Origin of the sequence: Embleya australiensis, assembly GCF_051903075.1 — a bacterium.
Classification (GTDB): Bacteria; Actinomycetota; Actinomycetes; order Streptomycetales; family Streptomycetaceae; genus Embleya.
The window spans coordinates 1-57,671 of sequence record NZ_CP182422.1 but is presented as its reverse complement, the minus strand read 5'-3'; the positions used below and the strand labels follow the sequence as shown (position 1 = coordinate 57,671).

Below are 57,671 nucleotides of genomic sequence, written 5' to 3'. Positions count from 1 at the left end.
GCCGCCACCGACCTCGGCCGGCTCACCTGCCGCATGATGGTGGCCGCGACCACCGCCGACCGCCTGCGCCGGGCCGTCACCGCCATGCCCGTGCCCCGGACCGCGGACGACGCGGAACACCTCCTGATCACCCTGGCCGCGATCCTGCTGCCCGGCCTCGAACAGGCCCCCACCAACGAACGCGCCGAAGTCGCCGTCCTGCGCGTCCTGCACGCCCGCGGATTCGTCGAGGACCTCGGAGCATGGGCACCACCACGCACCGGCCTCGCCTCCAAACCCTCCCTCGAACCGGGAGACCTTGCCAAAGCCGCCCTGATGCTCGTCGCCGCCAGCCCCCACGTGTTCCGCAAACCCTCCCGTACCGTCGCCGGCATCCCGACCGACAACCTCACCCCCGTCCTGGAGGAGGCCGAACGCTACCTCGCCTGGCTCGGCGCCCAGGGAACCTGCGCGACCCTGCACCCCTGGGCCGTCGTCACCGCCGCCGACCTCGGACGCCGCGTGCGGTGGCGCTCCCTCGGGCCCGGCCGCGGAGCCGGCCGCCTGCTGTGGATGTGCGAACAGATGGCCACCCCCCTGCACGCCACCCGGGGCGTCCCCGACATGTGGACAGCCGCCACCTCCCGCGGCATCACCGCGCCGGACTGGCCGTCGGGACGCGCCCCGAACGGATGCCGACTCGAACCCGACCAGTACACGGCCCTGCTCAACGCCCGTACCAGCCACACCGTCCTGGAGTCGACACCGACCGGGGCAATCGTGACCACCGCGCCCATGGGCGCCTTCGTCCACCTGTGGGACGGCGCCGCCTTCACCACCCACATCCACACCGGCGAGGCCACCGAACTGCGCTACCCCCACCCCCGCGACGACGATCCCTCCGCCGGGCGCCGCGGCGCGGCCGTCTGTACCCGCCGCGGCGACCACACCGGAACCGGCTGGCTCATCGCCTACCGCGCGACCACATGACCAGCCGCCCCGCAAGCGTCCCCCAGCGAAAGGGAACGAAGCTGCAGGTGACGGATGGCGTACACACCCTTCCGGCGGCGCCGCCCCGGATGGCGTCATCGGCTCGATGTCGCTGGACGCCGATAACGTCCGCCGGATGAGCATCGACACGACCCCCGGCGCCGAAGTCCGCATCACGCTTTCCCGAGAAGCGGCCGAGCGCGCACGGGAGTTGATCGGTCTCGGACTCGCCGCGTCGGTCGAGGACTAGGTGGCGGACTCGGTCCGCAACCGCCTCGCCGGATACCAGGACCTGACCACGGGCCGGCCCGACGGCGACCCGAGGGAACGGGTGGTCCCCAACCGTTATGCGTGACTCGGCCAGAATCGGAATAACCGTCGGGGCGCGCCGGGAACCACGACCCCGCCGTCGAGATCCCGCGCCCCCGGTCCCCGGGGCCGCCGCCCCCTGACACAGCCTCCGGCCGCATCAACGCCCGGCTGCGCCGACATGGGGCGGCATCTTCGAACGACCCCAGCGTCCGCCCCATGACGCGCACACCCCCGCGAAACCCGACACCCGAATGCCCCACCACCATCCGCGACCCACACCTCCCGCGGCGGCCGCCGCGACGGGAGGGAGGACCAGCTCGGCGCGCTCGGCCCGGTTCTCAACGCCATCGTGCTCTGGACGACGAAGTACATCGACGCCGCCGTCGCCCAGCTCCGCGCCGAGGGCCACGAGATCCGCGACGTTGTCCGGCACTCCCCGCTCAAGCACAAGAACCTGAACCTGCTCGGTCGCTACAGCTTCACCGCCGGCGTTCCGACCGCCGGCGCCCTACGCCCGCTGCGCGACCCGGACGCACCAGGGCTGGACGAGGACAACGGCGTGCAGGACTGACGCGGCGGTCCGCCGGCCTTCGTTCGGCGACCGGCGACGGCCGGAGCGGGCGCGCGGACCGGGGTGTCGTACAGGTGTCGATGCGGATCATCGGCTCCGGTCGCGGTGGGCAGCGACGCGGACGCGGGTTCCGCAGCGGGTCGAGCAGTAGCGTTGCGGGGTGCGGCGGCCCGTGTCGATGAAGTAGCGGCCACATCCAGGGGCGGCGCAGCGGCCCCATGCGCAGTAGCCGCGTTCGCTGAGCCAGAGGGCCAGGGCGAGGGCGGCGGTGGACAGCAGCCAGCGGGCGGGCTGTGCGTCGTGGGGGGCGGTGGCGCGGAGGGACCAGCGGCGTTCCGGTACGCGCTCCAGGCGGGGCCGGGCGGGGTACTGGTCGAGCAGGGCGTTGATCGCTTCGGCGGCGCCGTCCTCGTCGTCGAGGTCCAGGATTCCTGCGATGGCCGCCACGGCCTCCTGCATCTCCCCTGCGGTGGTCTCCGTCAGCCGCAGCGGCGGGCCGCCGTGCGCTTCCACGACGGCTTCCAGCCCCGGCGGCGTGGCGCCGGTCCCGTCCTGTACGGCGTTGACCAGGTCGGCCAGGAGGTACAGGCCGCGCGGATTGTCATCGGTGAACCGCTGGTCCATGGCCCCTCCGTGTCAGCGCCAATCCATCACATCACTCCTCCATGGTAACGTCTAAATTCATATTTGTCGTTACCGATGTGGTCGTACTCACTCGAAGGAGCCCCCATGACCGAATCGCACACGTCCGTACTGGTCGTCGGGGGCGGCCCTGTCGGGTTGGCCCTGTCCTGCTTGCTCTCGGATCAGGGTGTGGACCACGCGCTGATCGAGTCCCACCCCGGCACCTCCCGCCACCCCAAGGCCCGGGGTGTCTCGGCCCGGACCATGGAAATTTTCCGGCGGCTCGGGCTGGAGAAGGAGGTCAGCGCGGCCGGGTTGCCCGCCGAGCAGGTCCACTTCTACCGAGGCCGCGACCTGGTCGACCCTGACTACGTCCGCAACGGTCTCGCCCAGGAGTCCGGAGAGGGCCCCGAGCACACGCCGTCGCCCGGCCTCATCTGCTCCCAGGACGTCCTGGAGCCGCTGCTGCTGCGCCGTGCCACGGAACTGGCCGGCTCCCGCATCCGGTTCGCCGCCCGTCTGGTCTCCTTCGAAGACGACGGCCTCGGCGTACGGGCCGTCATCGAAGACCGGGCGACGGGCCGTCTGGACCGCCTGCGGGCGGACTGGCTCGTCGGCTGCGACGGCGCCGCGAGCACCGTCCGCACCGGAGCCGGGATCGCGATGGAGGGCCCCGTCGGCCTGGGGCGCTACCTCAGCGTCCGCTTCGAAGCGCCCCTGGGAGAGATCGTCGCCGACCGCGCCAGCGCTTCGTACTTCCTCACTGCCCCCGGTCGGGGCGGGTTCATGGCCGTCGACAACGATCGCCACTGGATCTACCAGTACCCCCTCGGCCCCGACGCAGAGGCAGACCCGACGGACAACGAGCTCCTGGCCGACCTCGTCCGTACGGCCGCGGGCGTCCCCGACCTGGACGTGGCCGTCCACGACACGATGACCTGGCGCATGGACGCACAGCTCGCCGCCTCCTACCGCCACTCCCGCGTCCTCCTGGCAGGCGACGCCGCCCACGTCGTCCCGCCGACCGGCGGACACGGCATGAACACCGGCATCGGCGACGCCGACAACCTCGCTTGGAAACTCGCCGCTGTCACCGCCGGATACGCCGGCGAAGCCCTCCTGGACACCTACGAGGCCGAACGGCGCCCCCTCGCCCGCCAGGTCATCGACATCTCCACGGCCAACGCCACCAACCGGGCCGGCTACCGCATCGACGACGAACTCCTCCTGACCGCCACCTACCGCTCCACCGCCGTCATCCCCGCCCCGCAGCACACCGGCGAAGACGAGGTTCTGGACCCGTCCGGGTACACGCCCAACTGCCGACCGGGAGAACGCGTACCCCACGTACGCCTCGCCCCGGGGCCCGCAGGCGCCACCTCCACCCTCGACCTCATCGGCCCTGGCCTCACCCTGCTCACAGCCGACGAGGCCCCCCAGTGGCACGCACAGGCCGAAGCCGTACGACAAGCCGGGGTCCCCCTCACCCTCCGGGCCGTACGCACCGCCGGACAGCAGGAAGCCACCCCTGGGCAGTGGGCACACCTCCTCGGCGCCGACCACGCGGACACCGCACTCCTGGTACGCCCCGACGGACACATCGCCTGGCGCGGCACCCTCCCGGCAGACCCGACAACCCTTCCGGCCCTCGTACGACGCGTACTCGCGTACCGGTGACTGCCGCCGGAACGACTCGGCCGACTCATCTGTCGTCAAACGATGGCGAGCTCAAGGGGTCAACGCATCACCGCTGTTCGGCAGCTCGGCGTAGACCTCTGCCGGAGTGCGATAGCCGTGGGTCTTCCGGGACGGTGGGTGAGTTCGTGGGCTATGGCGTCCAGGTCGGCCTGGCTGAACGTGCGGAGGTCCACGCCCTTGGGGAGGTACTGCCGCAGCAGTCGATCGGTGTTCTCGTTGGTGCCGCGCTGCCACGGGCTCCGCGGCCTGCAGAGATAGATCGGCATCGTGGTCTCGGTGGGTGATGGCCTGGTGCTCGGCGATCTCTCGGCCACGGTCCCACGTAAGCGTCCGACGGAGCTGGGACGGGATGTCGAGAAGGCTCCTGGTGAGGTGTGGGGTGACCTGCTCAGCCTTGATGCCGTCAGTCAGCGTGACGATGGTCGTGTAGCGGCTGGTGCGTTCGACGAGCGTGGCGACCGCCGAGGGTCGGGCGCCCATCCCGAGGTCGCCCTCCCCATGGCCGGGGACCTTGCGGTCCTCGACCTCGGCGGGGCGGTCGGTGATGGACACCACGCCGCGGTGACGCCCCGGGCGGTGGGACGGTGGGCGATCTTCGGGCGGCGCATGGGCCTGGCCGACCGCAGGCGCTGGGTGAGAGTCCGGTCGATTGCCTGGCGGCAACGGGGATCGTAGAGCGAGAGATGGATCGCTTCGTGCGAGACCTCATGGCGGTGTCACCAGGTAACTGGCGTCGCAGCCACCCTGCGATCTGGTCAGGAGACCGGCGCAGAGCAAGCTTGGCCTCCACCAGAGCGCGCAGAGCCGGTCGTTGGGCGAGTTGGCCGGCTTGGGCCGGCGCCCACGCGCATACGCTGCCGCATCGGCGGACGCGGCACGGTAGCGGTCCCGGCCGCGATGCCACGAGATATCTCTTCGCGCTCGATGCCGCTGAGATGCCGCTCAGATCGCTGCTGTGGGGCGAGCCGGACCGCCGCTCCGGCAAAGGAACCGGCGCGCGCTCGGCATCGGTGCCCCGAGTACCCGCCCGATCAAGCTGAACGACTGCCCCTTGCGCCGGCGTCTCCAGATCTCATCCTGCTGTGCCGGCGAAAACCCGTAGTCATGCACCTGTACCTCCACGACCACATGATCATCCGTGGGCGGTGCGTTGATCACTTGAGGGCGCCATCGTTTTCCGACACCCGGTCGGAAATGGAGTCCGAACGGGCCGGCCCGGCGCGTCGACCGGTTCATGATCGGCGGGGACCTGTCCAGGACGCCGACGAGTTCGATGCCCCTGCGGCAGGCCAGGGCACTCTCGCGCAATCGCTCACGATGGTCTCGGGAACGGGATGTCCATCCGGGAAACTGGTTGTTATGGATGAAGTCAAGGTCATCGTCGCCCATTCCGAGCGCGCGACCCTGCGTGTCGGCGATGTGTTCCTGAAGGTGGACGCCGATCAGGCCCGTATGGACGCCGAGGTCGAGGCGATGTCCCTGGCACCGGTTCCGACCCCGGACGTCCTGTGGTGCAAACCGCCCGTGCTCGCGATCGCCGCGGTCTCGGGGACGACGCTCGGGCGCCTCGGCGGGCCGTCGACCGGCTCACCGGCGGCGTGGGCCGCGGCGGGTGCCGCCATTCGGAAACTGCACGACGCGCCGCTGCCGCCCAAGCTCGGCCGAGCAGGCCGGAGCGTTGTCGAACTGGCGGCGGAACTCGACGACGAGTGCGCGTTGCTCGTGAGGAACGGCGTCCTGCCCGCCGACCTGGTCGCCCGCAACCGGCGGATCGCCGAGGCCGCGCTCCGGCCGTGGACTCCGGCGTTCACGCACGGCGACTTGCAGCTCGCGCATGTGTTCGTCGACGGCGGCGAGGTCACCGGGATCATCGACTGGTCCGAGGCCGGCCAGGGTGATGCCCTGTACGACCTCGCCACCTTCACGCTCGGACACGAGGAGCACCTCGACGACGTGATCGCCGGCTACGGCACCGACGTCGACATCGACCTCGACGTGATCCACGCGTGGTGGGCGTTGCGGAGCCTGCTGGCGGTGCGCTGGCTGGTCGAGCACGGCTTCGACGCCTTCGCTCCTGGCTGCGAGGTCGATGTACTCCGATCCCGGATGTGAGCCGAGCAGGAACAGGCCAACTTCTGGGGCCCTTCCGGGCCCGGCACTCGACCAGCAGGGCCTCTAGTCCAGTCCTCGGTCGCAGGGTCGCCGGCCGCGCCGTGCACCGGTCGACCGGGTGTGCACGCAGAGGCGGCGAGCCGGACCGAGGCTTCTGGTTTCGTCGAAGACGGCGAGGTCAACCCGTGACGGCCCGGACCGTCATGCGGTCGGGTGGCGGTCCTCGTCCGGGTGGGTCTGTGTCGAGGCTGTGGGTGGTCAGCTCGTCCAGGTTTTGCGTTGGGGTGGCCTTCGCGTGGCGTGAGCCAGGGGGAGGAGGGCGATCCGGCCCCACCGGATCTGACCAACACCGCATCATGGACGGATGAGCACACGTCCTCGGGGCAGTTACGGCGTGTGCAGCCGCCGGGTCGCGCTCACCGAGCCCCACGACATATGGCGCCACGACGACCCCACCCGCGCCTGCAGCCTCGCAGGTGCCCAGATCTCCTGCCGCGGTTCGTGGACCCCGCCGCCGATGTTTCGAACATCGACGGCCCGCGCCAACTCGACCTTCTCTCACTTGCCGACTTCGCGCCCCCCGAACACCCGGACGTTGGCCGAGGGGAGTGCGACAAGCGGGACCGGATCGTTGTCGGCATCGAATTGCTGGAGTGAGCTCGGCACCGGTCAACTACCGGACCAACCGACGCTGGTTGGGCGGCAGTACGCGGCAGGCTTGTGCGGGGCACTGGGGGCCCGGTCTCGGCGGGGCTGGCAGCCGGCCGGCCAACCGGTGGGCGCGAGCTGCGCTACTGCCATTGGGCGTTCATGTTCAGGTGCTTCCACAGTGAGACCGGGCTGCCCTGGCCGTACTGTCCTCGGTGGATCTTGAGGTGCGACGCCTCCCACGGACCCAGGACTGTGTAGTGGTAGGTGCCGCCGTCCGTGGACACAGGCTGGACATAGAAGTCCTGGTTCTTCCCGTTGTTGCAGGTCCATACGATCAGTTCCTGGCCCTGCCTGTACTTCGCCGCAGGGACGTCCAGGCACAGGTTCCGGTTGTCCCAAGGACGCAGGTTGTAGGCGTATCCCCTGGGCCCGGGCGTCAGGCACCATTTTTCGTTGCCTTGACCGCCGGCCCACGGCCACGTGATGACCTTGGCTCCCTTGCGGCTGCCGCCCCCGACGTTCAGGTACACGGAGGAAGAGCCGGAACCACCGGGTACGGAAAACGTGTAGGGGCGATTCTGCTTGCAACGACACCGCAGCGTGGGACTCGGCTCCCTCAGCCGCGTGCGCGGTTGCCGGCAACACCCCAACAGCCAGCACGGTCGCTCCCAGAGCGCCCGTCACTCGACTCTTCACCGACATCGTCTGAGGGGCCTCGCGTTTCTCGGACAGGGTCATGACTGTCGAGTTCACGCGGCGAGTCGCAACTCTTCGAACTCGGCATGCACCTCGCCAGGAGGGCGATATCCCACCGCCGAGTGGAGTCGTTTGCGATTGTACCAGAATTCTATATACCGAGTGATATCTCGTCGAGCTTCCTCGCGAGTCGAGTACTTCGTGCGGGAGACGCACTCGTTCTTCAAGGATGCGAAGAAAGACTCGGCCATTGCGTTATCGAAGCAGATCCCCGTACGACCGACGGAGCGACGCAGGCCGAGTCCGCCGAGCACCTGCGCGTACTCTGCCGACATGTAGTTGCTTCCGCGATCGGAGTGAAATATGGCATCCTCGGCAAGGGGGCGATTGCGTGCCGCGTTGCGAATCGCCCGTGATATCAGCGGCGTCTGGTAATGGTCGTCCATCGCGTAGCCGACGACCTCTTTCGTGCAGCAGTCGATCGCAGTCGCGAGATAAAGCCAACCCTCGGCCGTCGCAATGTACGTAATATCCCCGACGAGCTTTTCCCCGGGAGCGGCGGCGGTGAAGTCGCGGCCGACCAGGTCCGGCACAGGCGCGGACGTGGCGCGGGTGAGGGACAAGCGCTTCGGGCGGGGCTGGCAGGGCACCAGGCCCAGGTCGCGCATGATCCGCCGCACCAACTCCGGGCCGGCCGCCACGCCCCAGCGCAACATCTGCGCGCGGATGCGACGATATCCGTACGTGCCGTCGGACATCTCGAATGCCTTCGTGACCAGCCGTTTCAATTCCTCGCGCCGCCCGGCGGTCGCGGATTCCGGGCGGCGCCGCCAGTCGTAGTAGCCGGATTTGGACACACCGAGGCGGTCGCACATGAATGCGACGGGATATGCGTACTCCACGGTATCGAGTCGCATCGTCTCGATGAACTCGTACTTGCTGCCTACCGGGGATCCTTCGCGAAGTACGCTGCGGCTTTTTTCAGGAACGAGTTTTCCATCTCGAGCTCGCGATTGCGGCGTTCGAGTTCCTTCAACCTGGCGCGTTCGTCAACGGCAAGCGGCCCTTCGGCTTTTTCGTGCCTGCGCTGATGTTCTCGAACCCAGGCGCGGAGCGTTTCCGGGTGGACATCGAGCTCCCGCGCGGTCTGTGCGATCGCCCGGGGCGCGGACTTCAATGCCAGTTGAACCGCTTCCTCGCGGAACTCGGGCGTGTACGGGTTGGGGCGTGCCATCTTGCTGCTTTCCTCGGTTCCTTACAGGTCAACCTTATTGGATCTCTGTCCGAAACCTTCGAGGCACCCCAGTTGGACGGCAGCGGTGGGAGGCATCGTTGTGCCTGTTCGACGGTGCATGGGTGTGTCACCGGCCGGGCCGACCGGACCGCTGTGGTGGGTCGGGGAAAGGGCAGGCGGCAACGCTGTCGCGGGGTTGTTCGTTCGGAGGCGTCCTGACGAGTCGCCCTCCACCGCCGCGTCCCGTTCCCCGGCGGTCGCCCACGACTCGATGCGACCGGGGCGCCGTTCGTCGTGCACGCCTGAGCGCGAGGCATCCCGGGGCGGTCCGCGTTCGGTCGCGATCCGCATTCCGGGGCCTCGGTCGACCACCTCTGCGGCGTCGACGCCGGGTACCCACGATCATGCCCTCCCACCTGGGTTTCTTCCATTCCCGGTACCTCGAACGTATGCTGGGGTCATGCCCGCATTGAACATCGATTTCAGCGACGAGGAACTCGCCGAACTCCGCGAGACGGCCAAGGCCCGCGGCGTCACCCTCAAGAGCCTGGTCCGCGAGGCCGTCACCGAGGACCTGGCGCAGCGCCGCGCCCTGGCCGCGATGACTGCGGTCCTGCGCGCTTTCACCGCCGAGCACACGGCCGCGTTCGACGACGCGTTCCCCGACGACGCCCCCGCCGGGGCCCGTCGACGCGGGGCGGCCTGACCCGGTGATCCTTCACATCGACCTGCGCTGGCTCCTCGAGCGCCAGACCGACGTCCTGCCCGAGGGACCCGACGTCCACGACTACTCCGGTCTGGTCGCGGCCGTCGCCCGTCACCGCGTCAACACCCCCCGCCTGGGCGAGGACGCCGATCCCGCCTGGCGGGCCGCGTCCCTGCTGCACACCCTGATCCGGCTGCGGCCGCTGCCCGCGCGAAACGCCCTGTTCGCGTGTGGTGTCGCCGTCGCCTACATGGCCGCCTCGAACCAGGGCGTGGATCCGCCGTACGGCGCGCTCGTCGACCTCGCCCGCGCCGTCGACACCGGCAAGGCCGACGTGTACACCGTCGCCGAGCACCTGCGGTCCTGGCGCATCTGACCCGACCGGGACCGGGGCGGACGTCGACCCCGGGGCCGACCGGTCCCGGCTTGCGGACGCCGCGCAGGCCCGGATCCCCGTCGTCCCTCCCGACGGCCCCGGCACACCGGCGTGGGAGAACTCGGACCGGCTCCCGACCGGCACGACCCCCGGGGCGAGGGGCGATCCGTCACACCGTCACCGCTGCCACCGTCGCCGGCCAAACGCCCCGACACCCGTCTGCGGAGAGCAGACGTCGCGGAGGAAATCGCCGTCATCGAAAAGGACATCACCGGGAAGTTGCCGTACGCGCAGCCGTACGTGGTGGGCACGACGGCCGGGTGAGCCGAGCAGGAACACCTCGGCCTTCGGGGCCCTCGTCGACCACGTCGATCCGCGGCGCCTCGGTGACCCAGCCGCCGTGGTCTTTGCCGCCGCCGGGCCGCCCGAAGAGCCTGCTCTCCGCCTGGGGTCGTGCCGTGATGACCTATGGACAAGGAAGGAAGACTCGGGAATGGACGACGAATCGGTTGCGGCGGAGAGGACGGATTGGGATTTTGTACCGTGTGTACGGGTAGGGCCTCTGCGATTCGGGATGACACCCGAAGAGGCGAGGACCGCATTGGTCGATGCCGTTCCTCGACCGAGTACCCACCCATGGAGGATGGAGTTCGAGAATCCCGGTCTGTCGACATACTTCGACGAGGACTTGGGATTGTGTGCCGTTGCTCTGGACGCGAAGCGGGGACCGCAGGTTCGCATCGCGGATTTCCCCCTCGTCGGTCGGCCGCCGTCGGTGGTCGCGGATCTGGTCGTGGACTATGCGGTGCGCAACGGCATGGAGGGTCGTATCACCCACGAGGGGGATCCCGCGATCGAGGCACTGGGCTTGGTGCTGCGCGCTCAACGATCCGGTGACGTGCTTCGGACCCGACCGGTATTCGTGAGGCGGGAATGGGCATCCAATGCGGGAGACGTAATCTACGGGAAGCTTCCGAAATGGGAATGGGACAGGCGTTCGTACGCAGCTGATTCGGGCCTGTAAATCGAACTGCTCCGTTCCCGCACTCGGATGTGGTTCCGGGGACGGTCGTTGGTGTGTAGACGGTGGTGTGAGCTGGGGTGTTGTGGGTGCGAGCGTTTCAGGGCTGTCCGAGCGGGGCCTGGTCGATCGGGTCCGGTCGGGAACTCCCCGGTCTGGCACCTGACTCCGGCCGGTCGCACGTCGGCGGACGATTCCGGCATGACATCGCCCCGCCCCCACGCGGCGACCGGCCGCGGTGATTCCGGGGGTGAGCCAGAGCTCGCGGCAGAACGCCCCGTCCACCCGCGACATCCGCAGCCGCCCGGCACCCCTGTCGCGCCACCGGCTCGACGGTCCGGAAGTCCTGCCGATTCACGTCTCGTTCGACCTCGATGGAGGCGTTTCAGGTCGTCAGGCCGACCACGCCCAGTACCACCGCGCCTGCGCCGGAGATGATCATGAGCCATCCCACGAGGCGAAAGAAGTGGTCCATACCCTCGATGGTCGGACCGGTCCCGCGCAGGTCGAGTGTGATCGAGTCCGTCCGGCGCAACCTCTCGACGGTTCGGGTCCGCCAACCCCGTAGGTCGAATGCGCCGTGCATGCCCCACACCGCACCCGCCATCCCGAGGATCAGTATCCCCACGGCCAGGGCAGGGTCGGGAACTCCGGACGCCGTCGCGGCGCTATCAATCATGCCCCGCATCATGCCACTGCGGCGCAATCGATATGACGCCTCGTCAAATACGTTGCACGCGAGCAGGGTTCGGGAGACCGCCACCCGCGCACGGCGTGTCCGTCCCGGGGCGCGGCATGGTTCGAGAATGTTGTTTTGTCCCGGGTTGTAGTGCGTGTTTGTTTGGCGAGGGGCGGGTTGACCCGTTGTGTCACGGGTTCGAGAGGGCCGGGCGACGCCGTCGAGAATGCGCCTCGGGCGAGAGCGGTGTGAGCCGCCGCGTCCTGCGTGCGGCCTGGTGCGGGGGCGTGGAGTGGCTCGGGTGGTCGGTGACTTGGCGTGCCTGGGGACAGGGTTCGTGCGGGTGTGTCGTGTGTGGTGGTGCGCGCCGGACCCCTGCTCGCTCGTTGGTGTCGCTGTCCGGTGGGTCGTGCCCGGTCTACCAGGTGCCGGGTGCGGCTCTCCACCCCTGGACGGGGGTTTGACGATGCCCTCCGCGCCGGTGACGAGCGTGGGGGTGGTGGTGGAGTCGTCGTTTCGTTCGTACATCGCGGCGACGTCGGCGCGTCCGTTGCCGTCGAAGTCTCCGGCGAGCGCTTTTGGCGTCGTTGTTGGACCATTGCCCGGGCCCGAAACGCCAGCGCTGGACGTCGTTGTCGAACGTTCCGTCGACGCGCGGGTGGCAGGTGATCAGGGCAGTGTCGGCGCCTCCATAGTCGTACATCGCCCCGACGTCGGCTCGCCCGTGGCCGTCGGAGTCTCCGGCGAGGAGTTGTACGCGGTTCATTCCCAGTTTTCGGCGGCCGCGTTCGGGATTCGACGGTCCGTCGAATCCGCCGTCGGGGCGGGGCTCGGGGGTGAACAGGGCGTGTGCGCCGCCGTCGAGGCTGCCGTAGCCGTGAGATGGCGGCGATGTCGTCGCGTCCGTCGCAGCCGAAGTCGCCGGTGACGAGGAGGAGATCGTCTGGACCCTGGCGTTCCCGCCCGACCTCGGGGACTTCCACCTGACGGCTGCGGGCAACGGATGGGTGGCGATTGCGACTGTCGACCGGTAGACCGGGGCCGCGTCGGACCGGCGACCGGCGGAAGTGTCTGTCGTGGGATGGGCCGGGGCCCGGCACGCTGGTGCGTGCCGGGCCCCGTTCGGTGTTTCCTGTTACCAGGTTCCGGGTGCGGCTCTCCATGTCTGGATGGGTGGGTTGAGGGTGCCGTCGGTCTTGGCCGACAGTGTGTTGAGTGTGGTGGAGCCGTCGTTCCATTCGTACATGGCGGCGATGTCGGTGCGTCCGTCGCCGTTGACGTCTGCGGTGACGGGGTAGGCGGAGCCGGTGTCCCAGGTGCCGGGCGCGGAGTGCCAGGCGACGGCGGGGGCGGTGAATCCTCCTGCGGCCGTCGTCGGGAAGACGCGGAATTCGGCGGTGCCTGCCCCGAGGTCGTACATCGCCCCCACTTCCACGCGGTGGTTGCCGTCGAAGTCGCCGGTGGTCAGTTGCGTCTTGTTCCAGTCCCAGGTGCCGGGTGCGGCGCGCCAGGACTGTACGGGTGCGGCGAGGGTGCCGTCGGTTTGGGCGAGGAGGGTGTGGAGGGTGACGCTGCCGTCGGACCAGCCGTACAGGGCGGCGACGTCGGTGCGCCCGTCGCCGTTGTAGTCCCCGACTGCGTATTTGGCGGAGTTGGCGTTCCAGGCGCCGGGTGCGGATTGCCAGCCGGGGAGGGGGGTGTCGAAGGCGCCGTCGCTGCGGACGACCCAGGTGTGCACGGTCGTGGTCCCGGCGTTGGGGTCGGCGACCTGGGCGTAGATCATGGCGACGTCGTCCTTGCCGTCGCCGTTGTAGTCGCCGGCCATGACCATGGCTCGGTTCCAGTCCCACTGCCCGGCGGGTGTCACGTATCCGGGGGTCGGGTCGGAGAAGATCCCGCCGGGGTGGGAGATGAACTTGAACAGCGAGGTGCTGCCGTCGTTCCACACGTGGAGTGCGGCGATGTCGGTGCGTCCGTCGCCGTCGAAGTCCCCGACGGTGTACTTGACGCGGGTGGTGTCCCAGTGCCCGGCCAGGCTCGCCCACACCTGCCGCGGCGCGGTGAACGTGCCGTCCGCGTTCCCGGACGAGAGGAAGAACGCCGTCGTCGACTGCCCGTAGTCGTACACGGTCAGCACGTCGGCGCGGTGGTCGCCGTCGAAGTCCCCGGCGTACTCGTTGCGTCGATCCCGGGTGGAGTCGCCCGGAAGGTGATCGACGGTGGCCCCGGTGACGCCGTTCCAGCGGACATACCCGCCCTGGAAGTCCGAGCGGCGCCCGCCCGCGACGTCGTACTCGTCACTGGTGGGGAACCCGAGGTACCCCTGCTCCCACCCCAGTTCGGCCCATCGGGCACGGATGTTGCCGTAGACGGCCTGGGCGCCGCCGGCGGGGCTGGTGTAGACGGATCCGTTGTCGGCGCTCGCGCCGGGGGTGCGGAAGTGGGTGTAGGTGCCGGGCCTGGTGGGGGTGTTCGCCTCGTCGGTCGCGGGGAACCCGAGGGTTCCGCGGGGCCCGCCGGTGGCCTGCCACCGGTTGTACGTCTGCCCGCTGATCACACGCGCCCCGGTGTCCGCGGTCCAGGTCACGGCCCCGGCCCCGGCGTCGGGGGTGCCGGCGTAGCGGGTGATGCGGCCGATGTCGGTCCCCGCGCCGTCGCGTACGACGTCCTCGTCGGAGACGGGATAGCCCAGCGGCCCGTTCAGTCCGCCGCTTTGCAGCCACCGCGCGCGGGTGCCCCCGCGCTGGAACCAGGCCCCGGTGGTGGGCGACCAGTTGATGTGCGCGTCGGTGGCCCCGCCGTTCAGGATGCCCTGGAAGTCGGCGAACTTCCCGACCCCTCCGTCGCTTTGCACCCCACCCGTCGGCAGCCGCAGCGGCCCGGTCGGCCCGCCGGTGGCCTTGTACTTGGCGAGGATCGGCCCGCACAGGTCGATCTTGACGTTCGCGTCCTGCGCGGAGGCGAACTTCTCGCAGGTGGTCCACGGCGTCTGGTTGTCGGCGATCAGCCGCATCGGCCCGAACGCGTTCCCGTCCGCCCCGGGGGTGATCCCCAGCGCCACATACAACCGTCCGTCGGCGGCCTGCCCCCACAGGTCGGCCCTGCCGTCCCCGTCGAGGTCCCCGTCGGAGGTGAGCTTCGGGTAGGCGGCGCCGTCGAACCCGGTTCCGATCGGCGTGCGAGCCGCGGTGTTGCCGAGCGCGGTGACGTCGACGCTGCCGTCGGCGTTCTTCTTCGACGCGTACTGGAACAGCTGCCCGGTGACGCGGTCGCGCGCCCACAGGTCGGGGAGTGTGTCGCCGGTGGCGTCGCCGGGGGCGATGAGGTCGAGGTTGTTCCACCCGCCGTTGCCGCCGATGAGGGTGGCCTTGGTGAGTGAGGCGGGGTTGGCGCCGCCGTGGAAGAGCCACAGGCGCCTGGTGCCGTCGCCGTTGTCCTCGAGGGTGAGCAGGTCCAGGCGGGCCGCGCCGGAGGGGTTGAGGTCGGCGTCGACGTTGCCGGGGGCGAGGATCTGCTTGACCTGGGTCCAGTTCTGCGTGTAAGTGGCGCAGGTGTTGCCGGGGCGGGTGGGGTCGACGCACTCGCGCGGTCGGGGGACGGTGACGCGGGAGTCGCTGGTGAAGTATTGGCCGCCCGCGCCGCTGCCGCCGCTGCGGTAGAGGTAGAGCTGTCCCTTGGCGTGGGCGTAGAGGTCGTCGTAGGTGACGCCGGTGCCGCCGCGGTGGGTGAGGAGCGCGCCGTTCCAGGTGCGTTGGCCCGCTTCGTTGGGGGGTCCTTGGACGGTGGTGGACACGACGCTTCCCCCGGTGGCGGGGTCGGTGTCGACGCCGTACATGCGCAGGGCGCCGGTGTCGTCGGTGGTGAGCAGGTCGACGCGTCCGTCGCCGGTGATGTCGCCGAGGGTGGTGGTGGCCTTGGGGTCGGAGGGTGCGTAGAAAGTGTAGATGGTGGGTTGCGAGCGGTTGCCGGCCTTGTCGACGGTCTGGGCGTAGAGGGTGTTGCTGCCCCAGTTCAGGACGAGGACGTCGGCGGCCTGCCATTTCTTGTTGACGTCGTCCCAGGTGGCGCGGGCGGCGCCGCCGACGGGGATGACGGAGTTGAGCGCGTATTCGACGGTGTCGACACCGGAGGCGTTGTCGGTCGCGGCGAAGGTGAAGGTGCCCTTGTCGCGGGCGTACTTGCCGCCGCCGGCCTGGGGGTAGTCGACGCTGTCGACGGTGGGTACCGAAGGCGGGGTGGCGTCGACGGTGAAGGTGGTCTCGGGCGCCCAGTCGCCGGACATGCCCTCGTCGTCGGCCCGCACGGACCACCGGTAGCTCCTGCCGTCGGCCAGGATCCCGGCGGGCAGGTCGGCGCGTGCCTCGTGGCCGTTGGCGCCCCATGAGATCCAGCCGCTGTCGTACACCAGCGGATCACCGTTGCCGACCTCGCGCACATGGAACTGCGCCTTGACGTTCTGCGGTCCGTCGGGGTCGGAAACGGTGGCGTAGAGGCTGACTCCGCCCACGGCGGGGTTGACGGCGCCGATGTATCCGGCGTTGCCGGAGGCGGCGCCGTTGACGGGGACGGGCGTCATCCGAACGTTCGAGGGGGTGTTCGGCTTGGTGTTGTACTCGACGTAGAGGAATGTGTCGCCGGCTTTGCTGGAGAACCGGTTGAAGTGGTACTCGTCGGTTTCGTTGCCGAAGAGCCCGAAGGTCAGGATCGCCTTGTCGGCGTTCTGCGCGACCTTGTCCTTGATGGGGAAGTCGACGCGGGTGTCGCCGCATTTGGGGGAGGCGTTGGTGCTGGAGCCCGCGACGTCGACGACGGACCATTGTCCGAGGTCGTGGGGTTGGGTCGTCCAGGTGGTGTGGTCGGTGAGCGTGTCCTCGACGCGGTGGAGTCGGACGGGGGACTTCTCCGTGCAGGAGAAGCGGGAGGAGTAGACCTGGGTGGCGTGGAATTGGGCGTCGACGATCTGCTTGCCGGGCAGGTTGAGCGGGACGCTGTAGAAGGCGCGTTCGATGCCTCTCTCCGGTTGCCAGCCCTGGTAGCCGACGCCCGGCGGATGGGAACTGGTCTGTCCCGAGGTGTTCTGGTATTGGGTGGCGCCCCACACCCAGTTCCACATGCCGGGGTTCCCCGTCTGCACGGGTATCCAGGAGGGGTCGATGTAGACGGGGAAGACCGTGTCGGGGGCCGCCAGCAGGCCCGCGTCCGGGGTCAGGGTGAGCGTGCCGTCGCCGACGGCGGTCCTCAACGGGACGGTCGTCGCGTTCAGGCCGGGGCGTCGTTCGGTGGAGGCGAGTTCCTCGGCGGGGGGCACCGAGGGCGTTCGCGTCGCCTCGCCGGCTGCCGCAACTGGGGAACTCGCGTGATTCGCGCCCGACTTCGGTGCGGTGCGCGAGTCCCACATGGTCGGGGCGGGCGCGGTGAACACGACCTTGCCCTCGCGGGTCGCGGCGGTGAGTGAGCCGCCGCCGGCCTCGCCGACGACCAGGCCGTCACCGATGGTTCCCAGCCCGAGGGTGGCGAGCCGGGGGTCCTTGGCCGCCGCGGGGGTCTTGACGATCAGGGTGTGGGAGAAGCCGCCCTGCTCACCGGCGACGACCTTGAGGTCGACGTCGGGCAGGACGCCCGGATACAGGGCGGTGTCGCCGGCCAGGACGGGTTGGGGCAGGGCGGTGGGCCAGGTGAACGCGAGCCGGTGTCCGTTGCTGGTCATCGAGGCCAACAGCGTGCCGCCGCCCGCGCCCAGGACGAGGTCGCCGGTGGTGGCGGTCGGTCGCACGGTGCCGTCCGCGGCGCGGGTCAGCGTGGGGTCCAGATCGCGCCAGGTCCCGGTCTTCCTGGTGCGGGACGGTTCGATGCTGCGGGTGAGGGCGAGAACACCGTCGGGTTTGGCGGTGACGGTGTCGGTCTCGGTGGTCAACTCCGGTACGGGTACCGGGATTCCCGTGCGTCGAGCCTGCTCGACGGCGGTGGTCTCGGCGTTCGTCGCGGCGTCGACCGGTCGGGTTGCGGGAGCGTGCGAGACGCCGCTCTGGGCGGCGGTGGCGCCCGGAGCGGCGGTCGGTGCGGCCATGCCCGTACCGCCGACGCCGCACGCGAGTGTGAGGGTGACGAGTCCGCAGACGAGGGCGGTCGGGCGCGGGTGCGGGCGTGGGTGGGGAGGCGGATGCCCCATGAAGGGTGCTCCTCGGGAGAGTCGGCTGGTGCGGCGCCGTCGCGCATGGATGCGCGGAACCTATCGGTTGGACAATCGCTCCCGCCGCGTGGCACACATCACATCGACAAATTGATCACGCAGGCGAGGGCTTACCCACCTTCGCCGTGGGCGCGGATTGCCGATCTATGCCCTCCAACGGGTGTTTTGGTCTCGTGGAGGACCATCGGGGGACCCCTCGGGTTGTAGTGACGAAACCCACATTCCGCTCGGGGAACTGCCTTTACCGGTCCGGGATTTGCCCCGTAGCGTGCGCCCGTCCGTGATCTGTCGCCTGTTCCGGGGGCGGGGTCGTTCCTGTCCTGGTGGGGGTTGTTCGTGATGCGTGCATGGTCGTGGGGCAGCGGGCGCCGCAGTCGGGGCGTCTGGCGTTCGGCCCGAGTGCCGGTGGTCGGTCTGATGGTCCTGGCTCTGACGGCGAGCGTGGGACCGGCCCAGGCGGTCGACTGGCTCAAGAACGCGCCGGACGCGGACACCTGGTCCCCCGGCCCCCTCCCCGAGACCCTCTCCGTGCCCGGGTCCAAGGCCGCGATGCCCAAACCCCGACCCCTCACCGGCGACGGCCGCCCCACATGGAAACCCGCCGGAACCCAGTGGCCGAAGGCGACCGCGACCGACACCACCCCCGCGCCCGCGTCCGCGTTCGTCACACACGGCGGATCGTCACTGCTGGCCGTCCCCACCGGCGGCAACGCCCCCGGCACCCCCGTATGGATCACCACCCCCGACACCACCACCCCCGGCCCCCTGCGCTCGAACGCCCCCACCACCCCGGCGCCCCCCGGCACCGCGACGACGCCGAACCGGGTCAACGTGGTTGTCGCGGACCGCGGCGCGGCGGAGAAGGCGGGCATCGACGGCATCCTCGTCTCCGTGCGCCGCGCGGACGGCATCGGCGATCCGGGCCGGATCACGGTCGGGGTGGACTACACCGCCTTCCAGGACGCGTTCGGCGCCGACTGGTCCTCGCGCCTGCGTCTGGTCGCGATGCCCGAGTGCGCGCTGAGCACTCCGGACGTCGCGGCCTGTCGGGTGCGAACGCCGCTGCAGGGCGCACGCAACGACCGCCTGAAGCGGCGGGTCAGCGCCGACGTCGACCTGCCCGCACGCCCCTCCGACGCCCGTTCGGCCACCGGACCGGTCGCGACGGTACTGGCGGTGACGGCCGACGCGTCCGGCCCGACCGGCGACTACAAGGCCACCTCGCTGTCCCCGTCGGGTTCGTGGTCGGCGGGCGGCAACTCCGGTTCGATGAACTGGTCCTACCCGATCGGCGTCCCGCCCGCCATCGGCGGCACAGCCCCGACCGTGAACCTGGCCTACAACTCCGGCACGGTCGACGGCCGCACCACCTCCACCAACAACCAGGCGTCCTGGATCGGCGAGGGCTGGGAGTACTCGCCCGGCTTCGTCGAACGCACCTACGACGTCTGCGCGCGCGACGGCCAGGACAAGTCCGGCGAGAAGTGCTGGTCGAACCGCAACTCCCTGACCCTGTCCCTGAACGGCAAATCCTCCACTCTCATCCAGGACGACACCGACAAGACCAAGTGGCGCCTGGAGGACGACGACGACTCCCGCATCGAGCTCGCCACCGGCGCGGTCAACGGTGACGACAACGGCGAGTACTGGCGCCTGACCACCGGCGACGGCGTCCAGTACTACTTCGGCGTCGGCCACAAGCCCGACGGCAACAACACCGACCCGGCCACGAACTCGACCTGGTCGTCCCCCGTCTACGGCAACAACGCCGGTGAACCCTGCAACAAGGCATCCGGCTTCGACGCTTCCTGGTGCCAACAGGCGTGGCGCTGGAATCTCGACTACGTCGTCGACCCGCGCGGCGGCATGGTCACCTACTGGTACAACGCCGAGACCAACCGCTACACGCGCGGCACGATCCTCGTCGGCTCCGGCACCCTGACCGAGTACACCCGCGGCGGCACCCTCGCCAAAATCACCTACGGCTCGAAGACCACCGACACCACGCAACCCACCGCCCAGGTCCTCTTCGACACCGCGGAGCGCTGCCTGAAGAAGGACGGCTTCGACTGCGACCCGGCCAAGATGACCAAGGCCAACGCCGCCAAGTGGCCGGATGTGCCCGTCGACAAGCAGTGCGCCGGCACGGGCACGTGCGAGGAGTACGGCCAGACGTTCTTCTCCACCCGCCGCCTGACCAAGATCACCACCCAGACGCTCGTCGGCCCGACATACCGGACGGTCGACGAATACGCCCTGGACCAGGACTACCCGGACCCGCAGGACGGCACCTCCCCGACGCTGTGGCTGAACTCGATCACCCGTACCGCCTGGGACGGCACGAAGAAGATCGACATCCCCTCCGTGGACTTCACCGGCCAACTGATGCACAACCGCGTCGACGCCGGCGGCGACCTCGCCCCGCCGATGAACCGCCGCCGCCTGACCGGCATCACAAACGAGACCGGCGGCCAGACCACCGTCAAGTACAACGATCCCGAATGCACCCCGGCCACGCTGCCCACCCAGGACGCCAACACCAAGGCGTGCTACCCCATGTGGTGGAACTTCAACGAGGACGCCGAGCCGGAACTGCACTGGTTCCACAAGTACACCGTCGCCGAGGTCACCGAACACGACGCCACCACCTCCACCCTCGCCCGTTCCACCCGCTACGAGTACGTGGGCGGCGCGACCTGGCACCGCGACGACTCCGAGCTGACCGAGGACAAGGAGGCGTCCAGGCCGAAGAGCAAGGACCGTCGCACCTGGAACCAGTACCGCGGCTACGGCCAGGTGATCACCCGCTCCGGCGACCCGTCCAAGGACGCGGTCACCCAGTCCGCGACGTTCTACCTGCGCGGCATGGACGGCGACGTGAAGAAGGACGGCACCAAACGCGCCGTCACCCTCACCGACTCCACCGGCCAAGCCATCCTCGACGCGGACCAGCACGCCGGATTCGCCTACGAGACGCAGACGTTCACCGGCGCGGGCGGCACCCTCGCCACTACCACCCTGAACACTCCGTTCTCCTCCACCGTCACCGCCACCCACACCCGCGCCCGCGGCCTGCCGCCACTCGAGGCCCGCCGCACCACCACCTCCAAGACCCGCACCCGCAGCCTCCTCGCCGACACCACGACGTGGCGCGAGACGTCCAAGACCACCACGTTCGAGCCCGTCCACGGCCTCCCGGAAACCGTCTCCGACAAGGCCGACGGCCTGCCCGAGTACTGCACGAAGACCACCTACGCGCACAACACCGTGGCGTGGATCATCGGCAAACCCGTCGAGACGATCTCCCTGGTCGGCACCTGCGACACCGCCAGGAGTAAGGACACCGTCTACGCCTGGGCCCACACCCTGTACGACAACAAGCCGTACGGCGAGGTCGGCTCGATCGGCGACACCACCTCCACCGACGCCGTCATCGACTACAAGCCGGACGGCACCCCCAACTGGGTCACCACCGCCAAGTCCGAGTACGACACCTACGGCCGTGTCACCAAGGCCACCGACGCCGAGAACAAGGTCACCACCACCGCCTACACCCCCGCCGGCGGCAGCCTGCCCACCACGGTCGCCGTCACCGGACCCACCGGCTGGACCACCACCACCACCTACGCCGGCGCCCGAAACCTCCCGATCAAGGTCGTCGACGCCAACGGCCTGGCCGTCGAGCAGGAATACGACACCCTCGGCCGACTCATCGCGGTCTGGAAGCCCGGCCACACCAAACAGGACAACGCAGACCTGCAATTCGCCTACGCCCCGAGCAAGACCGGCCCCTCGGTGGTTACCACCCGCACCCTGCGGCTCAACGGCGAATACGCGGTCAGCCACCAGATCCTCAACAGCTTCCTCCAGGAACGCCAGACCCAGTCCAGCACCGCCAACGGCGCCTACGGTCGGCTGATCACCGACACCTTCTACGACAGCCTCGGCCGCCCGATCAAGACGAACCAGCCGTACTTCAACGACGACGCCGAACCCGACACGAACGTCTTCGCCGCCGAAAACGTCAAGGTCCCCGGTCAGAACGCGATCGTCTACGACGGCATGGGCCGCACCACCGCCCAAACGTTCACCTCCCAGAACATCGAACAATGGCGCACCACCACCACCTACGCCGGCGCCGACGAAACCCGCGTCACCCCACCCGCCGGCGGCGCCGCCACCCTGTCCATCAGCGACGCCCGCGGCAGGCCCAAGGAACTACGCGAGTACAACGGCCCAACCCCCACCGGCACCGACTACTCGAAAATCACCTACACCTACACCCCGCGCGAGGAACTGAAGACGGTCACCGACGCGGGCGGCAACACGTGGACGTATACGTACGACTTCCTCAGCCGCAAGACCCACGTCGAGGACCCCGACAAGGGCCCGTCGGACACCCGCTACGACCTCGTTGGCCGGGTGATCGGCACCACGGACGCCCGCGGCCAGAAACTCGCGTACACCTACGACGCGTTGGGCCGAAAGACCGCCTCGTACAAGGACTCGGTCACGGACGCGAACCTCCTCGCCGAGTGGACCTACGACCGCTACGCCAAGGGCCAGGCGGACGGCTCCTCCCGCTACGTCGGCGGCAAGAGTGGCGCGAAGTACACCAGCGAGATCACCGGTTTCGAACCCGGCACCTACCGCCCCACCGGCACCCGCACCACCATCCCCGCGGCGGAAGGCAAACTCGCCGGCGTTTACCAGACCAGCACCGGCTACGAACCCAATCTCGGCCTGCCCGTCACCACCGACCTGCCCGCCCACGGGGGCCTGCCCGCCGAGACACTGGAACACCGCTACAACGACAACGGTGCCCCCACCAGCCTGGGCGGAGCCGCCGACTACCTGAACTGGGCGGCATACGACGCCCACGGCCGCAACATCCGCGCCATCCTGGGCGACAGCCCCCGCCAGGCCGCGTTCACCAGCACCTACGATCCGGCCACCGGCCGCCTCCTGAACACCAAATGGGACAAGCAATCCACCGGCGTCATCCACGTCGACGACACCTCCTACACCTACAAACCCTCCGGCGACGTCACCTCCATCAAGACCATCCGCGACAACAACACCACCGACACCCAGTGCTTCGCGTACGACAACCACCGCCGCCTGAAGGAAGCCTGGACCGACACCGCCGGAACCACCACCCTCCCCGCCCCCAACGTTCCCGGCATCGGCGGCTGCACCACCCAGACCCCCACCCCGCCCACGGTCGGCGGCCCGGACCCGTATTGGCAGTCCTTCACCTACGACGCCGTCGGCAACCGCACCAAACTCGTCGACCACGACCCCACCGACGATCCCACCAAGAACGTCGTCACCGAGTACGCCTACCGCGCCGGTGCCCAGCCCACCGACCGCACCCATCGCCTGGACTCGGTCACCGTCAAGACCGGTACCCGCGAGGCCGTCACCACCGGCCTGACCTACGACCAATCCGGCAACACCAAGACCCGCCCCGGTGCGGACTCCAACCTCCAGACCCTCACTTGGGACGAGGAGGACAACCTCACCAAGGTCGCCTCCGCCACCGACACCAGCGAGTACGTCCACGACGCCGACGGCAACCGCATCATCCGCCGCGAGGCCAGCAAAACCACCCTCTACCTCGGCGCCGACGAACTCACCACCAACACCAACGGCACCGGCCCGGTCGTGGGCACTCGCTACTACGCCGCCCCTGGGGGCACCGCCGTGGTCCGCAGCGGCAACGGCGCCCTCACCTACACGGCATCCGACCACCACGGCACCCCGAACAGCATCCTCGACGCCACCACGCTGACCGCCACCCGCCGCCAGTCCAAGCCCTTCGGCGAACCCCGAGGCTCCCAACCCACCCAAACCAACGGCCAATGGCCCGACGACAAGGGCTTCCTCGCCAAGCCCATGGACGCCACCGGCCTCACCCACGTCGGCGCCCGCGAATACGACCCCGCCCTCGGCCGCTTCATCAGCGTTGACCCGCTCATGGACCTCACCGACAACCAACAAATGCACGGCTACACCTACGCCGGAAACAATCCCGCGACGGTCAGTGACCCGTCAGGTCTCATGGGTATCGGCGAGGCAATGGGCTCGGCGGCCGGCAGCGGGAACAAGAAGCAGCAGAAGGCGGAGCACGACGCCGCAGAGAGTACCAAGAAAAAGGGGAATAACCCTGTCACGACCGTTTCCCTCAAAACCGGAGGCAGAGGAAACAGCGAGTGGAAGCAAGCTGATTCACCCGAACAAATCCCCTTCGAGTTGGCAGCCGCGACCTATCTAGCGGCTGTGGCTGCAGTCGATGCACTCGCCACTACGTGGGAGCGTTGCCGGAAAGAAAAATGGGCTATTTGCTCCCCGAATACCTGGTTTCGGGACTGGGACTGGGGGAAGTGGAACCCCTTCGGAGGTGGCGGCGGCGAATCCTGTCACAGTTTCCTCCCGGACACCGACGTTCTGATGGCCGACGGCTCGACCAAGCCCATTCAGGAGGTTGAGCCCGGCGACTCTGTGCTCTCCACCGATCCTCAGACGGGCGAAAGCAAACCTCGCCTTGTTTTGGCCTCGATCACCACCGAGGACGACAAGGAATTCGCCGATATCACGGTCCGGACGGACCAAGGCGACGCCTCGGTTGTCGCCACAACCAACCACCCGTTCTGGGTTCCGGATCTGAAGCAGTGGGTCTACGCCGGTGACCTTAAACCTGGCCAATGGCTTCAAACCGCCTCAGGAACCTGGGTGCAGGTTTCCGCCGTACGGATCCACACGAAGCGCCAACGTACCCACGACCTCACCGTGGACACCGACCACACCTACCACGTGCTGGCGGGAACGACGCCGGTCCTTGTCCACAACTGCGACGACGAAAAGCTCACCGACAAGACTCGTAAAGCATACGAAAATGTCGTCAATACCGAGCTTCCCTATTGGAATGAAGGAGACAAAACGCTCGGGGTGGTTTTTGACGGCTCCGGTAAGCGACTCACTGATACGCCCCTCATCAGTGGTATGACCGGTGATTTTGAGAATATAAGCCGCGAACTTGCGCGAAACGGTGCTCCGTGGCGGAGCGGAATGGCGGTCAACAAACATCCGGCGGGCGCTCATGTCGAGGCGCTGGTTGCATGGATGATGCGTCCCAATGAAAAGAGAGGGGGACTGAAACACCTGGATGTTGTTATCAATAATTGGCAAGGTCCTTGCAATAAATCCGTGCTGGGGTGTGTCAGCGCAGTTCCATACCTTCTCCCGAAAGGCGCCTCCTTGACTGTGTGGTATCCGGACGGTAAAGGGGGAGTTGAACCACATACTTTCCATGGAATTGTGGAGAAAAAGTGATCCCGGAGGGCCGTGATCGACGCTCTGATTCGGTTCTTGGGAATTGAAACATGCACGACTTCTTGTAAGGTGGGCGAAGTATTCTCTGGCTGGTATGTGGTGCAGGCTGGTTCTTTTCAACCGGAGCCAGGTTGACGTTCGCGCTGAATTATCCCCGAGTCACCGGACCCCGCTACGTAAAGACCAACGTTTCCACTAGGGTTGGTAGTCTCGACAGAGACTGCCAAGCAGGTCCGTCGCTGGCGTAGCGTTCCCGGGTTCTCTCGGGCCAGGCCGTCCGGCCGGTTGTGTCGAATGGACTTTCGAAGGGTGTGTGCCGGTGGAGGTCGAGGGTTTCGACGTTTCGCCCGAACTATCTGAAGGGACGGATTGGGATGTTCGGGTGGTGGTGGCGGGAATGCCGTTCGAGGTTCGCGAGGGTTTCCGCTACGATCGGGTGCCCTTTGCCCGGTTCGGGCCCGATTCCGATCTGCCGGTGGAGTTGGAGCGGATGCGCTCCGCCGATTCCGCCACGGCAAGGGAGGCGCGGAAGGCCGTGGGGGGTGACATGTTCAGTCAGGGATGTCGTCTGGCGGCGGGGGCGTTGGTGGTGCCCTTCCTGCTGCGCATCGCGGCCGACCCGTCCACGCACGAGCGACTCGCGGTGCTCCAGTTGTGTGCGAGGATGGCGCGCCGCGACTTCTGGGACGACGGAACCCGGGCCGGTCTGCTGCGGGTCGCGTACGCGGACGACGATGTGCGCTTCAGCACGGACGGCTCTGTGCAGAACTGGTCGATCCGGGCGGCGCGGGACGCGGTCGCTACGGACGCGGACGTCGTGATCGGGTTGCTGGACGACCCGGACCCGTTGGTGCGGGAGATGGCCGCGTACGTCCTGGCCGCCGCGTCCGGTCGGGCCAGCGAGATCTCCACCGCCCTGCACGCGCGCCTCGACGTCGAGGTGGACGCCCGCGTGCGCGCGGGGCTGGTCCTGGCGATCGCGCAACTCGCCCACGAGCACGACCCGGACGATGCCGCCGCCTGGGCTCGCGCCCTGTGGTCGGATCCGACCGGCCCCGCCGAGGTGAGGGTGAGCGCCGCGTTGGCGTGGCTGTGCCTGGTCGACGACCCCGTCCCCGACACCCTGCGCGCCGTGATCGAGGAGACCGTCACCCCCGAACTCCACCGACTGCTGTCCCCGACGCTTTGGATGCGGCAGGTCGAGGACACCGGCGTCGATGGCCTGGCCCACACCCTGTGGCAGATGCTCGACCCCGACACCTGGCCCGGCCCCGCCCCCGTACCCTGCTTCTGATGAGCCTGGGGGTTACTGAGGTGTGATTTCGCAGTGGTGGTTGGTGTGAACCGCTCCGGGTTTGATCCAATGCCGCGTAGTTGAGCCCCGTCGGCGGCCGTCAAGTGCGCTTGAGACTGTGGTCGTAAGGGCAACGGGACCTCTGCTATACCTCGTGATGTCCGCCAAGACGTCGTGTAGGTGCAGGGGTCCCGTTGCCGTTCCAGTATTCCAGTCCTGAACTTGTTGATGTGACCGGGCGTTTGCCCGGGGCGGCCGTGTTGGATCCCGGTCATCTGGGTGAGTTGACACGGTACGCGCCGTTCGATCTGGTCGATGCGGTGCTTGCCGAGAGCGGACGCGTCCAGAGGCGTGTGAGGTCGCTGCCCTCGCGGGTGGGGGTGTGCTTCATGCTCGCGCTGGGCTTGTTCCCGAGGCTGGGTTACGCGCGGGCGTGGGAGATGCTCACCAGCTGTGATTTCGGGGGTGGTTGTTGGTGTGTGGGTGGTGGTGTGGGCTGGGGTTTTGCGGGTTGGTTGAGAATGTTTCGTGGTGGTCCGGGTGAGGGCCGTGGGGGGCCTGACCTGGGGGTGTCGCAGTTTCGTTGAGAATACGCGGGTGTGTTGCACATAGCCTTGTACGCCTGAAGGCCCCCGCTCGTGTTTGTGCTGGTCACGGGCTCCTGCCCTGGTTACAGGGCCGGGACGGTCTACCGCTTGGGTGTGCGGGACCCTGGTGTGCCGGGGTGGTGTCGGGTTTCGGCGAGGTGGTCGAGACGAACCGCGTCGAGGCTGGTTTTGGTGATGCGTTCGGTGCCGTCGTCGATGGCGGTGATCGCGGCTTGGCGTACGAGGCGGGTGAGGCTTCCGATCCGTCCGGCGGTGCGTTGGTGGAGGTAGGCGGCGAGGCGGCGGTGGTGTCCCGGCCCGGTGTGCGCTTCGGGTCGAGGGCGGCTTCCACTCCGGCGATCAACTCGGTGAACGGTTCGCGTGTGCCGAGCCGCGCGGGGAAGGCCCCGCACTCGACGAGTGAGGCCCGTCCGGCGAGTTGCGCTCCGCGTACACCGCTGAACAACGCGGTTGTCACCACGTCGATGCCCGCGTACACGAACGTCGCCCGGATGCGTTCGGTGAGGTCCTTCAGCAAATCGGCGGTCTCCGCGCCGGTGGCGGTGCGCGGGTTGAGGCGGTGGATCTCGTCGATGAGGACCAGGCGGACGCCCGCCCGGTCGTAGGTGTGGCAGACGGCTTCGGTGATCTGTGCCTGCGTCATGCGGGTGGTGACGGGCACGCCGAGATAGCGGGCGAACTCGGCGGCGAGGGCCTTCGCGGTCGCGCCGGGCGGTACGAGAACATACGCGACCGGCACGCGGGTGTGGGCCTGCCCGGGCAGCGCCGGGACACGGCGGATGTGGGCGAGGTGGCGGGCGCGTCCGACGTGGAGCAGGGCGGTGGTCTTCCCGGCGGCGGCGGGCCCGGTGACGATCAGGGACGGTCGGGCGGTGGTCCGTTGCCGGCGTCCCCGGGCCCGGGAGCGTCGGCGTGCGCACGTTCGCGGCGAGGGTGTCGATGGCCGGGGCGCGGACGCCCGCGGACGCGGAGTGATGGGCCAGGCGTTCCTCCCGGCCGCGTGGCGCCGTGCCGGGCCCGGGCGGCACCGGGGGCGGTGCAGTCGCGAATTCCTGCCGGCCCTGCCAGGTGGTCACCGGCCGGGACTGTTCCGTCGTGTCGGTATCGGTGTGTACCCACGCGTTGCCTGTGTCGTCGCCCGACTGCGCACCGGGGGTCGCCATTTCAGGGCCTCCTCGTGTGCGTCGTAGAGCCCGTATCCCGTGTACGACGGGGCGGGGGAGTCGGAATCGTCTTCACCGGCGTTCCGCCCCGGCAGTGGGGACGCGTCGGGACTTTCGTCGAGTTCGTCGAGGCTGTCCTCGCCCGCCCCCCGGGACGGTGTGCCGAGGTCCTGTTCCCGCCCTTCGCGCGCGGGGCGTCCCGGCAGGCGAATCCGGGTGGGCGTGCCCCGGGCGAGGAGGCGTTGTTCGGCGCGGGTGGCGCCTCCGGTGCGGGCGCGGCGCATGAGCCCGTCGAGGGCGCCGGCGAGGTTCGCTTCGTGGATGTCGGCGTCGGTGTTGGGGCCGGCGGTGGCCCGCAGGTGTTGCCGGGTGCGTTCGTCGAACGGCGCGTTCACGTGGTCGCGGTGGATCCACGGGATCTCGGTCGACTCGCCGTCGGGCAGGCGGATCCACACCCGACGGCCGTCGTGGGGGTTGTGGTGGACCTTCCACTTCCCGCCTCGGGCGACGATGCCGGAGGACTGCCCCCGGTACGGGCCCAGCACCTCGTGGTCGTACGTGCGGTGGTCGAGGCGGATCCCCCGTTCGGTGACGGCCTGCCACCGCACCGGCAACAGTTCGAGGTAGTCGCCGCCGCTCAGCGGTACCGGCACGTACCCGGCCACCGCGACCAGCGCGGCCCACATCCGGTTCGGCGTCAACGCGACCCTCGGCATCACCGGATGTCGTAGCCCTTCGTGGGGGCGGTGGTGCTGGTGCACGAGCCATTCGTCGAGCAGGTCCTTCGACCGGGCGACGCTGAAGCACGGCTCACGTTCGACATCCGTGCCACGCCGGCCGGCGTCGGAGCCGGTGTATCCCGGAAGGTGTTGGCGGAACAGGGTGTCGATCGCGCGGAACGTCCGCTCCACCACCCCTTTCGCCGCGGGCCTGCGCGGCGGAGCGGGCTACACGCTCACCCCCAACGTCTCGCACGTCGCCAAGAACGCCTCGGACACGAACACCTTGCCCCGGTCGACGACGATCGTCTCCGGCACGATCACCGGCCGCGCCGCGCTCTCCAACCGCCCGTCCGCCGTCGCTGGCCGCTCGTAGGGCACGCTCGCCCGCGACAGCTCCAACGTCCGGGGCCAGTGCGGGCGCATCGGGTGCGGCACGGCCATCTCCGCCAGCAGCAAAGCGGCGTCCACGGCCCTGGTTCCGTCCGGACACAGCACCGCAGCCGGGATCGCCCGGGTGGCGACGTCGACGGCGATGGTTACGTTCGGGTCGCCCCACCGTGCCGTCCTCGAACAGGGCCGGGACATCGAGTGCGGGTCCGGGGGCGAGGGTGAGGTGTCCGGGTTCGGAGGATCGAACGTGTTGACCGCCCAGTCGCTCACCGGCCGGCGCAGCGCCTGGTGGATCACGAAGCCGCGGTCGATCGCGCCGGCCGCGACCGTCTCGGTTGTGCCGGGCCGGTACGACATCCGCCCGCGCACCGACGAGTGGGAACTCTTGCCGGCCACCTCGATCCGCATCACCACCGGGCCGAGGGTCGCGGCCATGACGGACGGTGGCCAGACGCCGCCGGTCGGTTCGGAGCACCCCGGCCTCGTGCAGCGCGCGGGCTGCGCGACTGGGTCGCTCTTCATGTCGACGGTGCCGCGACCGCGGATCCGGCCGTCCTCGACGACACCGTGTGGTCGGGCACTACGTCGACGAGATCGACCGCTGGAAGAACGTTCGGCTCCACCACACCCTCCCCATTCCCGGGACGTCCCCGTCGCCGCCCCCCAGTGTGAACCGAAAGCGACTCCCACAGGCACCCGTCGTACTCCGTCCGACCACTCTGTGCCATGGTCCGGTTCCCGTGGTGTGGTCCGGGGGTTGTTCGCCGCCTGTGACGGGTCGCGGCGATCACGTGAATCACCGCGACCCACGCACAGGTCTACCGGTGACGCGTGTCCGTGCGCTCGCGGCCGCGCCGGTGCCCGACCGTGCTCCGTGGCATGTGGAGCAGACACTCGGCGAAGCTACCGAGGAGCGCCGGCCGCTCGCGGGGCGTGCTGCCGCGCAGCACCAGTGCAAGCGCCGCCACGATCGTCAATCGCAGCAGTACGGTGCGGACCAGACCCAGCGTCACTACCGCCAGGAGATACGTCTCATACGGACTGAGGATGTCCACCGTTCTCGCCCTTTCGAGGTCGGGATAAGGGGGTTCGGCCAGCTGGTGACCTCTGTTGTAGGGCGTGCGGAACCTGCCCGGTAAGCGGTTCCGACCTGCGGTGAATGCCAGTGAATGAACGATCGACGCTTCCAACCGACAAAGAGGAGAAGGCGCGGATGGCTCGTGGCGGAAAGCGCAACCCGGGAGTCGCTCGTCCTGATCCCGGTGCCGGGCCGTGGGCTGAACTCGCCTGCAGGTTGCACGATGAGTTGTACATTCCGGCCGGCCGGCCGAAGGTCACGATGATCGCCGGGAGGTCCGGCATATCCACGGGGCATGTGCACAACATCCTCACCGGCAAGAGGCGTTCGCGATGGGAGTCCATGGGGGAGGCGCTGGTGACCGTTCTCGGCGGCCATCTCGGCGAATGGGAGCAGCGCTGGGTCGTCGCCGAGCAGCGCCAGCAGGAGATTGAAGCCAACGGCGGTGTCGAGCCGCTGCCCTGGGTTGATGAGGACGACGAGGACGGCTCCCGGAACAGGGCAGTGGCCGACTGGGGGGTAAGACGGGCTCTGGCCCCTCGCGCGCTGCGCGCGCTGGTCGGCATCATCGCCGCCACGGTTGCGGCGGCTACCGCGCTACGGGGCCGTTTCAACAAGAGAATCGGGGTTGCCGAACGGCGTCGTCAGGTGATGCTGAAACGGGTTCGGGGTGACGCGCGGCAGACTCTCGCCCTGGCCGAGACCAGCTACTACATACCGCCATCTTTCACCCTGCTGACAAAGGCCCACGCCGTCGCGCGCCCGCGCCGCAGAAAAGGTAAGCGAGCGCGGAAGGACATACCGGGTGTGGTTTCCGCGCCCTTCGACGGAAACGTCCGGGAGCTGTTCGACCGGGCGGCCGACGATCTTGTGCTGATCGGCGATGCGGGAATGGGAAAGTCAACCCAGTTGGCCAAGCTGGCCGAGACGCTCACCACCGAAGCACTGGCCGAACTCGCCCGATGCGGACGCGCCGACAGTCACGACGGACCGCCGCCGATACCTGTACTGCTGAGCTTGTCCAACTACCGGGGGCAGCCACTGGAAGACTGGCTCGTAGACCAGATCAAGAACGCCTACGACGTCGCGGAGCAGCTGAGCAGGGCCTGGCTTGCGGAGGGCCTGATCCTTCCGCTGCTCGACGGCCTGGACCGGGTTGCCACAGAGCATCGCCGGGAATGTACGGCTCAGATCCGACGGCACCGCGCCGCGTGTTCGGGCATCGTGGTTGCCTGTCGCGATCGTGACTTGGCGCTCGCCTTGGAGATCGGCGGCACTTTGGCGCGCCTGGAACCGCCGAGCCGACACGATGTCCAGGATTACCTGGCCAAGGACCTCACGACCGGAACGGACGCCTATGCGGATGTGCGCGCGGCCTTGGAGGCCGACAAGAGCCTTTGGACGCTGCTGCGCTCGCCGTTGATGCTCAACATCATCCACCACACCTATGCGGGCCGAACCGCACACGAACTCCACCAGTTACCCCACGTGTCGATCGAACTGCGTCAACGTCGGATCTTCGATGCGTATCTGGGCCGCATGCTCGAAGCGCCCAGTCGCTACTCCGACGAAGACACGATCAAATGGCTGTCCTGGCTCTCCCGCCGGCTCGACAGTCGCGGTGAGGATGTGCTGTACCTCGATCGGCTGGACGACTCCTGGATCCCGAAAGAGCACCGCAAACTCCCGCGCGTTCTGTCCAGGTACGTGGTACAGGTGCTGGCCTGCAGCATTGCTTTTTCCTGGCTGGCCCTGGGGGTGGGGTGCGGGTTCCTCAGCGTTGATCTACGAGGGCCGGCGGTACTGATGGGGGGACTGCTGGTCCTTTCCGCGTTTCAAGCCCCGTCGACCTCCCCGAACTCCACAGCCCTCGTCGTCATCAGCTCAGCCACCTCGGGTGCGGTAGTGGGTGCCTGGGTCGCTGGTGTCTGGTCCCCAACGGGCTCCGCAGTGAGGTTGTCCATGCTGTTCCTCATGTGGGTCGGCTGGGGGGTGATGCTGGGCGCCGTCTCCCGATCATCGTCGCAGCCCACCGTCGCTGCTGCGGCCTCGATCCCTGCCGTGGCAGGCGCGCTGACCTTTCCCTGGGCATCGAGCGTCGAGTGGTCGCCGGCGGTTGCCGTCGTGGTGCTCGCCTACCTGTGGGCGATGGTCACCACCTCCGAGGGCCTATTGCACACCTCTCACATGCCGATCGAGCAACTCCGCTGGAAATGGCTACCATCCATGATCGTGCTCCCGACATCCAAGGGCGTGGCCATGGGCGTCATGGCCCTCGGAGCCGTTGCCTGGTTCCTCCAAGTCGGTCTGTTCGGCCTTGCCCTGCGTCTGGTCATCCCGGAGACAGGATGGCTGCTACCTGCGGCCGTATGCCTCCTCTGGGTTGCCTACCTGCTCGGGAATCAATTCGAGGCGACGCTCCTCGACAAGCGGCCCAGACCGAACGAAGGCATCCGCCGATCCGCACGCTTCGCCATGCTGCACGGTTCACTGAACGCCCTGATCGTCGGGCTGCTGCTCAGCGCTCTGATCACTCTTGCCGACGTAGACACCTCCCTCGGGCGGACTCTGTTCACGGCAGCCCTCGCAAGTGCGATCTACGGGATCTCACGCGGCTTCCGATTCGGTGGTGTCGCCGTGACGTATCACTGGACCCTCCGCGCCGGCCTCACCTGGAGCGGTAACACGCCCCGTCGCTATCAGCACTTCCTGCATGACGCCGAACAACGGCTCCTTCTGCGGCGCGCAGGCAGCGGGTTCGCCTTCCCTCACCAAGCTCTCCAGGAACACCTTCGCGATACCGGAGCCCAGTTCGCCACCCAGCAGCGACCCTGACATGAAACAGGCCACGATGCCCCTGCGAGTCCGTCGGCGTGGCAGCAGGCCGCCGAAGTCCCACAACACACGACACGACACGAACGCGCCGCACTGATCACCCACCGACGGAGCGTGGACGCCCCGGCTCGGCGGGACAAGGCCCACACACTCCGCCCCGTGCCCACGCCCGGGCGGGCGGTGCCCCGTCGTCGATCGACCACTCGACACCCGCGCCCTGGTCGCCGTCCGGGTGGCGACAATCGTCCCGACCGCACCCGACCCGCGCCGCGCCGTGCGACTTGTCGGCGCTCAGGCGGGTCGACGCGGCCGGAAGCGACAAGCACTAAATGATAGGAGCTTGGTATCATTGCCGCATGTTGTATGTGACTCCCCGTCTCGAGCCCGTCGACCTGCGGGTCTTGGAGCAAGTCGACGCGATGCGTGATCAGCTGCGCCACGCGGTGCAGCAGGCTCCCATGAAATGGACCCTCGATCTGCGCAAGGCCCTGACAGCCAGTGCCATCGCGGCGTCGAACACGATCGAGGGCTACCGGGTCGACGCCAAGGACGTCGCGGACCTGATGGACGGAGAACGCGAGGTCGACGCCAGCGACGAGAACAAGGCGGAGACGCTGGCCTACCAGCAGGCCATGACATACATCCAATCACTGCACGACGTCACCGACTTCCGCTACGGCAAGGAACTGCTGAACGCGCTCCACTGGATGCTGCAGGGGCACCACCATCCGCTGAAGAGGGCCGGGCAGTGGCGAAGGACCCCGATCCGGATCACGGCCCCCGGTGACGAACTGGCGACGGACTACGAGGGGCCCGATCAGGAACTGGTCCCCGGCCTGATGGGCGAGCTCGTCGACTGGCTGAACGAGGGCGACCTCGACGACCACGTCCTCATCCGGGCCGCGATGGCACACCTGAACCTGGTGAAGATCCACCCGTGGTCGGACGGCAACGGACGAATGTCCCGCTCGCTACAGACTCTGCTGATCGCCCGCGGCCAAATCCTGGCCCCCGAATTCTCCTCGATCGAGGAATGGCTGGGAATGCCGGGCAACACCTGGGACTACTACAAGGTACTCCGCGAGGTCGGCGGCCCCGTCTGGTCGCCCGAGCGCGACACACTGCCGTGGATCAAGTTCAACCTCCTCGCCTACCACCAGCAAGCCCAACGCGTGCAGTACCGTGTCGGCCGCTCCAACGAATGCTGGATGCAGCTCATGGAGGCCGCCGAAGCCCACGACATCACCGAACGCCAGGTCACAGCCCTCCACGAAGTCGCCATGGTCGGCAGGGTGCGGCGCTCCCGTTACGAACGAGCCGAAGCCATCAACACCCAGCAGGCGACACGCGACCTCCAGGCGCTGACGAAGACGGGGGTACTGACCGCAGTGGGACAAACCAAAGGCCGCCACTACATCGCCGGCCCCCGCTTCCCGCAGACCGTGCTGGAGACCGCCAAACGACCCCACCGCATCCTCAACCCCTACACCGAGTAACGCACAGTCAATGCGCGCAGTCGGGGCCGGACCCGGCCTGCCGATACCGACTGCCGGAGCCGGCCGGTCGGGCCGTCGAAATTCCCGCCCCGGGATTCCTCACACGTACCGTCGGGCCTCGTCCGCGGTGCTCCCGGTCCGCGCCCCGCGCAACCCGACCGGCTGTCCCTCCGTACCACCCCCGGAGCTCGCCGATCGACATGCGTTCCTCCGCCGGCGCCGTTCGCCGGCCCGGGACGTGACGGCGTCCGCGATACGGCCCGCCCCGCCTCCGTCGTCGTGGCTCCGGACCGCCGGCGGCGCTACGCACACGACCCGAGCCGCATCCCCCGACGTCGCCTTCGCCGGGCCTCCCCGTGCCCGGTCCGCCTCTCGCGCCGGACCTCTCGTCGGCGCAGAACCTTCCGGTGTCCGAACCCATGTCCACCTCGTATCGACCGCAGAGAGAGCGCGTCGAGACGTTCGGGCACCAAGGCGGTCCGCCGCTGCCGCGCGCTCGCGAGTACGCCCCCGAGCCCGACCCGATGCCTTGCCGTCGTGTTCGACGGTCTCGACGTGTGCCGTCCACCGCGGACGCGCGCCCGCAGCGGACGGCCGACCGGCAACGGCGAACCCGTCGCATCGGCGGCCTCGTTGCCGATCGACGCGGCCCGTCGGACCCGACCGTCAGGCGTACCAGACACCGCCGATCGGTCCTCGTTCGGTACCGGCCGCAACGCCCGCCGGCAAGGACGCCCGGCCGAGGTCGCCGCGGACGTGGAAGTAGAGATCGGGGGCGGACAGGCCCACGGCCCGGATCCATCCCTTGCCGCGCACGTGCCCCGCGGCGATCAACTCCCGGGCCTGGTCCGGTGGGGCGAACTGCTCGACGTAGGTCTGGCACAGGGTCTCGTCGAGGTCGGCAAAGGCGAACCTCGCCGCGTACGCGTATCGCTCGTGCAGCCACACATACAACACCACAGGGCGATCCAGGACGTCCCGGATCCAGGCCGCCGATCGCCACGCCAGGTCGGCCACGGTGCCGCTTGCGGCCAAGACCCGGGCGGAAGGGCTTTCCGGGAGTGCGAGTTCGTGGCCCAAGACGTCGCCGAGCACGCGGCCGGCCTGGAAATGCACCCCGTAGGCGGCCAAACGCACGCCCGCCTCGTGGTCGATCAGCTCCACGTACGCCACCAGGACGTCCCCGGGGTCGGTCCGGCCGACGTCGCCATACACGTCGTCGGACGCGAAGGACGCCGTGTGCTCGCGCAACGACACGAGGAACGCGCCCTCTTCGGGGCTGACTTCGAATTCGCCGTCCGGCTCGGCGGGGCCGTCGACTTCGAACCACGGGTGGTCGGGCATGCGTCGGATCGTAGTGCGGGGCCCTTTTCAACCGACCCCGGGGGATCCGGCTGCCGTCAGCGGCCGGGGACAGGCAGCAAGGTCTGCGCGGGGCAGGCCGTCGGGGATGACCCCCAGGGATACCGCGCTCTTCGAAAAGCTCATGAACAGTGCCAGGCCAGCGGTGGTGCGACGGTACCCGAGGCGCCGCCGAACGCGTCCGCCACCGCGACCACCTCCGGAAAGACGACCGCGTCCCGCCCGACCACCCGCCACCACGCGAAATCACCCCCGGCGTCCCCGCCCGCGACCGCGTGGAGCCGCCGCGGCCAGATCTCCTCCCGTTCCCAGGTCAGTACCGACTCCCACCACCGACACACCACCGCCCACGCGACCCCGAACACCTCCCCGGTGTCCCGTCTCGCTGGTGTTGTCTGGTTCTGTGGCTGTGTGGTCTGTATTGCTGCTGGTGCCGTGAGATGGATGTTTCGACCTGTGGGGAGGTCGTTTTTCGGGTGTGGTGGGGGATGTCGGCTGGTCGGGGGCGGGTAAGTGGTTGATCTTGCAGGGGGAATGAGATTTCGGCGGGTGGAGCGAGACTGCCTTGTGTGTGTTCGGGTGGGCCGCGGTGGTGGTCGCGGTCGGGGTTTTGTGGGGTGTTGTGCGGGTGGGCCTGTGCGGCGTGCCGGCGGCCATGCGACGGGGCGGGCGGGGGTTGTGTCCCGGGGGCGGTCGTGGCGGGGAACCGTCGGGGCGGCGGCCCCGGGGCGGGGGTGTGCGCCGCGGCTGTGGGTGGTTGCCGCGGGCGGCCGGACGCGTGGCGGTGTGGTCGGTCAGCCGGGTGTTTCCGGTGGGGTTCCTCCGGGCGGCCCGGTGTCCTGTGGGGTGTCCTGGAGAGTGCCGGCGGGGGAGGGGTCCCGGTAGGTCGTGTCGGTTCCGAGGAACTCCGCGGCTTCGGCCAGGACGGCGGTGGTGAGGGCTTCGGTGCCGTTCTCGATGGCGATCTGTGCGGCCTGGCAGATCAGCGGGGCCAGGACGTCCATGCGTCCTTCGCTGGCCTTGTGGAGGAACGTGGCGTGGGTCAGGAGGTCGTGTCGGGTGTGGTGGTGCAGTCGTAGTTTCTCGTCGAAGCCGTCGAGGGTCCGCAGCCAGGGTTCGGGCCGGGCGCCGGTGTAGGGGACGGGGCGGACCCACAGGGTGGGGGCGGCGTTTCGGGGCAGCAGGGTTCCGGTGTCGGTGTCGGGGTCGCCGCGGGCTTCGCGCAGGACCTCGCGGGAGCCGGTGCCGCACCACAACACGGTCAGTCCCAACTCGGCGGCCAGGAAGTCGAGGAAGGCGAACGCGGGCCCGATGTCGCCGGTGCGCAACCGGTCGATGCCGTCGACCAGGAGGAGTCGGGTCTTCGCGGCCCGCAGGACGTGTACGACCGGTCCGGTCCAGTCCTTCGTCCGCTGTACCGTCTTGCCGTCCGGGTCCCTGCGGTACAGGTCCCAGCCCAGGAACACGGCGATCTGCGCGGACCAGTTGACGAGGTCGTCGCGGGTGGGCGGGGTGTTGATGCACACGACGGGGATGCGGTTGGCGTCGATGCCGTGCCACTTCTCGACGCGGCCCTGGTGGGCGCGGCCCACGACGTGGAGCAGGGTGGTCTTGCCGCTGCCCCGTTCCCCGTCGACGGCGGCGTGGGCGGGAGTCTGGGTGGTCTGTCGGTTGGCCCGCAGCAGTCGCCTGGCCACCTTCAGGCCGTGGTCGATGTCCGCGGTGGCCACCGGTCCCAGGGTGCCGTGGTAGAGCATTCGCGGGTCGTCGTCGCCGACCGGGGTGCCGGCCGGGGCGCAGTCACGCAGGTCGGGGATGGTCGCGGGGCGGTGCACGGCGGTGTCCCAGCCGATGCGCACCGTCATCCGTTCCGGTTCGGGCGGTCCGGTCGGGGCGCGACTCGGCGGGGCCGCGGTGGGTTTCGCGGGCGCGGTGCTCACGGCCCTCCCGCTTCGTCGTCGCCGGCGCTCTCGGGCGGTTTCGGGTTCGGGCCGGGCGGGTCGAGTTCTGCGATGTCCCAGTTGAGGAAGCCGATGTGGTCCGGTAGTTCGCCGGGAAGGGGCTCGGTGGGCGGTACGGGGTCGGGGAACAGGTCGGCGGCGGGGACGTCGAGGCTGCGGTAGGGGGTGATCGTGTTCGGATCGACGTCGGGGATGCCGGCGTAGGGGTCGTGGGGCGGGGTGTCCACGTCGACGTCGGGGCCTCGGAACAGCGGGGCGGGTACCCGGCGTTCGGCCGCGGGCCGGCCGCGGCGGGCGCGTTCGCGCAGTTCGCCCACCGCCCGGCAGATGGCCGCCTCGTCGCGGCGGTCGCCGCCGGCCGCGACGTGGGCGGCCCTCGCCTGCGCCCACAGGTCCTCGGTCCACGGGTCGTCGAGGAGCCTGCGGTGGACGAAGGGCACTTCCACCCAGGGGTCCTCGCCTTCTCGGGCGCGGTGGTCGAACAGCCAGGCCACCTCGGGCCGGTAGGGGTTGTAGTGCACCTCCCACCGGCCGCGCCGCCCGGGGATGCCGGACTTGCCGCGAAACGGGGCGAGTTCGGTGCCGCGGTTGTAGGTGCGGTTGTCGATGCGGAAGCCCTTGCGGTCGACCGTCACCCACACCGCGGGCAGCAGCTTGCGGTTCTGGTCCTGGGTCAGCGGCAGGGCCCGGTAGCCGCAGCGCGCGATCTGGGCGGCGTACATCTGGTTCGGGGTGAGGAGCTTGCCGGGTGTGTAGGGGCTGCGCAGGCCGCCGTGTGGGGTCTGCTGCCATTCCAGGGCGATCCACTGCGAGAACATGTCCTGGATCTGGTCGATGCGCCACAGCGGTTGCCGCTCGACGTTCTTGCCGCGCAGTTCGAGGCGGTGGGCGGTGTGGCCGGCCAGCCACTGGCCGAACCGCGTCTTGATGGTTCGCATGGCGCGTTCCACGATGGCTTTGTCGGTGGGGGTCCGGGTGCGGGCGTGCCGTACCTCGATGCCCAGTTCGGCGCAGGCCGAGGAGAACGCGCTGCCGGTGTAGGCCTTCCCGTGGTCGATTACCACGGTCCGCGGGCGGATCACCGGTCGGGCCGCGGCCCCGGCCATCCGTGGATCGGCGGCCAGCAACTCCTCGTAGGGCAGGTCGGAGCCTTCCATCAGGGTCAGTGGCGACCAGCCCGCCCGGGCCGGGACCGGGGCCAGGGCCTGCGCGAGGGCGAAGACCGCGTCCTGCGAGCGGGTGGCCCGCCCGCCGACGCGGTTGCCGTGCGGCCCGTGGCCGGAGCGCTTGGGCACGATCATCTCGCCGGCGATGGTGCGCGTGGCGACGTCGATCAGGACGGTGGCCTCGACCTGGGTGGGCCGACCGTCGTCGCCGATCGCGAGCACGTCCAGGCCGGTCGTGTCGATCTGCATCAACTCACCCGGCACCCGCGCCGCGGTGGGTGTGTACGGGGGTGGGGGCCGCTCCCGGTCGGCGCTGCGCCGCGCGGTCGACCCGGCCACGTCCTCGACGGTGACGCCCAGGCGGTGGAGGAGTCTGTAGAAGGTCGCGCGTGGCACCGTCAGACGCCGACGCTCCTTTGGGTCGCGCATCTCCGCTCGGTAGCGGCGTGCGACCCGCGCCCGGACGAGTTCCCACAGCCGCGTCACCGTGCCGGCCGATTTTCCCGCCTCGGCGTCCAGGACCTGCCACAGCACGTCCACCACGCGCGGATCGGTGCGTCCGCACGGGGACGGGGGTCGCGTCCGGCGCCGGTCGACCAGTCCCATGGGTCCGCTCCTGCGCCAGGCCCGGCACTTGCGCTCGACCGTGTGGTGCGACACGTCCCATCCCAGCGCGGACAACTGCGCCGCCTTGGCCCGGTAGCGCTCTTGCAGGGTGTGCGTCGCGGGGTCGTAGGCCGGGTGCGGAACGCCGGTGGCGGGCACGTTCGGCGCCTGCTGGTGCAGGACCTCCATCACGTGGCGCTGCCACCGCAGGGCATCGGCGCGCACCTCGACGGGCAGGGCGTCGAACTGCCCGGTGCGGCTGGAGAGTTCGGTGCGCGTCAGGGGCCGGTCCGCGCGGTCCAGCACGGCGAAGTCCTCGGCGCCCACCAGCGCGGCGAACAGGGCGGTTAATTCCGTGTCGTTTCGGTCCGCGGGCGCCAGCGAGATGCTCTCGCCCTGCCAGGAGACGACTCGCCAGACGTGCCCGCGCAGCCGGACCCGGTCGCCGAGCTCGAGACGGTCACCGCGCGCCGGCGGCGGTGCGGTGCGGACCGCGGCCGGGCTCACCGCCGGCCGCCTTCCGGGGCCGGTCGGGCGGCCCAGGCCGGCGAGGAGTCCGGCACGATGGGGGTGTCCCAGTCGACGTGGAGGCGACCACGCCAGATGAGGTGCCAGGCCAGTTCCAGCGCGACCAGGGTGGGCAGGGGACAGGCCCGCGCGCCGTCCGTGAGAGGCCGCGGCCGGGCGAAGGCGCCCAGCAGCAGCCGGGCCTGCCGTTCGTCGCGGCCCCTGGGGTCGCGGGCCGCGAAAGCCAGCTGCAGGTTCGCCAGCCGCACACCGCGCGGAGGGGACAAGGTACGGACCTGCCAGCCCGCCTGCGAGGCCGCCGCCCGCAGGATACGGACCCTCGCGTCCCAATCGGTGGCGGGGCGGTCGGGCACCACCGCCACCAGGGCGCGCACACCGGTGGTCAGGCGGGCGAGGAAGTCGGGCCGCAGCGCGTGTTCCCGGCCCCCGGCGCTCCAGCGCAGTTCGACCGGTCCGGCGGCGAACGCGCCGACGGACGGGTCCCGGTCCAGGAGCATCGCGACGTGCTGCTGTCGCAGCGAGCCCAGGGCCAGTGTCCGCCCGGTCCCCGAGACCCAGCCATCCGTGACGAAGCCGCGCCGCCCCCGATGGGCGATCGGGGGCCGCGGATGGGGGAGTTCCTCGAACGCGATGCCACCTGCCCGATCCGCGGGCACTTCGAGAGCGCGTCCGTTCTCGTCGGTGTAGGCGATGGAGATCTCCGGCACACCGGCCCCCTTTCGGGCATCTCGGCGCGGAACCGTCCCCACCAGCGTCGGCGACACCCGGCGGCCCGGGACCCGATGGCCGCGTATTCACTCCCACGGGTGACAGCGGTGCCCCGGCGCTTGCCGAACCGCCGCGCGACGCGCTACGAGCGGCGCCGGCGATCGGGGGGCGTCCGCCACACGGACAGGCGAGGCCCGCCAGGCGAGGCCCCCACGCCCGGGGCGGGGCCGGCAATCGCTCGCCGCCCGAACACAGCCCGGCCGCCGGGGCGTTCACGGTCGTGTGTGCAGGTCGCTCCACTGCCAGGGCAGGCACGTGCGTTCCCTCAGACAGGCCTGCGCCTCGTCCCGACCGTGGACGAGGCAGCGCACCGGCTCGCGTCGGCCCACCCGCACCCCGCCGTGGTCCTCGGTCCCCGAGAGGATGCGGTGGTGGCGGGCCAACCACTCCGCCACCGGTTGCTGCGCCACCCGCGGCGCCAGCGGCAACCGTCCGGCCACCGCCCGCGCCGCGCACAACAGTTCGGCTTCGGCAGCGACGTCCTGCCCGCCCTGCGCACCGCGGACCCGCTCGTGCCGCAACAGCAGCCGGGCGAGGGCGAACGCCTCGGGCGTCACGACCAGGACGGCGGTGCGCACCGCACCGGGGCCCACCCCCAGACACCGCTCGCGGCGGCGCCAACACGGCGCCTGCGGCGCGCGGCGCCACCACCATCCGGCGATCGCGAACGCGTCGGCCACCAACGCCGCCCCGGTGGGCCCGAAGCGCCGTTCCAGGCGCAGGCACCCGAGTCGGGCGGCGGTGACCTCGGGCAGCGCGGCCAGGTCGAACCAGGCCGGCCCGCCGGCGCGGACCGCGTCCGTCCACCGCCGATGCCGCAGACACACCCGCCACGGGTCCCGCGCCACCACCCACGCGCCGTCGGCTCCCCGGGAGGCGGCGCACCGGGGGCAGGCACGCACCAGCGACCCCGCCGCGGGCGTCCACGGGTAGTGCCACCGCGGTCCCTCGTCCGCCAGCAGCAGCGGATCGCGCAGGTTCGGTAGCGCCCGCTGCAGCACCTGCGCCCGGCGGCCGGTCAGCACCGCGAGCCGCTCCAGGGCCGGGCGGCTGAGGTAGACCTCCGCCAGGCACGGCTCGACCGGCGACCGCCCGATCCCACCCTCGCCCACATCCTGCAGGAGGTCCCCGACGCCGCGGCCGTTGGCCCGGGCGAACCGCGACAGGAAAGAGCCGGTGGACTCGTCCGCGACGAACCGCACCGCGAGCGGCCAACCGCGCGAGGAGCCCCACGTCCCGGCCTCCACCCACCCTCCGGCCACCGCCGCCGCCCCTTCGCGCGTTCCGCCCTCCACGGCCGGATAGCACGCCGACACCGATCGCCACCAGAGCTGTTCACTCGAACGAGCGAACCCCCGGCAGGGGCCGCCCCGCCCGTCGATTCCTCCCCCACGCTGCACTTCGACGGCGCCGCATCCGCACGGCGCCGCGCCGGCGCCGCCGGGAGGCCCCCCTTTGCCGCCACCACGCGTCCACGACCTGACCATCGAACCGCGCGGCCGCCAGCAGGACGCCATCGACGCCGCCGGCAACGCCTTCGCCCTGGGCGCCGCGCGGTGCACCCTCGTCTCGCCCTGTGGGACGGGCAAGACCCTCATCGCCCTGGGCATCGCCCACCGGCGCGCCCCCCACGGGCGAGCCCTGGTCCTGTGCCCGACCCGACCGCTGCTCCAGCAGACCGCCGGAAGCTGGTACGCCCGAGGCCGACCCGGCACCTACGTCGGCCTGTTCAGCGACGACAAGCCCGCCGACCCCGCCCTGCAGGGCCTGATGACCATGACCACCGATCCCGCCGTCCTGGCCCGAGCCGTACGCACCGCCGACGGCCCGGTCACCGTCTTCGCCACCTACGCCTCCCTCCCCAGGATCATCGAAGCCCACCTCCACCTCGCCCTGCCGCGCTGGGACATCGTCGTCGTCGACGAGGCCCACCGCACCGCGGGAGCCCTGGGCAAGCAATGGGCCGCCATCCACGACGACGACGCCGTCCCCGCCCGCCACCGCCTCTACCTCACCGCCACCCCCAGGATCTGGGACGTCACCCGCCCCCTCTCCCACGAGCCCATCGCCTCCATGGACGACCAATCCCTGTACGGGCCCGTCGTCTTCCGCTACTCCCTGGCCCAGGCCATCGAGGAGGGCCAACTCGCCGACTACCGCATCTGCGCCCCCGAGATCCACGACACCCAACTGCGCACCCTGCTCGCCGGCCGCCCCGACCACGACGACGACCCGGCCGCCGGCGGCATGCGCATCGCCGGCGCCCAACTCGCCCTGCTACGCGCCCGCGAACTGCACGGCATCAGCCGCACCGTGGTCTTCTCCCGCGCGATCAGCCATGCCGACGCCTTCGCCGACACCCTCCTGGACACCGCCCGCCACGCCGGAGGCCGCCACGCCCAGGGCCTGTGCGCGACCGCCGTCCACTCCCGCCACACACCCGCCGAGCGCCGCCGCCGCATGGACCGCTTCGCCCGCCCGCCCCGCGACCTCGCCCCCGGCCGGCACGCGACCGACCTGGAAGTGCTCTGCAACTGCCGACTGGCCATCGAGGGCGTCGACTTCCCCCTGGCCGACTCGGTCCTGTTCGCCGACCCCAAGTCCAGCACGATCGACATCGTCCAGGGCGTGGGCCGCGCGCTGCGCCTGGCCCCGGGCATGTCCAAATGCTCGACCCTGATCATCCCGGTGTTCTTCGGACCCGGCGAACACCCCCGGGACGCCACCTTCGGCACGCCCTACCACCTGCTCTACCAAGTCATGATCGCCCTGCGCGCCCACGACGAGCACCTGTTCCACCGCATCGCCCGCAACGGCCGAGAACCCCTCGAACACACCCCGCTGCCCGCACCCCACCCCGAACGCGCCGACGAGATCGCCGCCCACCTCGGGCTACGCACCATGGACCCCTCTCCCGATCTGTGGCTCCAGGGCCTGGATGCCGCCGCCCGCCACCACGCCCGCCACGGCCTACTCGACGTCGACAGCGACCACATCGACGAGAACGGCTTCCAACTGGGCTGGTGGATCGGCTATCAGCGCTCCCTCAAAGCCGCCGGCAACCTCGCCCCAGAACGCATCTGCGCCCTGGCCCAACTCGGCATGAGCTGGCCCCACTCCGCCGACAGCGCCGAGCACCACCTCGCCCTCGCCCGCGCCTGGCGCCACCGACACGGCCACCTGCTCCCCGAACCGACCGAGACCTTCCGCAAACAACCCCTGGGCGCCTGGCTCGAACACCAACGCGCCAAGCACACGGCCGGCACCCTGCCCCGCCGCTACGCCCAGGCGCTGGCCGGCATCGACCGCCACTGGAACCCCGCCTGGCCGCACGCCTGGCAGCGAATGCACGCCGCCGCCCTCGTTCGGGCCCGCGGCGGCGCCCTGGCCATCCCCCTCACCCACGCCCAGGCCGAGGCCGACGACCTGACCCGATGGCTGGACGCCCAGTTCGACGCCTTCCCCGCGCTGCGTTCGGGCCAGCGCGAGCAACTCGCCGGTCTCCTGCCCGCGGACCCCCTCGCCATCGGCCTGCGCAATCCCCGCAGTTCGGGGGAGAAGGAGTTCTGCCACCTCCTGCGCGCCGCCCGCCGGTTCCGTCGCACCCACGGTCACCTGCGCGTACCCGCCGACCACGTCGAACGCGTCCGCCGCGACCGCATCCCCCTCGGCGCCGCGATCGCCGCCCTGCGCGACCCCGACCACGTCACACGCCTGTCCCGCCCGGAACTCGACGCCCTGCAGGCACTCGGCATGGAATGGCAGCCAGGCCTCACCGCCCCCTCACCCCCGATCGAACTGCACAGCGCCCGACCGACGACGGCAAGGTCGCGACCCCGCACGCAGCCGCGCTAATTCGGGGACGATCCCGTACACACTCGGCCAGGATGGTCCCGTGCTGGATGTGAGCGTGTACGAACTCGTGTGGCCCACCGCGTTGTTCACGGCCGAGGCCGAGCGCATCTCGCGTTCGGACCACCGTCAGTGGGTCGAACGCGCACGACTGCTGTTGGGCGAGGCGTTCGCCGGCACCACGGCGGTGGGCGACTTCGACGAGGTCGGCGAATCCTCCACCATCTGGGCCGACGACGACCCCTGGTCCCCGAAACCGCCCGCGGGACAGGCGCCTCCCGCGTACACCCAACGCACCTGGCTGCGCGAGTTGATCGACCGCGCAGCCGAACTGCGCCACGCCCGCCGACCGCGCCCGTACTGGCCTCAACGCCACGGCGCCCCGTCCGACCACGCACGCCACAAGGGCGGCGAACGCCGCGAGTTCGCTCGCCTCGTCGAAGAACTCGACACCAACGGCTACCTGGTCGAGGTCTTCGGCCGGGACTGCGTCGACGACCCCGATCCGCTCCCGGACCGCTCCCGGATCCTGGACCGCCACCTCGGACACGCGAACCTGTGGCCCCTGGACCCCGACGCATGGGACGACGACGTTTTCTTCGGCCTGATCGAGGTCTTCCACGACCTGGTCTCGCGCCCCCGCAACCGCGACATGCACTCCTACTCCGGCTGCGGCTGGCACCACAAGGAGTTCAACGCCGCCCCCGGCCGCGCCCTGTACCGATGGAGGATCAACAACCTCCTCCACGACGCCGGCATCGACTACCGACTCGCCGACGAGGGCGAGGACCTCGGCCGACTGGTCGCCCTCACCGACGACGCCCGCGGCGACCTCGTCCACCGGGTCCTGAACACACCCGACCCGCGAACACGCGCGAGCACCGAGCACGCCATCGCCCTGTTCCGCGCACGCGGGGCCACCCGCGACCACAAACGCTCGGCCATCGTCGCCCTCGCCCGAATCCTCGAACAACGCCGCGACCTCATCAAGACCGAGGCCGGGAAACCCGACGACGGATTCCTCTTCGAAATCGCCAACCGATACGACCTGCGCCACGGCCGCGCCGACCAACGCGCCGACTACGACGACGCCTTCCTCGACTGGATCTTCTGGTGGTACCTCGCCACCGTCGAACTCACCGACCGGATCCTGAATAAACAACGCACCCCGCACGACGCATCCGAGTTCCCCGACCGCCTCGACCAGTGGCACGGTGACGCCCGCGCCCCGTAGCGCCCCGCTGCGCCGTCCCTTCACTCGTCACGCTTCTGCTCGGCTCAGGGGCCCACCCGGCCTCCCCACGCGTCGACGAACCGTGCAACGGGAGCGGCGAGCAAGACACGGGCTCGATGGGTGGGCTGGCGCACGTGTGCGTTCTCGGGCGGCACGACCGACCGGTCCCCGACCGATTCGACGAACATCGGCCGGGAACCTATTCCCTTGTGACGCGAGCCGGCCTGTGGCCGGCGACGCGGTCGTCACGAATCGTTCCCGGCCGCCAAAGGAGTCGCGCATCCGCTCGGGTGGCGCCGATGTCGCGAATCGCATGTGTTGTTCGTCTTCCCGGGGCTTGGTCGGAGCGGGCGGCGGGGTATGACGTGCGAGGGGGTGGGTGGTGAACGAGTTCTTGATGGGGGTGTTGTCCTCACTCGCGGCCACGGGGCTGACCGTCACACTCGCGGTGTTGTGGTCGGGACGTTTTCGTTGGTTGTTGATCCGGGCGGTAGCGCGATTGACGCGTGGTGATTTCGGTCAGACGTGGCCGACGAAGGTCGAGGCGGACGAGGATTTCCGCAGGGAGTTGGCGCGCGCTCGTCGCGTGGACCTGTTGACCGGCCGGGGAAACGAGCTGCAGCGGGATACTTTCGCTCCTCTCCTGGCGGCCGCGGGTACGACCGGGCGCCGGGTCCGGCTCCTGCTGCCGTGTACCGGAACCGGCCGGGACGCCCGCTGGACGACCGACCGCGAGGCGGAACTCGCGACGTTCGATCGCAGTCACGGCTCGGGCCTGTTGCACACTCAGATCGAGACCAACGTCGCGTTCGTGGCCCCGTACACGAGTGCGGGCACGATCGAACTCAGAAGGTTCGACGCCCCGCACATCGGGCGGGTGTGTCTGACCGAACGGGCGGCCTACTTCACGCCCTACTCGGCGCACGAGCACGGCCGACACTGCGCGGTCGTCAAGTACCCCGTGTCCTCGCCCATGTATCGGACCCTGGAACGAATCTTCGCCAAGACGTGGGAGTCGTCCACGTAAGGGATTCCACCAGCGAACTCGCGCGTGGGTGCGCCCTGTGTCGCGCCTCGGCTGGGCCGTTGGTTTCCGCGACGTGCGGTGGACCCGCCCGATCCGGCAACCGCGGGACTGTAAAACTAACGGTGGAACTTGATCATGAAAGTGACGCCGAGAGATGACTGACGTGATGTCAGAGCCTGTGCAGGACAGCCCGGTTGGAGGTGTCGTCGATGACGCTGTGGACGGCCGGTTGATCGACGAGCTGGTGGGCCGGGCCCGTGCCCAAGGTCTGGATCTGGTGGGTGAGGGTGGGCTGCTTCAGCAGCTGACCAAGCGGATCCTCGAGTCCGCTCTCGAGGGTGAGATCACCGACCACCTCGGGTATGAGAAGCACGATCCGGCCGGGGACAACAGCGGGAACTCGCGCAACGGCACCCGCGCGAAGACGGTGTTGACCGATGTGGGCCCGGTGGAGATATCGGTGCCGCGAGACCGCGAGGGGTCGTTCGAGCCGAGGATCGTCCGTAAACGGCAGCGGCGTCTGTCGGGGGTGGACGAGATGGTGATCTCGTTGTCCGCGAAAGGTCTGACCACCGGCGAGGTCCGGGCCCACCTGGCCGAGGTCTACGGGGCCGACGTGTCGCGGCAGACGATCTCCACGATCACCGACAAGGTCCTCGACGGGATGGCCGAGTGGCAGAACCGGCCGCTCGACCGCGTCTACCCGGTCGTGTTCGTGGACTGCATCAACGTGAAGGTCCGCGACGGCAAGGTCGCCAACCGGCCGATCTACGTCGCGTTGGCGGTCACCGCCGAGGGCCACCGCGACATCCTCGGCCTGTGGGCCGGCGACGGCGCGGAAGGGGCCAAGTTCTGGCTCCACGTGCTGACCGAGATCAGGAACCGCGGCGTCGAGGACGTGCTCATGCTCGTCTGCGACGGGCTCAGAGGTCTGCCCGACAGCGTCGAGGCCGTCTGGCCGCGGACCGTGGTCCAGACCTGCGTCGTCCATCTCCTGCGGAACAGTTTTCGCTATGCCGGACGGCAGGACTGGGACAAGATCGCCAAGGCCCTGCGGCCGGTCTATCAGGCTCCGACCGAGGAGGCCGCACTCGAACGCTTCGTGGAGTTCACCGACGCCTGGGGGAAGAAGTACCCGGCGATCGTACGGCTGTGGGAGAACGCCTGGTCGGAGTTTGTACCGTTCCTGAGCTTCGACACGGAGATCCGCACGGTGATCTGCTCGACCAACGCGATCGAGTCGGTCAACGCGCGGATCCGGCGGGCGGTCAAGGCGCGCGGACACTTCCCCAACGAGCAGGCCGCCCTCAAGTGCGTCTATATGGCGATCATGTCGCTCGACCCTACCGGTCAGGGCCGCAAACGCTGGACCATGCGCTGGAAAGCAGCCCTGAACGCCTTCGACATCGCCTTCGACGGACGCCTGTCCGCCGGACGCAACTGACCACTACATCAACCCCGTTACACCGTTCGATTTACAGACCCGCAACCGCGAGTGGGGCCGGCCCGGCGGTGCGGTGTACGGGGGCGGCGAGCGGTAGAGCACGCGATGTCGTGCCCCGTTCCGCCGAGGGTGAGCCGTCTTCGACTGCCGGGGGCTCCTGTTGCGGCCGGCGCGTGGTCGTGGGGGTCGGGCCGTGTCCTCGGTGTCGTGTGGGGGGGTTGAACCCGCGTGTCGTTGCCTTCGTCGGACGCCGCGTCGAGACGCGGTGGTGGTTCACCCGTGCGGTGCGGACCGGGCGGGAACATCTGCCGCCGGCGGGCCGGTCCACGTGGCGGCGGCCGCGGGGGCGTGCGGCTACGGCGTGGGCGCGGTGGTGTCCCCGCTCGTGGTCTTGGGTCCGGTGCGGCGCACGGTGGGCAGATCGGGCCGGTCGTGGGCGGCGGTGAACGTCTCCGGGTCCAGTCGTCGATAGGCGCGCAGCGTGTCCGCGAGTTTCTTCGGGGTCGTCTCGGTGGAGGCGATCAGGGCGGCCAGCAGTTCGGACCGGTTGGTGCGCTCGCCCGCCTCGGTGGCCATGCGCACCAGAAGGTCGAGGCGGGCGTCGATCTCCTGCGGCCAGGTGAGCAGGACCTTGCGCCGCGTCCCCTGATGGACCCGCTCCACGGACCTGCCCACGGCGGCGCCCCTGTTCATCGACTATAGATTGAATATATATTCAAACGCATGCCTTCCCTGCTGGCCAGCCCCGCTGCCGAGGAACATGCTCATCGCGCCCGCGACGAGGTGGTCGTGGCGGGGCGGCGGTTGCGGCCGACGGCGGTCTTCGACACCTACTGGCGGTTCGCCGTGCTGCGCGACCGGGTGTATCGCGCCCGGGTGGCCGGCGCGCCCGCGCCGTGGACGAGCGACCCGATTCTGGCCCGTCACCGGTTCACCAACTGCTTCCGCGCGGCGGATCGCGTCAGTCAGCAGCTGATCGCGGGGGTGAGTTACCGGGGTGATCAGCGCTGGGAGGAGGTGTTCTTCCGCACGCTGTTGTTCAAGTTCTTCAACAAGGCGTCCACGTGGGAGTTGTTGGTGGGCGCGCTCGGCGGGACGCCGACGTGGGCGGACTACGACTTCGGTCGTTACGACGAAGTGTTGTCGAAGGCGTTCGCGTCCGGTGGGCGGCTGTACTCGGCGGCCTACATCACCCCGCCGCCGGCCATGGGGGAGCCGCGCAAGCACGCCAATCACCTGCGCGTGCTGGAGACGATGATGGCCACGAACGCGCCCGCGCGGGTACTGGCGGCGAAGAGCCTCCAGGAGGCGTACCGGATCCTGCTCGGCTACCCGGCGATCGGCCCGTTCCTGGCCTACCAGTACGTGATCGACCTGAACTACGCGGCCGAGATGCCCTTCGAGGAAGGCGACTTCGTCGTGCCCGGCCCGGGTGCCAAGGACGGCATCCGCAAGGCGTTCGGTGCGGCGGCGGACGGCATCGAGGCGGAGGTCATCCACTACATGACCGACACCCAGGAGGAGCACTTCGCCCGACTGGGCCTGGAACCGGTGCGGCTGGGAGGCCGCCGCCGACTCCAACTGATCGACTGCCAGAACCTGTTCTGCGAGGTCGACAAGTACGCCAGGGTCGCGCACCCCGACGTCGCCGGGATCAGCGGCCGCGCACGGATCAAGCAGGTCTACCGCGCCGACTCCGCGCCGTTGACACCGTGGTTTCCCCCGAAGTGGGGACTGGGCGGCGCCGACGCGCCCGGGACAGAGAGTGCGGCCGGAGCGTCGGCGTGCCCCTGAGCGTCAACCCTGGGGAGCGAACAGGTCTTCTTGCTGCTGCGCCCTGTTCACCCGGGCGAGGATCTCTCGAGTGCAATCCAGACGTGCCACGCCTGCCACGACCATCAGACTTCCCGGACGCAGACCCGCCTGCTCGGCGACCCAGGCGTTGAGCTTGCCGAGCGCCAGGTAGTTGCCGTAGGCGCGGTCGAACATGTAGTGGCTGCGGTAGTAGGCGACCGTGTGGACGATGCCGGCGCCGCTCTCCAGCTGGAACGAGACGTGACTCAGGCAGGGAAAGTCCAGCATCTGGGTGTCGCCCCCGAGGTCGCGGATGGGCAGGTCGGTCGGAGCCTCCTCGACCGGCGGCGGACCGTCCTCGACGTGGACGGTGCCGGCCTCGTACACCGCGTTCCAGCGACTGCTGCGGCTGAGCTGCCGTAGCCGCGCGATGAGCACACCCAACTGGTCGACCGGAGCCGTGTTCCCGTCGCGGCCGGGGTGGCCCACCAGCCGCCCGAAGTAGGTGCCGTGGACGTTGCGCCGATCGGCTTTGCGCAGCCGCTCGTACATGGCGAGATAGCGTCGGGCCAACTCGGCGTGATCCTTGCTGGAGGCAGCAAGCGCGGCGGGGAAGAGGGTGTTGATCACCGCTTCCATCGGGTACTTGTCCTTGGCGATGCGCAGGCGCTCCAACTCGGCTCGCATATCTGGATGTTCGTGCCGCGGATCGGAGATGCGCACGACGGTGTGGTAGCCCTTCGCGCCCGGGAATTCGGCCAGGCGCCCGCAGGCCCTCAGCCAGGCGGAGGACACGTCGGGAGCGTCGACGGTGAAGGTGTGCACTTTCTGTCTCCCCTCGACGGAGCACTGGCGCGCGGCGTTCGGGCTACGACTCCCAGAAGTGATCGGAGCCATGACGTCGCGGTACCGGGGACACGGTGACGTGGAAGATCTCGTCGCCGGAGGTGGCAGTCAGGGTGGAAACGCCGTTCAACTCTTCGGTGACCCACAGGGCGCGGTTGCCGTCGGGGCCACCCTCCCAAGAAAGTTGCGTCTGGTCGGACGGATCCTCGTTCGCGAAGCCGGGAGGGATCGCGTCCCAGGCACCGCTGAAGTCCAACAAGAGCAGATCCCCGGCGGCCACACGTATGTGCGCATCATGAGCACCACGCCCCAGGGCGTGGACATGGGCCCGAGGGGAGATTCCGAGCCCGTGCGCGAGCAGGTTCTTCAGATCCGCCGGAGCGTTTTTCACCCACATCCTCTCGGTGGATCGTCCGATGGCCTTGAGCCGGACCAGGTGTCGCACCGTGGTGGCGTAGGGAGTGCCCAGCCAGCGCGCGATCCGATAGACGTCCGCAGGGCTGGACGGGTGCCGTACACCGACACGCGCGCAGGCCGCACGGACGGCCGGCAACGGCATCAGAAACCAGGACGCGAAGGCTTCGGCGGCTTTCTCGTGCTCCGGCCAGTCCTCACCCCAACGTCCCCACCTCCTGTCCCCGTCGTGATCCAGGGTCGTCCCGTGTCCCAGGACGTGATGGCCCAGTTCGTGAGCCAGGGTGTGTCGGATGTCGGTTTCAACCAAGCCCTCGTTGAGCAGACAAGCCGGCCCGCCGTCGCCCGACGCGAGGTAGAACCCCAACAACGGACCCAACTTTCGAGCGACAACTTCCACATTCGCAGCCTTCAAAGCGGCGAACACGTCCACATAGTCGTCGCGGGGAACCCTCAGGCTCTGGTGGGCGTGCGCTGCGGCGATCATCGCGATCCCGTGCGCCTCGTCCCAACTCAAAGGAGCTCCGGGGACGCCGACGGCCCATCCGAAGCGTCCGAGGACTCCGCCTCCGCCTCGGCCGCACGCCGAGCCTTGAGGTACTGGATGAACCTGGCCACCTCGATCCGGTCCCCTTCCGTCAAGTCCTTGCGAGTCCGAGGCATCCCCGCCAAGGCGTGCTCACCGGCATCCGCGTCTTCGTCCTCGTCCAGGAAGTAGGACGCGGACAACCGGTAGAGGCGCGCCAGCTTCTTCAACTCCATCGTGTCCACCTTGCGCACTCCGCGCTCGATGTCACTGACAGCCGAACGGGGGATGCCGGTCCGTTCGGCCACCTGCTGCTGGGACAGGCCCAGATAATCGCGGGTGCTCCTCAATCGTTGCCCGAGCCGGGCACGCTCGACATCGTCGTCCGCAGGCTCGGATACGGCGGTCATGACAGCCCCTCCTTCGCGGGGACGGCTTCGTGGACGGTCTCGGCGAAAGCCCACACGGAGCGCAGAGATCTTCCGGCCTCGGCATCCGCGCTGATCGTCACGCCAAAACGGTTTTCGACACGGGTCAGGATCTCCACGATCAACACGGAGTCCACCGGCAACTCCGCACCCTGGGACGAAAGTTCCTCGTACAACTCGTCGACCGATCGACCCTGCTGCTCCGCCAGAAGCTCCACGACGACGTCGACGATCTCCCTGACGCTTCCGTCCGGCATGGCGACACCCGCCCGTGTTCGCGACTCCCGGACAGCCGGGCTGACGTCATCTAGCATACCAAGCGTGTCGGGAAATCCGACAGACTTGTCGCCTAACTCGCTAGACGGAGGGTACGTGCACCTCGCCCGCTACCAGCAGGCCGCCCTGAAAACCCTGCAACCGCCCACCCCGGACGCCGACCCCGTCCTCGTGCCCCTCTTCGGTCTCGTCGGTGAAGTCGGCTCGGTCGCAACGGCCTACAAAAAGCGTATGCGCGACGGCACGACCACCGGACGCCAACAACTACGCGAAGAACTCGGCGACGTCCTGTGGTACGTCGCCGCCCTGGCCCACCGACTGGACCTCGACCTCGAGGACGTCGCCGCCGCCAGCCTCGAAAAGGCCAAGGACCGATGGCGCGTCACCCCCGACCTCGAACGCGTCCACTTCGACGCCGACTACCCGCCCCACGAGCAACTTCCCCGCCGCACAACCCTCACGTTCACCCCCACCGAAGACAACCGCGTCCGACTCACCCGTGAGGACGGCAGCCAAGCAGGTGACCCCCTCACCAGCGCATCCCACATCGAGGACGACTACCGCTTCCACGACGCCTTCCACCTTGCGCACGCCGCAGTCCTAGGCTGGTCGCCCGTCACCCGCTTCCTCCTGGAGCGCAAACGCCGCAGTCGTCCCGGCGTCGACGAAGCCGAAGACGGAGGCCGCGCAATCGCCATCGAAGAAGGCGTATCCGCCCTGGTCTTCACCTACGCCACGCGCCACGGCTTCTTCGAAGACACCCGCCACGTCGACCACGAACTCCTCGACACGATCGACCAGATGACCGCCCACCTGGAAGTCAACGTCCTCAGAGCCGCCGACTGGGAAAAAGCAATCATGACCGGCTACGACGTATGGCGTCAGATCCGCAAGCACAACGGCGGCACAGTTGAACTCGATTTGGACCACCAGACACTCACCTTCATCGAGCAAAGCCCCCACCCCGAACCACCCTCGACGAGAACCGACACCGCACCCTGAACCTCACGCCGGATCTCACACCCGACGTCACGTCCACCGCATCCCGATCGCGTCCAACGCGGCGATCCGCTCACCCGTCAACTTCCCGCGCCGCGCCCGGGTGTTGGTGACCCACACCCCCAACCGCACCTCCTCGACCCCGCCACCCCCGGGCACCTCCACAACCTCGACGTGCCCACGCGGGACCTCCAGATGCCCCTCCCGCGCGAAGAACACCCCGGCCGCGGCCAACCCCACCGCGAACGCCTCGTCCCGACTGCGCCCCGCCCTCGGCCCACCCGACCCCCCGCCCCGCCCCGCCACCACCCCGACGGCCGACGCCACAACGCCCACCGCGAGCAGCGCCTCCCGCTGCGCCGCGTTCAACCGCGCCCACCCCGCGACCTGCCGCTCGACCCACCGCCCGATCCCGACCCCGCGATACACCGTCCCGGGCCCGGGAACAACCACCTCCCGCACCGCCGCCGGCCCCGCCGCCCCACCGCCGACGTCGGCCCCCACACCACCCGCCGCGACCCGCCCCGCCACACCCGCCGCCGCGCTACGCACCCCGACCCCACCAGCCACCCCCGCCGCTGCGCCGCGCGGCCCGGCCAGGCCCACCTCACCGCCCGATCCATGCCCACCCGCCGTCGTACCCCGGGACGCCGCCGTCCCGTGCCCGGGCCCCGCGACGCCCGGCCCGACCACACCCGCCGCCGCGCCTCCGCCCCCGCCGTCTCGAACCGCCGCCGCGTCGGGCACCCCACCCGCACCCGCCGCTGCGCCGTACGACCCACCAGCCCCCACCCCGACACCCGGCTCATGTCCACCCGCCGCTGCGCCGTCGCCGCCCTCGAGGGCGGCGGGCGGGTTGTGGGTCTGTTGCCAGTGGCGGAGGTGGTTGAGGTGGCGCTGCCAGTCGATCGACCAGTGCCGGGGGTTCCATTCGGGGTCGATGGCTGCGAGTTGTTCGGCGCGTTCCGGGTGGCGTTTCATGCCGTTGCCCTGGCGCCATTTCTGCAGTTGCCGTCCGATGGGGAAGCCGTCGATGATCGCGTCGACCGGCGCGGCCAGGCCCACATGCAGCCGGGCGTACTCACGGGCGTGGGCCAGGGCGTCCCGCCACCCCCGGTCGTAGGCGTCCCACACCATCCCCAACGCCTCGAGCTCGGCGATCTGCGTCCGATCCAGGCCGCCGTTCGCGTACGCGCGCCGCATCTCCGACACCCAGCTCCCCACGGGGAAGGTGACGCCGTGCGCGTCGATGTCGACCGTGTGCAGCGGGATCTCGAGATTCCCGAACCGCTCGCGGTAGCGCTCCGCGGCCGCGTACCCCCGCAGCCAGTTGCGCCGTTGAGGGTCCAGGACACGGGTACGCACGAACCGCGCCAACCGGACCGGGTCGCGCCGGGAGGAGAACCACACCAGCGAACCCCGCCCCCCGGGCCCGCCCTCGCCACCGGACTCGTCGTCACCGTCGTCGAACGGGCGGGCCGTCTCCTGCGCCGCCCCGTCGACCTGGGGCACGGCGAGGACGTCGACGACATCCGTCCCGTGGGACCGCAGCGCGTACAGGACGCGGGCCAACGGCGCCCAGGTGGGGGAGACGAGCATGTCGTCGGGCGTCTCGCCCCTGCGCAGGAAGATCGGCACGACGATCGACGCGATCTTGTCGCCCTCCGGCGAGGGCCTGACCGCACGACCGAGGACCTGGCAGATGTCCACCACCGAACCGCGCGGATCCGCCAACACCACGGTGTCCACCCGCAGGTCGACACCCTCGCCCAGCACCCGACAGTTCGCGAGGAAGGACCGCTCGGCCACGACGCCGTCCGCGTCGACACCGGCCTCGAACACCCGCAACGCCTCGCGCTTGACCTCCGCGTCGTCACCGCCGTACAACCACCCCGCGCCCACCGACCCCGGATACGTCCGCGGATCCGCCGCGTGCAGCCGCCCCAACGCCTTCGGCAGGCCCTCAGCGAACGCCTGCGCCTCCTTGACGCGGTGATGGAACGTGAGGATGCGCCGCAGCCCGTACTCGGCGGCGGTCTTGAGCAACGCCGTCTGCAACGCCGCCAACCGTGCACCCCGGAACTCCTCCGCGTCCTGGGGGCGTTGCGTGTTCCTGTTGAGCGCGAGGCCCTTCGCCGCCGCCGCGGCCTCCACCTCGGCATCGGTGACCTCCACCAGGATCACCCGAAAAGGCGCACAGATCCCGTGGCGACAAGCCTCGACGAGAGGCAGTTCGAACACCACCCTGCCGAAGAGGCGTTCGTCGTCCATCGACGCCACCAACCCCGGCGGCAACGGCATCGCCACCAGCCGCTCCTCCGCCTCGACATCCTCGACAGTCCCCGAGACCTCCTCCTCGGCCTCATCCGGGGTCTCCTCGGCGAACGCCTCCCACTCCTCGTCCCCGTCGTCCTCACCGGAGGCGAAATCGAAGACCAGATCGAGACCCTCCGACCCCCCGTCGACCCCCTCCAAGCCCCCGAAGCCCTCGACGACCTCCTCGTCGTCGAACTCCTCCGGCGCCTCGTACCGCACCGACGTCGGCCGCGCCCCCAACGCCGCGTACGCACTACGCGCCTGTGGGTCCCACACCCGCGGGGTGGCGGTCATGTACAGCCGCCGCTGCGCCGGGAGGCGTCGGTTGTCGTGGACGGCGGCCCATTTCTTGCCCAGGTAGCCGCTGGTGCGGTGTGCCTCGTCGACGATCACCAGGGTCCAGGGGAGTACCGGGAGGCCGTAGTTGCCCTTGTGGGCCTTCAGGAGTTGCCGGAGGGAGGCGTAGGTCCCGAAGACCGTGACGTGCCGCGTACGGCCCGCCCAGAGGGCGAAGCGGTACGGGTTCGTGGTGGCCCGCGCGCCGGCGTCGACGAGGACCGGATCGCTGTTCGGCAGCGAACACAACGCCACCATGGGCCCGTCGCGCCCCGCGCGCCGCCACGCGGTCATGGTCTGGGTCAACAGACCCAGGGTGGGCACCAGGACCAGCACCCGCCCCCGCGGCGCCACCTCGCCTGCCACGGCCGCGGCGATGTCGGTCTTGCCGGACCCGGTGGCGGACACGACCTGGGCCCGCCGGCCCGCGTACGGCCCGTCGCCGAGCCGAAATTCCTCGAGCGGACGCCGGAACTCGGCGACTACGTTCTGCACGGCTTCGCGTTGATGACGGCGTAGAGTCACGCTCGGCGCGACGCCTCGGTACGAGGGGCTCATAATCACAGACTCGGGTAGAAGATGTTTTGATGCAAGCCGACGGCGTGACTCGGTACCGATGTGTCACCCTGAAGCGAAGCCCACCGGACTTCTCGGACGTGGGAAACCCCACCGCACCACATGACGGCAAGTCAGATTGCGACTGACGTCGAGTCAGGCATTGGAAATCACAGCTGACGATGCGTCAGATCCAATGTGATGGCTCATCAGATATACGAGCCAGAGCCCCGAAAGCGTAACCCAGACACCCCGGTTGCCGCTGCCGGCAGGCCGCTTGCGGCCTTGAGCCAGCCGCGCAGCGGGTGGCTCGGGTGTACCGCGCAGCGGTACACCGGGAGGCCGCGCAGCGGGCTCCGACGGCCGCAACGCGGCCGTCCTTCACCGGGTGGCGCAACGCGCCACCCGGCTGCCGCAACGCGGCAGCCTTTCGCTCGCAAGCCGCGCAGCGGCTTGGGGACCCGCTCCGCGGG

Annotated in this window: 40 protein-coding genes and 2 pseudogenes (1 of these 42 running past the window's edge); 19 read left to right on the top strand and 23 right to left on the bottom strand. The window is 69.5% G+C overall.

Annotation, left to right across the window (positions count from 1 at the left end; translation table 11 throughout):
• Positions 1 to 969: the end of a DEAD/DEAH box helicase gene (locus ACMXN5_RS00210; protein WP_439673384.1), read on the top strand. The gene continues 2,613 nt to the left of window position 1, outside the view; only the last 969 of its 3,582 coding nucleotides appear in the window; its start codon lies off the left edge, out of view; the stop codon is at positions 967 to 969.
• A 607-nt stretch (positions 970 to 1,576) separates the two neighbouring features.
• A pseudogene (locus tag ACMXN5_RS00205) lies at positions 1,577 to 1,852 on the top strand (Tn3 family transposase); the annotation flags it as partial.
• 87 nt (positions 1,853 to 1,939) lie between these two features.
• Here ACMXN5_RS00205 and ACMXN5_RS00200 read toward each other — a convergent pair.
• Positions 1,940 to 2,476, bottom strand: coding sequence for a CGNR zinc finger domain-containing protein (locus ACMXN5_RS00200; RefSeq protein WP_439673383.1), 537 nt, complete (start codon positions 2,474 to 2,476; stop codon positions 1,940 to 1,942).
• A gap of 105 nt (positions 2,477 to 2,581) precedes the next feature.
• Here ACMXN5_RS00200 and ACMXN5_RS00195 point away from each other — a divergent pair, with 105 nt between their 5' ends.
• On the top strand, positions 2,582 to 4,153 hold the full coding sequence (locus tag ACMXN5_RS00195) for an FAD-dependent monooxygenase (RefSeq protein WP_439673382.1): 1,572 nt from the start codon (positions 2,582 to 2,584) through the stop codon (positions 4,151 to 4,153).
• A gap of 59 nt (positions 4,154 to 4,212) precedes the next feature.
• Here ACMXN5_RS00195 and ACMXN5_RS00190 read toward each other — a convergent pair whose 3' ends face one another.
• Both ACMXN5_RS00190 and ACMXN5_RS00185 read right to left on the bottom strand, forming a co-directional pair.
• Positions 4,213 to 4,440, bottom strand: coding sequence for a hypothetical protein (locus tag ACMXN5_RS00190; protein ID WP_439678120.1), 228 nt, complete (start codon positions 4,438 to 4,440; stop codon positions 4,213 to 4,215).
• 19 nt (positions 4,441 to 4,459) lie between these two features.
• A pseudogene (locus tag ACMXN5_RS00185) lies at positions 4,460 to 4,837 on the bottom strand (IS30 family transposase); the annotation flags it as partial.
• 696 nt (positions 4,838 to 5,533) lie between these two features.
• Between ACMXN5_RS00185 and ACMXN5_RS00180 the strand changes: the two are divergent.
• Together ACMXN5_RS00180 and ACMXN5_RS00175 are read left to right on the top strand one after the other, a co-directional pair.
• Positions 5,534 to 6,286 carry a phosphotransferase family protein gene (locus tag ACMXN5_RS00180; protein WP_439673381.1) on the top strand — a complete coding sequence of 251 codons (753 nt, stop codon included), beginning with the start codon at positions 5,534 to 5,536 and terminating at the stop codon, positions 6,284 to 6,286.
• A 501-nt stretch (positions 6,287 to 6,787) separates the two neighbouring features.
• Positions 6,788 to 6,943: a hypothetical protein gene (locus ACMXN5_RS00175; protein WP_439673380.1), complete on the top strand. Its 156-nt coding sequence runs from the start codon at positions 6,788 to 6,790 to the stop codon at positions 6,941 to 6,943.
• A 134-nt stretch (positions 6,944 to 7,077) separates the two neighbouring features.
• Here ACMXN5_RS00175 and ACMXN5_RS00170 read toward each other — a convergent pair whose 3' ends face one another.
• Positions 7,078 to 7,467 (bottom strand): RICIN domain-containing protein, encoded by a 390-nt coding sequence (locus ACMXN5_RS00170; RefSeq protein WP_439673379.1) that lies wholly within the window; start codon positions 7,465 to 7,467, stop codon positions 7,078 to 7,080.
• A 219-nt stretch (positions 7,468 to 7,686) separates the two neighbouring features.
• A protein-coding gene (locus ACMXN5_RS00165) for an IS3 family transposase (protein ID WP_439673378.1) occupies positions 7,687 to 8,867 on the bottom strand; the annotation gives its coding sequence in 2 pieces (ribosomal slippage) (positions 7,687 to 8,603 and positions 8,603 to 8,867; 1,182 coding nt in all).
• A gap of 460 nt (positions 8,868 to 9,327) precedes the next feature.
• Here ACMXN5_RS00165 and ACMXN5_RS00160 point away from each other — a divergent pair.
• From ACMXN5_RS00160 to ACMXN5_RS00150, 3 genes are all read left to right on the top strand, one after another.
• Positions 9,328 to 9,573 (top strand): hypothetical protein, encoded by a 246-nt coding sequence (locus ACMXN5_RS00160; RefSeq protein WP_439673377.1) that lies wholly within the window; start codon positions 9,328 to 9,330, stop codon positions 9,571 to 9,573.
• 4 nt (positions 9,574 to 9,577) lie between these two features.
• On the top strand, positions 9,578 to 9,949 hold the full coding sequence (locus tag ACMXN5_RS00155; RefSeq protein WP_439673376.1) for a toxin Doc: 372 nt from the start codon (positions 9,578 to 9,580) through the stop codon (positions 9,947 to 9,949).
• Positions 9,950 to 10,592: 643 nt separating this feature from the next.
• Complete coding sequence (locus tag ACMXN5_RS00150) at positions 10,593 to 10,973, top strand: hypothetical protein (protein WP_439673375.1); 381 nt, start codon at positions 10,593 to 10,595, stop codon at positions 10,971 to 10,973.
• Between the two features lie 382 nt (positions 10,974 to 11,355).
• On the opposite strand, the gene ACMXN5_RS00145 is transcribed toward ACMXN5_RS00150, so the two are convergent.
• Entirely contained in the window at positions 11,356 to 11,649 is a 294-nt protein-coding gene (locus ACMXN5_RS00145) for a hypothetical protein (RefSeq protein ID WP_439673374.1), read from the bottom strand.
• A 1,135-nt stretch (positions 11,650 to 12,784) separates the two neighbouring features.
• Positions 12,785 to 17,818 carry an FG-GAP-like repeat-containing protein gene (locus tag ACMXN5_RS00140; protein WP_439673373.1) on the bottom strand — a complete coding sequence of 1,678 codons (5,034 nt, stop codon included), beginning with the start codon at positions 17,816 to 17,818 and terminating at the stop codon, positions 12,785 to 12,787.
• A 360-nt stretch (positions 17,819 to 18,178) separates the two neighbouring features.
• Here ACMXN5_RS00140 and ACMXN5_RS00135 point away from each other — a divergent pair, with 360 nt between their 5' ends.
• The 3 genes from ACMXN5_RS00135 to ACMXN5_RS00125 all read left to right on the top strand — a co-directional run bounded on the left by ACMXN5_RS00135 (position 18,179) and on the right by ACMXN5_RS00125 (position 27,055).
• A complete protein-coding gene (locus ACMXN5_RS00135) occupies positions 18,179 to 25,174 on the top strand; it encodes a DddA-like double-stranded DNA deaminase toxin (protein WP_439673372.1) in 6,996 nt (2,331 codons plus the stop codon).
• A 547-nt stretch (positions 25,175 to 25,721) separates the two neighbouring features.
• The gene (locus ACMXN5_RS00130; RefSeq protein WP_439673371.1) at positions 25,722 to 26,468 is read left to right on the top strand and encodes a hypothetical protein; all 747 of its coding nucleotides are present in this window, start codon (positions 25,722 to 25,724) and stop codon (positions 26,466 to 26,468) included.
• A gap of 230 nt (positions 26,469 to 26,698) precedes the next feature.
• Positions 26,699 to 27,055: a transposase domain-containing protein gene (locus ACMXN5_RS00125; protein WP_439677919.1), complete on the top strand. Its 357-nt coding sequence runs from the start codon at positions 26,699 to 26,701 to the stop codon at positions 27,053 to 27,055.
• A gap of 64 nt (positions 27,056 to 27,119) precedes the next feature.
• Here the strand turns inward: ACMXN5_RS00125 and ACMXN5_RS00120 are convergent, their stop codons facing one another.
• The 4 genes from ACMXN5_RS00120 to ACMXN5_RS00105 all read right to left on the bottom strand — a co-directional run bounded on the left by ACMXN5_RS00120 (position 27,120) and on the right by ACMXN5_RS00105 (position 30,406).
• Positions 27,120 to 27,893: a TniB family NTP-binding protein gene (locus ACMXN5_RS00120; protein ID WP_439677918.1), complete on the bottom strand. Its 774-nt coding sequence runs from the start codon at positions 27,891 to 27,893 to the stop codon at positions 27,120 to 27,122.
• 255 nt (positions 27,894 to 28,148) lie between these two features.
• The gene (locus tag ACMXN5_RS00115) at positions 28,149 to 29,150 is read right to left on the bottom strand and encodes a Mu transposase C-terminal domain-containing protein (RefSeq protein WP_439673370.1); all 1,002 of its coding nucleotides are present in this window, start codon (positions 29,148 to 29,150) and stop codon (positions 28,149 to 28,151) included.
• 36 nt (positions 29,151 to 29,186) lie between these two features.
• Positions 29,187 to 29,786, bottom strand: coding sequence for a hypothetical protein (locus ACMXN5_RS00110; protein WP_439673369.1), 600 nt, complete (start codon positions 29,784 to 29,786; stop codon positions 29,187 to 29,189).
• Between the two features lie 383 nt (positions 29,787 to 30,169).
• Entirely contained in the window at positions 30,170 to 30,406 is a 237-nt protein-coding gene (locus tag ACMXN5_RS00105) for a hypothetical protein (protein WP_439673368.1), read from the bottom strand.
• Between the two features lie 110 nt (positions 30,407 to 30,516).
• Between ACMXN5_RS00105 and ACMXN5_RS00100 the strand changes: the two genes are divergently transcribed.
• Positions 30,517 to 33,264: an NACHT domain-containing protein gene (locus ACMXN5_RS00100; protein ID WP_439673367.1), complete on the top strand. Its 2,748-nt coding sequence runs from the start codon at positions 30,517 to 30,519 to the stop codon at positions 33,262 to 33,264.
• A gap of 356 nt (positions 33,265 to 33,620) precedes the next feature.
• Positions 33,621 to 34,760: a Fic family protein gene (locus ACMXN5_RS00095; protein ID WP_439673366.1), complete on the top strand. Its 1,140-nt coding sequence runs from the start codon at positions 33,621 to 33,623 to the stop codon at positions 34,758 to 34,760.
• Between the two features lie 666 nt (positions 34,761 to 35,426).
• On the opposite strand, the gene ACMXN5_RS00090 is transcribed toward ACMXN5_RS00095, so the two are convergent.
• The 6 genes from ACMXN5_RS00090 to ACMXN5_RS00065 all read right to left on the bottom strand — a co-directional run bounded on the left by ACMXN5_RS00090 (position 35,427) and on the right by ACMXN5_RS00065 (position 42,446).
• Positions 35,427 to 36,104, bottom strand: coding sequence for a hypothetical protein (locus ACMXN5_RS00090; RefSeq protein ID WP_439673365.1), 678 nt, complete (start codon positions 36,102 to 36,104; stop codon positions 35,427 to 35,429).
• A gap of 140 nt (positions 36,105 to 36,244) precedes the next feature.
• The gene (locus ACMXN5_RS00085) at positions 36,245 to 36,487 is read right to left on the bottom strand and encodes a hypothetical protein (protein WP_439673364.1); all 243 of its coding nucleotides are present in this window, start codon (positions 36,485 to 36,487) and stop codon (positions 36,245 to 36,247) included.
• A gap of 429 nt (positions 36,488 to 36,916) precedes the next feature.
• Positions 36,917 to 37,987 (bottom strand): TniB family NTP-binding protein, encoded by a 1,071-nt coding sequence (locus ACMXN5_RS00080; RefSeq protein WP_439673363.1) that lies wholly within the window; start codon positions 37,985 to 37,987, stop codon positions 36,917 to 36,919.
• A gap of 71 nt (positions 37,988 to 38,058) precedes the next feature.
• The gene (locus ACMXN5_RS00075) at positions 38,059 to 40,362 is read right to left on the bottom strand and encodes a Mu transposase C-terminal domain-containing protein (RefSeq protein ID WP_439673362.1); all 2,304 of its coding nucleotides are present in this window, start codon (positions 40,360 to 40,362) and stop codon (positions 38,059 to 38,061) included.
• Positions 40,359 to 41,090: a TnsA-like heteromeric transposase endonuclease subunit gene (locus ACMXN5_RS00070; RefSeq protein ID WP_439673361.1), complete on the bottom strand. Its 732-nt coding sequence runs from the start codon at positions 41,088 to 41,090 to the stop codon at positions 40,359 to 40,361. The genes ACMXN5_RS00075 and ACMXN5_RS00070 overlap by 4 nt, the downstream gene beginning before the upstream one ends.
• Before the next feature lie 273 nt (positions 41,091 to 41,363).
• Positions 41,364 to 42,446: a TniQ family protein gene (locus tag ACMXN5_RS00065; protein ID WP_439673360.1), complete on the bottom strand. Its 1,083-nt coding sequence runs from the start codon at positions 42,444 to 42,446 to the stop codon at positions 41,364 to 41,366.
• Positions 42,447 to 42,606: 160 nt separating this feature from the next.
• Between ACMXN5_RS00065 and ACMXN5_RS00060 the strand changes: the two genes are divergently transcribed.
• The 4 genes from ACMXN5_RS00060 to ACMXN5_RS00045 all read left to right on the top strand — a co-directional run bounded on the left by ACMXN5_RS00060 (position 42,607) and on the right by ACMXN5_RS00045 (position 48,708).
• Complete coding sequence (locus tag ACMXN5_RS00060) at positions 42,607 to 45,006, top strand: Helicase associated domain protein (RefSeq protein WP_439673359.1); 2,400 nt, start codon at positions 42,607 to 42,609, stop codon at positions 45,004 to 45,006.
• Positions 45,007 to 45,046: 40 nt separating this feature from the next.
• Positions 45,047 to 46,237, top strand: a complete 1,191-nt coding sequence (locus tag ACMXN5_RS00055; RefSeq protein WP_439673358.1) for a hypothetical protein — start codon at positions 45,047 to 45,049, stop codon at positions 46,235 to 46,237.
• Between the two features lie 382 nt (positions 46,238 to 46,619).
• Positions 46,620 to 47,264, top strand: a complete 645-nt coding sequence (locus ACMXN5_RS00050; RefSeq protein WP_439673357.1) for a hypothetical protein — start codon at positions 46,620 to 46,622, stop codon at positions 47,262 to 47,264.
• Between the two features lie 166 nt (positions 47,265 to 47,430).
• Complete coding sequence (locus tag ACMXN5_RS00045) at positions 47,431 to 48,708, top strand: IS256 family transposase (RefSeq protein ID WP_439673356.1); 1,278 nt, start codon at positions 47,431 to 47,433, stop codon at positions 48,706 to 48,708.
• A 354-nt stretch (positions 48,709 to 49,062) separates the two neighbouring features.
• Here the strand turns inward: ACMXN5_RS00045 and ACMXN5_RS00040 are convergent, their stop codons facing one another.
• Positions 49,063 to 49,401: a hypothetical protein gene (locus ACMXN5_RS00040; protein WP_439673355.1), complete on the bottom strand. Its 339-nt coding sequence runs from the start codon at positions 49,399 to 49,401 to the stop codon at positions 49,063 to 49,065.
• 30 nt (positions 49,402 to 49,431) lie between these two features.
• On the opposite strand from ACMXN5_RS00040, the gene ACMXN5_RS00035 reads away from it, so the two are divergent.
• On the top strand, positions 49,432 to 50,502 hold the full coding sequence (locus ACMXN5_RS00035; protein WP_439673354.1) for a nucleotide kinase domain-containing protein: 1,071 nt from the start codon (positions 49,432 to 49,434) through the stop codon (positions 50,500 to 50,502).
• A 3-nt stretch (positions 50,503 to 50,505) separates the two neighbouring features.
• Here the strand turns inward: ACMXN5_RS00035 and ACMXN5_RS00030 are convergent, their stop codons facing one another.
• Genes ACMXN5_RS00030 through ACMXN5_RS00015 form a run of 4 tightly spaced genes read right to left on the bottom strand, consistent with a single transcriptional unit; the run spans position 50,506 to position 52,973 of the window.
• Positions 50,506 to 51,327: a hypothetical protein gene (locus ACMXN5_RS00030; protein ID WP_439673353.1), complete on the bottom strand. Its 822-nt coding sequence runs from the start codon at positions 51,325 to 51,327 to the stop codon at positions 50,506 to 50,508.
• A gap of 43 nt (positions 51,328 to 51,370) precedes the next feature.
• Positions 51,371 to 52,249 (bottom strand): ImmA/IrrE family metallo-endopeptidase, encoded by an 879-nt coding sequence (locus ACMXN5_RS00025; RefSeq protein WP_439673352.1) that lies wholly within the window; start codon positions 52,247 to 52,249, stop codon positions 51,371 to 51,373.
• Positions 52,250 to 52,275: 26 nt separating this feature from the next.
• On the bottom strand, positions 52,276 to 52,698 hold the full coding sequence (locus ACMXN5_RS00020; RefSeq protein WP_439673351.1) for a helix-turn-helix domain-containing protein: 423 nt from the start codon (positions 52,696 to 52,698) through the stop codon (positions 52,276 to 52,278).
• A complete protein-coding gene (locus tag ACMXN5_RS00015; protein WP_439673350.1) occupies positions 52,695 to 52,973 on the bottom strand; it encodes a phosphopantetheine-binding protein in 279 nt (92 codons plus the stop codon). The genes ACMXN5_RS00020 and ACMXN5_RS00015 overlap by 4 nt, the downstream gene beginning before the upstream one ends.
• A gap of 115 nt (positions 52,974 to 53,088) precedes the next feature.
• Here ACMXN5_RS00015 and ACMXN5_RS00010 point away from each other — a divergent pair, with 115 nt between their 5' ends.
• Positions 53,089 to 53,994 carry a nucleoside triphosphate pyrophosphohydrolase family protein gene (locus tag ACMXN5_RS00010; RefSeq protein WP_439673349.1) on the top strand — a complete coding sequence of 302 codons (906 nt, stop codon included), beginning with the start codon at positions 53,089 to 53,091 and terminating at the stop codon, positions 53,992 to 53,994.
• Positions 53,995 to 54,021: 27 nt separating this feature from the next.
• Here ACMXN5_RS00010 and ACMXN5_RS00005 read toward each other — a convergent pair whose 3' ends face one another.
• The gene (locus ACMXN5_RS00005) at positions 54,022 to 57,201 is read right to left on the bottom strand and encodes a Helicase associated domain protein (protein ID WP_439673348.1); all 3,180 of its coding nucleotides are present in this window, start codon (positions 57,199 to 57,201) and stop codon (positions 54,022 to 54,024) included.
• Positions 57,202 to 57,671: the final 470 nt, after the last annotated feature.

What these genes read in the sequence shown, in the direction of transcription:
- ACMXN5_RS00200 (WP_439673383.1), bottom strand. Translation starts at nt 2,476, where the DNA reads ATGGACCAGCGGTTCACCGATGACAATCCGCGCGGCCTGTACCTCCTG.
- ACMXN5_RS00195 (WP_439673382.1), top strand. Translation starts at nt 2,582, where the DNA reads ATGACCGAATCGCACACGTCCGTACTGGTCGTCGGGGGCGGCCCTGTC.
- ACMXN5_RS00190 (WP_439678120.1), bottom strand. Translation starts at nt 4,440, where the DNA reads ATGCCGATCTATCTCTGCAGGCCGCGGAGCCCGTGGCAGCGCGGCACC.
- ACMXN5_RS00180 (WP_439673381.1), top strand. Translation starts at nt 5,534, where the DNA reads ATGGATGAAGTCAAGGTCATCGTCGCCCATTCCGAGCGCGCGACCCTG.
- ACMXN5_RS00160 (WP_439673377.1), top strand. Translation starts at nt 9,328, where the DNA reads ATGCCCGCATTGAACATCGATTTCAGCGACGAGGAACTCGCCGAACTC.
- ACMXN5_RS00150 (WP_439673375.1), top strand. Translation starts at nt 10,593, where the DNA reads ATGGAGTTCGAGAATCCCGGTCTGTCGACATACTTCGACGAGGACTTG.
- ACMXN5_RS00145 (WP_439673374.1), bottom strand. Translation starts at nt 11,649, where the DNA reads ATGATTGATAGCGCCGCGACGGCGTCCGGAGTTCCCGACCCTGCCCTG.
- ACMXN5_RS00140 (WP_439673373.1), bottom strand. Translation starts at nt 17,818, where the DNA reads ATGGGGCATCCGCCTCCCCACCCACGCCCGCACCCGCGCCCGACCGCC.
- ACMXN5_RS00135 (WP_439673372.1), top strand. Translation starts at nt 18,179, where the DNA reads ATGCGTGCATGGTCGTGGGGCAGCGGGCGCCGCAGTCGGGGCGTCTGG.
- ACMXN5_RS00130 (WP_439673371.1), top strand. Translation starts at nt 25,722, where the DNA reads ATGTTCAGTCAGGGATGTCGTCTGGCGGCGGGGGCGTTGGTGGTGCCC.
- ACMXN5_RS00110 (WP_439673369.1), bottom strand. Translation starts at nt 29,786, where the DNA reads ATGGCCGCGACCCTCGGCCCGGTGGTGATGCGGATCGAGGTGGCCGGC.
- ACMXN5_RS00095 (WP_439673366.1), top strand. Translation starts at nt 33,621, where the DNA reads ATGTTGTATGTGACTCCCCGTCTCGAGCCCGTCGACCTGCGGGTCTTG.
- ACMXN5_RS00090 (WP_439673365.1), bottom strand. Translation starts at nt 36,104, where the DNA reads ATGCCCGACCACCCGTGGTTCGAAGTCGACGGCCCCGCCGAGCCGGAC.
- ACMXN5_RS00080 (WP_439673363.1), bottom strand. Translation starts at nt 37,987, where the DNA reads ATGACGGTGCGCATCGGCTGGGACACCGCCGTGCACCGCCCCGCGACC.
- ACMXN5_RS00045 (WP_439673356.1), top strand. Translation starts at nt 47,431, where the DNA reads ATGTCAGAGCCTGTGCAGGACAGCCCGGTTGGAGGTGTCGTCGATGAC.
- ACMXN5_RS00040 (WP_439673355.1), bottom strand. Translation starts at nt 49,401, where the DNA reads ATGAACAGGGGCGCCGCCGTGGGCAGGTCCGTGGAGCGGGTCCATCAG.
- ACMXN5_RS00035 (WP_439673354.1), top strand. Translation starts at nt 49,432, where the DNA reads ATGCCTTCCCTGCTGGCCAGCCCCGCTGCCGAGGAACATGCTCATCGC.
- ACMXN5_RS00025 (WP_439673352.1), bottom strand. Translation starts at nt 52,249, where the DNA reads ATGATCGCCGCAGCGCACGCCCACCAGAGCCTGAGGGTTCCCCGCGAC.
- ACMXN5_RS00020 (WP_439673351.1), bottom strand. Translation starts at nt 52,698, where the DNA reads ATGACCGCCGTATCCGAGCCTGCGGACGACGATGTCGAGCGTGCCCGG.
- ACMXN5_RS00015 (WP_439673350.1), bottom strand. Translation starts at nt 52,973, where the DNA reads ATGCCGGACGGAAGCGTCAGGGAGATCGTCGACGTCGTCGTGGAGCTT.
- ACMXN5_RS00005 (WP_439673348.1), bottom strand. Translation starts at nt 57,201, where the DNA reads ATGAGCCCCTCGTACCGAGGCGTCGCGCCGAGCGTGACTCTACGCCGT.